The sequence below is a fragment of the Burkholderia sp. APQ4-4ca genome, from assembly GCF_057837105.1.
Map to the genome: position 1 here is coordinate 1 of NZ_JBYQCG010000220.1, position 55578 is coordinate 55578.

Genomic DNA, 55578 nt, shown 5'->3' on the forward strand with positions numbered 1-55578 from the left:
TCTGTTGCTCGGCCTCAGCCGGTTCGGCCTTGCCTCCCGGGGCGAGATCGCCACGCAGGCGCTTTATCAAGGCGTGCTGATGAGTGGCGTCGCGCTCATCACCTATAACCGCGCCGTTTCCCTGCTCGGCTCTTCGGCTGCCACCGCTGTCATCGCGCTGCTTCCTGCTGTCGCCTCGGTTCTCGCCATACCCGTTCTCGGCGAAACGCCGTCGCCGGCTGAAGGGGTGTCGATCGTCGTCATCGTTTTCGGTGTGCTGCTCGCTTCCAGGCCCGCGCCCGCGCGCATTGCAGCAGTCCGGCGTGCATCAACCCATTCGCAAACCTGAAGGTACCGCCATGATCCGCTTTTACTTCCACCCCACGCCAAATCCGGCCAAGATTGCCCTGTTTCTCGAGGAGACGGGTCTTTCCTACGAGATGGTCCCCATCGATACCAGCAAGGGAGAACAGCACACGCCGCCATTCCGCGCGATCAACCCCAACGGCAAGGTGCCCGCCATCGTCGATACAGACGGGCCGGGCGGCAAGGAAGCGCGCGTGTTCGACTCCACGGCGATCCTGCTCTATCTGGCGGAGAAGACCGGCAAATTGCAGGGCGTACGGGAGGACAGGCCCGAGCTGCTTTCGTGGCTCCTGTTCCTGGCCTCCGGTCTAGGGCCATTTTCGGGCCAGGCGGTGCACTTCCAGTTCGCCGCGCCCGAGGGACTCGATTATGCGGTGAACCGCTATCGACGTGAGGTGGAGCGCCACTACCAGGTCCTGAACGACCATCTGGAAGGGCGGACGTACATCGTCGGTGAGACATATACGATCGCGGACATCTCGGCCTGGGGATGGCTCGATCGCGCGTCGCGCGTGCTCAAGGGGGCCGAGGATCCACTGGGGGCGTTTCCGAACCTCAAGCGGTTGTTCGAAACAGTCGATGCACGCCCGGCAGCGGCCCGCGCCAGAGCAGTCGGCAAGGACCACGAGTTCAAAAAGGTCAACGACGAAGAGACTCGTCGCGCGCTTTTCCCTTCCAATTATCCGCTGGTTGCCTGAGCCGGCACTGAGCCGTTACGGAGAACTGCATGGCTGATTCATTCGACTATATTCCCCCGAAGGTCTGGACCTGGAACAAACCCAGCGGCGGCACCTTCGCGAACATCAACCGACCGGTCGCCGGGCCGACGCATGAAAAGGTGCTGCCTGTCGGGCGTCATCCGCTGCAGCTTTATTCGCTGGGCACGCCCAATGGCGTAAAGGTCACGATCCTGTTGGAGGAACTGCTCGCAGCCGGCTTTTCCGGAGCCGAGTATGACGCCTGGTTGATCAGGATCGGCGAGGGTGAGCAGTTCGGCAGCGGCTTCGTGGACATCAATCCGAACTCGAAGATCCCCGCGCTGCTGGATCGCAGTGGGCCGAAGCCTGTCCGCGTGTTCGAGTCGGGTTCGATCCTGCTGTATCTGGCCGAGAAGTTCGGGGCGTTCCTTCCGAAAGACGTGGCGGCACGCACCGAGACGCTCAACTGGCTGTTCTGGCAGATGGGCAGCGCGCCATACCTGGGTGGCGGCTTCGGCCACTTCTACGCCTATGCGCCAACGAAGATCGAGTATGCGATCGATCGTTTCGCAATGGAGGTGAAGCGCCAGCTCGATGTGCTCGACCGGCAGCTTGCCGGCAATGAATATCTCGCCGGTGACGATTACACCATCGCCGATATCGCGGTGTTCCCGTGGTACGGCGGCCTTGTCAAAGGCTGGCAATACGGTGCGGCGGAATTCCTGTCCGTGCAGGACTACACGAACATTCGACGCTGGGCCGACACGCTTCTCGCGCGGCCGGCAGTAAGACGTGGCCGCATGGTGAACCGGATGAGCGGTGACCCTGCCGGGCAGCTTCGGGAGCGTCACGCTGCAAGCGATTTTGATACGGCGACGCAGGACAAGGTGGGAGGGGCGCAATCATGAAGATCGAAGGCTAATCGTCGTCACCGGCCGACGACCCGACAGGCGACGCGCAGCAGGCCGGTCGGCTCGGTCTCTTCGCGCAGGGCGGTCGACTACGGCGCTTGTGTCGTCGTGGATCGGTCGATGTCACGATAGTTCGCAAGCGGATTGCCGGTTCGGTTGGCTTGCTGCCCGGCTCACGCGGAGGCAAGAAGCGGCCTGGCAATTCATTGCCGGGCCGTTTTGCGTTAATGCGTCAAGTCAGTCGGTGCGCCCTCGTGTTTTCCGTTCCGGGGGCCGGATGCGTCACGCATGCGCACGCCCCAGCGACCGCAAATACATCGGCACTTTCGCCTTGGTCGTCGCCTGCACCCGTGACATCAGCGCGTGATCGATCCGATCCAGCCCATAAGTCCGCGAAATATCCTGCTGCAACCGGCACCACAGATGCCCAGCCATCTCGGCATCGACCATCGCGCGGTGCGCACGGCCCGTTTGCGGCAGCCGCAGCATCTCGGCGAGGCTTGACAGACGGTGACTCCGCGCGTCTGGGTAGATCCGTCTCGCCACCAGCATCGTGCACGCAAACGCATGGTCGGCCGACATGCCGAGCATCCCCAGTTCCGACTGCCAGAAGCGCTTGTCGAAACCGGCGTTGTGTGCCACGACCGCATGCTTGCCGACGAACGCCGCCGCCTCCTTCATGACTTCGGACGCCGGCGGCGCCGTTGCGATCATGTCGTTCGTGATGCCGGTGAGCGCGACCACATCGGACGGGATGCGTCTGCCGGCATTCATCAAGCTCTGGAAACGGTCGACGACTTGCCCGTCGCGCAGCAGGATGACGGCAATTTCGGTGGCGCGGTCGCCGAGATTCGGCGACAGCCCGGTTGTTTCGAAGTCCAGTACCGCGACGGTTTGCATGGTTGAATTCGGGAGCGTCATCAGAGGGTGTCGAGTGTGGCCGAGAGGGTAGCATCTTCGGGCGCGCGAACGGCGGATTCGTCGAGCGGCAAGCGAGCAGGCTTCCGATTGACGATAATGAAAATCTCGCTCCAGGCCTGTCGGACATGCCGCCGTGACCCAACTGACGCTCCCCGGATTCGATGCGCCGCCGCCGGTTCCCGTGCACCGCTTCTTTTTCGCCGTGATGCCGGACCCGGCCACGGCGGCGCGCATTGCCGGCCTGGCCGAAAGCATGCGGCTGGAGAAGGACAGGCCGGTGGGCACCGAGCGTCTGCACATCACGTTGGGTTCGCTAGGCGACTTCGCTTATGTGCCGGGCGCTACGCTCGCGCGGGCCCGCGCGGTCGCGGACCGCATAGATGTGCCGTCTTTCTCCGTGAGGTTCGACAAGATCATCAGCTTCAACGGGCGGGCCGGTCATCAGCCGCTGGTGCTGGTGGGGCGGGCCGGTCTGGAAAACTTGATCGACTTTCGACGGCAGTTGCGACGTGCGCTGAAACAAGAGGCGGGGCTGAGCATGCTTCCCACGGGTTTCACTCCACACGTGACGCTGCTGTATGGCGCACAGAGGCCCGACGAGTATCGGATCGAGCCGATTACTTGGACTGTGTTCGACTTCGTCCTGATCGATAGCTGGCTCGGCAAGTCGCGCTACGACGTGTTGGAACGCTGGCCGCTGACGACCGGCAACGCGTCGGGATAATCGCGATACCGCAAGGGCGGTGTCGTTTCAGCGCATGCGGCCGGCCGCTGTCGTGCCCGTTCCTGCCCGGATTCCGGCTCAGTCCCGACCACCTCCGCGATAACGAAGGTGAATCAGCGGATACGGTCGTCCTTGTCCATCCAGATCCGATCGCCCGCAGCGCTCGAATCCGAGCCGTTCATAGAAGCCCGCCGCCGCTTCGTTCTGTTCGTTGACGTCGGTGGACAGGTGGGGATGGCGCTTGAGCGCTTCTTCGACGAGCAACCGCCCGACTCCCGCGCGATGGTGCGCGGGATCGACGAACAGCGCTTCCATGTGGTTGCCGTCGAGCAGCATGAAGCCGATCGCGCGATCGCACTCATCGACGGCCAGATCGAGCGGTGCGCCCGGCAAAAACGCGACGACTTCGGCTTCGATCGCGCGACGGTCGTCGTCGCTCAGGAAGCGGTGCGTGGCGTCGACGGCGGTGCGCCAGATATCCAGCACGCGTGTGCCGTCGGCCCTGGTGGATTGTCGAATTCTGATCATGGTTCGATGTGTGGTGATCCGGCGCTCGGCGGGTGGCGGCTCCATGACGGAGCGAACGCGTCGCGGGGATACGCAAGCGACGGCGATGTATCAGTCGGATGGCCGCCGCGCGTGCTCCAGCGCTGCAGCCCGCTCCATCGCCCGCCGAGCGACATCGCGCACGCCCGCGCTCATCGGCAAATCGCCGCGGTCGAGTTCGTCGATCCCGAACCAGTGCGCGTCGAGCGCATCGTCGCCGGCGGCCGGCGTGCCGCGCAGCCATCGGCACAGCACCGCGACCATGATGAAATGCTGGCGCACGGCGCCGTGCGCATCGTAATCGAACGCATCCAGCGCGGTAAAGGCGTCCAGCGCCTCCACGTCGATCGTCGTTTCTTCCGCGATCTCGCGCACGACCGCATCCGCGAGCGGCTCGCCCGGCTCGATCTTGCCGCCGGGAAAGCCCCAGCAGCCAGCATCGGGCGGATTCGCGCGGCGCACGAGCAGCACGTCGCGTTCGCGCAGCACGACGCCGATCACGGCGGGAACGGGGTGCAAGGGCACGGCGTTGCCAGTCGCGGACATGGTTCGCCTACCCACCGGTGCGAACGAACGCGTGAGCGTGCACGCCGCTCATCGCGCGTCCCCGGTACGCCGTTCGAGCGCACGAATCACGGCGACCATGTCGGCCGCGCCATGTCCGGCCTGCTCGGTCTCGCCGTAAAGCGCATGGCAGATGTCGAGCAGCGGCGACGCGATGCCGATGCCGCGCGCGGATTCGGCGACGAGGCGCGCATTCTTCAGCACGTCGGTGATCGCGGCCTGCACCGAGAAATCTTCCGAGACGAGTTTGCCGAGCTTCACGCGCGACACGTCGCTGGCCATCGGCCCGGCATTCAGCACGTCGGCGAAGCGCGCGAGGTCGATACCGTGGCGTTGCGCGAAATGCGTGGCTTCGGCGAGACCGGTGACCATCGTGATCAGGAACAGGTTGACGGCGAGCTTCATCGTCAGCGCGGACGGCACGTCGCCGCACACGAAGCTGTCGCGGCACAGCGGCTTCACGAGCGCACGGACGGCATCGACGTCGTCCGATGCGCCCGCCAGCATCACGACGAGCTGCCCGGCTTCGGCCGGCTTGCGCGAGCCCGACACCGGCGCCTCGACGTAGCGGCCCGACGCGGCGGCGATGTCATCGGCGAGCGCGCGCGAGTATTCGGGCGCATTCGTGCCCATGTTGACGATCGTGTGCCCGCCGACCCGGGCGGCAAAACCAGGTGTGCCGCGCGCGAGGGCGGCATCGATCGCCGCGTCGTTCGCGAGCATCAGGATCACGGTGCGACAGGACACGAACACGTCGTCGATGTCCTCGGCCACGCGTGCGCCGGCGTCGCGCAGCGCGTCGTCGTTGCCATGCGAACGGCTCCACACGACGAGCGGCGTGCCGGCTCGTGCGAGATTGAGCGCCATCGGCGTGCCCATCACGCCAAGGCCGATGAATCCGACTGCGGTTTGCATGGTGCGGCTCCCACGGTAGGTGGCGACGATTTTGGGCGTCAGTATCGCAGCGTTTTCGCATGCTTGCCATGTGGCCCGCGCGAGCGTGGAAGCCGCGTCGTCGCCGCTACGCGAGATCCCCCAGCTACGGCCACGGATAAATGCCGCGTGCATGGCCGCCGCCGAACAGGAAGCGCACGCCGTAGCCGAGCGCTTCCACGCCGTCCAGTGTCAGATCCGGCCGCGCGTCGATATGGCCGCCGTCGAGCCGGATCTTTCGGCATTCCGCACACGGGCAATCGCTGCGCAACCGCGCATAGACGGCTCGGGCCGGTCGGCCCACCGGCACAGCACGGCGGCCGATGCCGCGTCCTTCAGTTCGGACAGGCTTTGCGCGCGCCCCAACCAACGATTTCTGATTTCGAATTTCCCGTTGCGGAAAAGCGGGGCAGCCGGGCCTCAGGGGAGTGCATGATTCGACCCTGGCGAGCCGCGCGGAATCGCCGACAATAAAAAACGGGGCCCCTGGGCCGCGCATGTCGATTCCCCGCCGTGCCGCCCGTCGTATCGATATCGACCGGGCAGTGCGCCGCGCCATGCGGCCGGCACCCGGTTTCCGCGAAGGGCGCAACGAACCAGGAGAGGCTACATGACATGCAATATGCCGGATTCCCGATACCGCTGGGTGATCGTCGCCGCGGGCGGCCTGATGGGCTGCGTCGCGATCGGCGCGATGTTTTCATTGCCGGTGTTCCTGCGGTCGATCGCGCGCGATACGGGCTGGTCGATGACCGGCATTTCCGCCGCGATGACGCTCGGTTTCATCGCGATGGCCGTCGCGAGCATGGCGTGGGGCAACCTGTCGGACCGCATCGGCACGCGGCCGGTCGTCGTCGCGGGCGCCGTGCTGCTGTCGGCGAGCCTGGCGTTGGCAAGCCGCGCGCCGTCGCTGCTGGTGTTTCAGTTGACCTTCGGCCTGGCAGTCGGCAGTGCGACGGCCGCGATATTCGCACCGATGATGGCGTGCGTGACCGGCTGGTTCGACACGCACCGCAGCCTCGCGGTCTCGCTCGTGTCGGCCGGCATGGGGATGGCGCCGATGACGATGGCGCCGCTGGCCGCATGGCTCGTGTCGGTGCGCGACTGGCGCACGGCGATGCTGCTGATCGCCGTACTGGCGGCCGTCGTGATGATCCCGGTGTCGCTGCTGGTGCGCCGGGCGCCCGCGCTCGATCCGGACTCCGCGCACACGGCGCTTGCGCCTGCGTCCGCCGGCGCGCCCGTCGCGATGTCGGTCGCGGATGCGCTGCGCTCGCCGCAGTTCAGGGTGCTCGTGCTGACCAACTTCTTCTGCTGCGCGACGCATTCGGGCCCGATCTTCCATACGGTCAGCTACACGGTGACCTGCGGGATTCCGCTGATCGCCGCTGTGTCGATCTACAGCGTCGAAGGGCTCGCGGGCATGGGCGGCCGGATCGCGTTCGGGATCCTCGGCGATCGTCTCGGCGCGAAGCGCATGCTGGTGGCCGGGCTGCTCGCGCAGGCGCTGGGCGCGCTCGGCTACTACTTCGTGCGCACGCTCGACGGCTTCTACGTGGTCGCGACGCTGTTCGGTTTCATCTATGCGGGCGTGATGCCGCTGTATTCGGTGCTCGCGCGCGAGAATTTCCCGCTGCGGATGATGGGGACCGTGATCGGCGGCTGCGCGATGGCCGGCAGCCTCGGGATGGCCGCGGGGCCGGTTGCCGGCGGGCTGATCGTCGATGCGTTCGGCAGCTATGGCTGGCTGTACCTCGGTTCGTTCGCGATCGGGATCGGCGCGTTCCTGATCGCGACGATGTTCCGTCCGTTCGCGAAGGCGCGGCCGGATACGGTGGCCGCGTAATGGACGGCGGAGGCGGTGCGGCTAGCGTTTTTGCCGGACGGATGGGGTGGTCGCCACGTCGTCGTGGATAAAAACGGGTCCCGATATGGCTTACATTTGAAGGGGTCCAAACGGCGCTCAGCCTGCTGCGGCGCAGCAGAGCGCCAACTGACGGCGATCGGCGCGCATGCGCTGCGATTCGGTCCCTAAAAACACAATATCGAGCATGTATTCGAACGGCCTGTCATACCGGCGTCACCCTGCTAGAATTCGGCCTGCCGCATTGTTCCGATTGACTGATGAGATTGCTTGACGCCCTGGTCGAACAACGTATTGCCGCCGCCGCCGCGCGGGGCGAGTTCGACGATTTGCCGGGTACCGGCGCGCCGCAGGCGCTGGATGACGACCTGCTCGTGCCCGAGGAGGTGCGGGTGGCCAACCGTATCCTGAAGAACGCGGGCTTCGTGCCGCCGGCCGTCGAGCAACTGCGCGCGCTGCGCAACCTGCACGACGAAGTGCAGGCGGTCAGCGACCGCGCCGCGCGCTGCCGGCTGCAGGCGAAGATCCTCGCGCTCGACATGGCGCTCGAATCGCTGCGCGGCGGCCCGATGGTGATGCCGCGCGACTACTGCCGGCGTATCGCGGAACGCCTGTGCGAGCGCGGGCTCGACGACGCGCCCGCCGAAGCGGGGACGATGTGACGTCCGACGCGCTGCACGACGCAGCACGCTCGGCCGCCGCCGTGGCCGCCGACCCCGCCGCCGATTCTCCCGTTCACGACAGCGCGCCCGTATCGGCGCGCGACTTGCATTTCATGCGTCTTGCGCAGGCGGCCGCCGAAGAGGCGCGCGCGGCCGGCGAAGTGCCGGTCGGGGCGGTGCTCGTGCGCGGCGACGAAGTGATCGCCCGCGGCTTCAACCATCCGATCGGCGGGCACGACCCGTCCGCGCATGCCGAAATGGCCGCGCTGCGCATGGCCGCGCAGCATCTGCGGAATTACCGGATGCCCGGCTGCGAGCTTTACGTGACGCTCGAGCCGTGCCTCATGTGCGCAGGCGCGATCATGCATGCCCGCATCGCGCGGGTCGTCTATGGCGCGGCCGACCCCAAGACGGGCGCGTGCGGCAGCGTGATCGACGCCTTCGCGAATCCTCAGCTGAATCACCACACCGAAGTCACCGGCGGCGTGCTCGCCGACGAGTGCGGCGCCGCGTTGAAGTCGTTCTTCGCCGAGCGCCGTCGCGCGCTGCGCGACGCGCGGCTCGCCCGCGACGCCGAATCCGGCGCGTCCTAGGCTGCCTCCCGCCGCGCCCGGTGTGCACGGTTTTCGTGAACCGGGCACGGTTCGGGCCCTCTAAGCAGGTTTGACGACCCCCGACACCTTTCGCCATGTCCTTCCAGCCCGCCGCGTCCTACACCATCCGCCTGCTGGCGCCGTCCGGCTATCCGCACGACCCCGACGCGATCAACCGCGCGCTCGAGCGCCTCAGCACCGCGCAGCAGCGCATCGAGAACATCGAGGCGACGCAGCGGCGCTTCCAACGTTTCGGCGGCACCGACGGCGAGCGGGCAGGCGACCTGAACCGCCTCGCCGATCCGGAGCGGCCGCTGCCGGACATCGCGCTCGCGGTGCGCGGCGGCTACGGCGCCGCGCGCATCCTGCACGGGCTCGACTATCGCGGCCTCGAACGCCGGCTGCGCGACCAGCCGGTCGCGCTCGTCGGCCACAGCGACTTCACGGCGATCCAGCTCGCGCTGTATGCGAAGGCGCGCATCAAGCCGTTCGGCGGCCCGATGCTGTCGGCCGACTTCGGCGCGGAAACGCCGAGCGACTTCACGATGCAGCATTTCTGGCAGACGCTGACGCAGCCGAGCACGACGATCGTCGCCGACGCACCGCAGGTGCAGACGGTGAACGTGACCGGCATGCTGTGGGGCGGCAATCTGGCGATTCTCGCGTCGCTGGTGGGCACGCCGTACATGCCCGACATCGAAGGCGGGATCCTGTTCATCGAAGACGTCAACGAGCAGCCGTTCCGGATCGAGCGGATGATCTATCAACTGCACCTGTCGGGGCTGCTCGCGCGCCAGCAGGCGCTCGTGCTCGGCCAGTTCACCGGGGCGCGGCCGTTCGAATACGACAACGGCTACGACATGCAGGCGATGATCGACCAGGTGCGCGCGGTGGTCGGCATCCCGGTCGTCACCGGGCTCCAGTTCGGCCATGTGCCCGACCTGTTGACGCTGCCGTTCGGTGCACAGGCGCAACTGGTCGCGAATGCGCACGGGTTCCGGCTCACGCTGTCCGACTATCCGCATCTCGGCTGATGCCGGCGCGACTGATCGAAAGGCGGGTTTCCCGCCTTTTTCTTTAGGTAAATGCGCAACTAACGGTCCGATTTTTTCGTCGACGCCGATACGATCGCCACCTGGTTTTGCACCATTTTTGTCAACAAAATGGCCGGGCAGATAGACGAAGAGAAGGGCCTCCGTCTTGCCTGTCTGGCTTGTCGTGCATGGATTTCGTGCGAATTGCACCGAATGGGAACACGCTGGCGCACGCCGATTGTGCAAAATCCCGCAAAAGAATTGTTGACAATCTTTATGTCCACCCTAGGATAAGGACCATCACACGATGCAGATCATGAACGAGCCCGATTCCTCTCCGTCCGGTGCGGCCAGCCCCGAAGCGATCGCCGAACGGATCCGCACGGCGATCCTCGAGCATCGGCTCGCGCCCGGCGCGAAGCTGACGGAGGCGCAGCTCTGCGACGTGTTCGGCGTGAAGCGCGGGACGATCCGCCAGGCGCTCGCACAGCTCGCGACCGACAAGCTGGTCGACCTCGAGCCGAACCGCGGTGCCTTCGTCGCGAGCCCGACGCTGCAAGACGTGCACGAAGTGTTCGAGATGCGCCGGATCATCGAGCTGGCCGTGGTCGAGCGGCTCGCGACCGGCCCCGGCGCCCGGCGGCTGAAGGGCGTCGCGGCGCTGATCGACAAGGAACGCAAGGCGTTCGAGCGGCACGACTTCGCGGCGTGGATCCGGCTGTCGGGCGAATTCCATACGGCGCTCGCGACGCTGATGGGCAATGCGACGCTCAGCGAGTGCCTCGAAGGGCTCGTCGCCCGCTCGACGCTGATGTCGGCGCTGTACGAATCGCACGGGCGCAGCCCGTGCTCGTGCGACGACCACGACGAGATCCTCGCCGCGCTGGAGGCGGGCGATCCGAAGCAGGCGGTGACGCTGATGGCGCGCCACCTGCAGCATGTCGAACTGAAGATGCTGGACCGGCCCGCGCAAGGGCAGGTCGATTTGCGCGAAGTGTTCGGCGGCGCCTGAGCGGCGACGCGAACCCTGCCGCGCGCCACACGACGAGAGCAATGCAGGCCTGCGGCGTTTGCCGCGGGCCGCGGGTCCGACTCCGGGCGATGATCCGGAGCGATATCGATGACGGTGGAGCGGCCTCGCGGCCGCATCAAGGAGAAGTCATGGCTCAGTTCAGTGTGGCGCACGACAGCGCCTATCCGGCGGAAGAAGGCGGCGAGGGCGGCGGTCCGGCATTGCCGGATGGTTACAGCGAACGTCTGTACAACGAAGATTTGGCACCCCTTAAAAATCAGACGTGGGGTGCGTACAACATCTTCGCGTTCTGGATGTCGGACGTGCACAGCGTCGGCGGCTACGTGTTCGCGGGCAGCCTGTTCGCGCTCGGGCTGACGAGCTGGCAGGTGCTGATCGCGCTGATCGTCGGCATCGGCCTCGTGAACGCGCTGTGCAACCTGATCGCGCGGCCGAGCCAGCAGATCGGCGTGCCGTATCCGGTCGCGTGCCGCGCGACGTTCGGCGTGCTCGGCGCGAACGTGCCGGCCGTGATCCGCGGGCTGATCGCGATCGCGTGGTACGGCATCCAGACCTATCTGGCATCGAGCGCGCTCGTGATCGTCGTGCTGAAATTCTTCCCGCAATGGCTGCCGTACGCGGACGTCCATCGCTACGGCTTCCTCGGGCTGTCGGCGGTCGGCTGGGCCGGCTTCATGCTGCTGTGGGTGCTCCAGGCGTTCGTGTTCTGGAACGGGATGGAGACGATCAAGAAGTTCATCGACTTCGCGGGCCCGGCCGTCTATGTCGTGATGTTCATCCTCGCCGGCTACATGGTGTGGCGCGCGGGCTGGCGCAACATCGGCATCAACCTCGGCGGCGTCAAGTATCACGGCGCGGAAGTGATTCCGGTGATGATCACCGCCGTGTCGCTCGTCGTGTCGTACTTCTCCGGGCCGATGCTGAACTTCGGCGATTTCTCGCGCTACTGCCGCTCGTTCGGCGACGTGAAGCGCGGCAATTTCTGGGGGCTGCCCGTCAACTTCCTCGCGTTCTCGCTCGTCACGGTGATCACCACCGCCGCGACGCTGCCGGTGTTCGGCGAACTGATCACCGACCCGGTCGCGACGGTCGGCCGCATCGACCATCCGACCGCGGTGATTCTCGGCGCGCTGACGTTCACGATCGCGACGATCGGCATCAACATCGTCGCGAACTTCGTGTCGCCCGCGTTCGACTTCTCGAACGTCGCGCCGCGCCTGATCAGCTGGCGCGCGGGCGGGATGCTCGCGGCCGTCGCGTCGATCTTCATCACGCCGTGGAACCTGTTCAACAACCCGGCCGTGATCCACTACACGCTCGACGTGCTCGGCGCGTTCATCGGCCCGCTGTACGGCGTGCTGATCGCCGACTTCTACCTCGTCAAGCGCGGCCGCCTCGTGCGCGACGACCTGTACACGATGTCGGAAAGCGGCGCCTACTGGTACACGGGCGGCGTGAACCGCCGCGCGCTGGCCGCGCTGCTGCCGGCCGCGGTGATCGCGGTCGTCTGCGTGATGGTGCCGGGCTGGCAGGCGCTCGCGAATTTCTCGTGGTTCATCGGCGCGGGGCTCGGCTTCGTGTTCTATCGGCTCCTCGCGAGCGCGAAGGCGTAAGGAGCGGGCGATGAAGATCCGACTGATCAATCCGAATACGACGCAGCGGATGACCGATGCGATGGGCCGCTGCGCGCGCGAGGTCGCGGCCGCCGGCACGGAGATCGTGGCCGTGAGCCCGCCGATGGGGCCGCCGTCGATCGAAGGCTATTACGACGAGGCGCTCGCGACGCCGGGGCTGCTCGCCGAGGTCGCGCGGGGCGAGCGCGACGGCTGCGACGCGTACGTGATCGCATGTTTCGGCGATCCCGGCCTGTACGCGGCGCGCGAGCTCGCGCGCGGGCCGGTGATCGGCATCGCCGAGGCCGCGATGCATGCGGCGAGCGTGCTCGCGCCGGGCTTCTCGGTCGTCACGACACTCGCGCGCACTTGCGGGATGGCATGGCACCTCGCGGAGCGCTACGGGATGAAGCGGTTCTGCCGCAACGTGCGCGCGACCGACGTCGCGGTGCTCGAACTCGACCGGCCCGGCTCGGCCGCGCGCCGGATCATCGTCGACGAATGCCGGCGCGCGCTCGACGAGGACGGCGCCGACGCGATCGTGCTCGGCTGCGCGGGGATGGCCGAATTCGCGCACGAGATCGAGCAGCAGATCGGCGCGCCGGTGGTCGAGGGCGTCACGGCGGCGGTGAAGTGGGCCGAGGCGCTCGTCGCGCTGCGCCTCGCGACCGCGAAGCGCGGCGACTACGCGCGGCCGCTGGCGAAGCGCTACGACGGCGCGTTCGCCCGCTTCAGCCCGCCGGACGGGGACGCGGCGGAACCTCCGCCGAATTTGCCGCAACCGCACATACACACCGTCTGACATGCACTATCTGCGCCGCTGTATGGGCGCGTAGGAACGTTTTCGCTACACTGGGCCGTCATCGCATCGGCTCGCGCGGCCGGCCGCCGGCGCCGCGCAGTCGATGCGAACCCATTATTCCAGCCCGCTCATTCAGCCCGCTCTCGTTGCACTTCGAACCATGTCACTCGATCCCAACTATCCTCGCGACCTGATCGGCTACGGCCGCCATCCCGTTCAGGCGAACTGGCCGGGGCGCGCCCGCGTCGCCGTGCAATTCGTGCTGAACTACGAGGAGGGCGGCGAGAACAGCGTGCTGCACGGCGACCCGGGATCCGAGCAGTTCCTGTCCGAAATCGTCGGCGCGGCCGCGTATCCGGACCGCCACATGAGCATGGAGTCGATCTACGAATACGGGTCGCGGGCCGGCGTATGGCGCATCCTGCGCGAATTCGAGAAGCGCGGGCTGCCGCTGACGGTATTCGGCGTGGGCATGGCGATCGAACGTCATCCGGAACTCGCGCGGGCATTCGTCGAGCTCGGCCATGAAATCGCGTGCCACGGCTGGCGCTGGATCCACTACCAGAGCATGACGCCGGAACTCGAGGCCGAGCACATGCGCCTTGGAATGGAAGCGATCGAGCGCGTGACGGGCGAGCGTCCGCTCGGCTGGTACACGGGCCGCGACAGTCCCAACACGCATCGCCTGGTCGCCGAATACGGCGGCTTCCTGTACGACGCCGACAACTACGGCGACGACCTGCCGTTCTGGATGGACGTCGAGGTGTCGGGCGGCCGCACGTCGCCGCAACTGATCGTGCCGTACACGCTCGACACGAACGACATGCGCTTCGCGACGCCGCAGGGCTTCAATACCGGCGACCACTTCTTCCAGTACCTGCGCGACGCATTCGACGTACTGTACGCGGAGGGCGACGAGGCGCCGAAGATGCTGTCGATCGGCATGCATTGCCGGCTGCTCGGCCGGCCGGGCCGGTTCCGCGGGCTGCAGCGGTTCCTCGATCACATCGAGAAGCACGATCGCGTATGGGTGACGCGCCGTGTCGATATCGCGCGTCACTGGCGTGAACATCATCCGTATCAGCCCAACAATCGAAACGAAGGGAAAGCATGAAGGCGATGCGCTACACGTTGGAACAACTGAACACGATGGCGCCGAGCGCATTCGTCGCGGCGCTGTCGGGGATCTTCGAACATTCGCCGTGGGTGGCCGAGGTCGCCGCGGGCAAGCGTCCGTTCGCGAGCATCGATGCGCTGCACGAGACGATGTCGGACGCGGTGGAAACCGGCGGCGAAGCGCGCCAGCTCGCGCTGATCAACGCCCACCCGGAGCTGGCCGGCAAGGCCGCGGTGCGCGGCGAACTGACGGCCGAATCGACCCGCGAGCAGAGCGGCGCGGGCCTCGACCAGTGCACGCAGGAAGAATTCGACAAGCTGCTCACGCTGAACCGCACCTATCGCGAGAAATTCGGCTTCCCGTTCATCCTCGCGGTGCGCGGCTATGACCGCCACGGCATCATCGCGAACTTCGAGTCGCGCGTGAATCATTCGCGCGACGAGGAACTGCGCGCGAGCCTCGACCAGATCTACCGGATCGCGCGCTTTCGCCTCGACGACCTGATCGACGCCTGACACCGCCGCTGGGCACCACAATACGGCCCGCTGCGCCGCGGCGGCCCGAACGTCTGACTGAAACAAGGAAACATCATGGCTGTTCCGCTTCTCGATCCGAACGCACCCGATTTCACGCGGCGCTACGTGAATCTTGCCGACCCGCGTCTTGGTGCGCAGGCGCTCGAGGCCAGCGACGATTTCTTCGCGCCGAAGGACCGGATGCTAAACCCCGAGCCGGCCGTGTTCATCCCCGGCAAGTACGACGACCACGGCAAGTGGATGGACGGCTGGGAAACGCGCCGCAAGCGCACGACGGGCTACGACTGGTGCATCGTCAAGCTCGCGCGCCCGGGCGTGATCAAGGGCTTCGACATCGACACCAGCCACTTCACCGGCAACTTCCCGCCGGCCGCATCGATCGAGGCCGCGTTCGTGGCCGACGGCGCGCCGACGCACGCGACCGAGTGGGTCGAGATCGTCCCGTCGACGACGCTGCAAGGCAATAGCCATCACTACGTTGAAGCGAGCGACGCGCGCGCGTTCACGCATCTGCGCGTGAACATCTACCCGGACGGCGGCATCGCGCGCCTGCGCGTGTACGGCCAGCCGCAGCTCGACTGGGCCGGCGCGAGCGCGACCGAGCAGTTCGACCTCGCGGCGATGGAAAACGGCGGTTACGTGGTGGCGGCGAACAACCAGCACTTCGGCGTCGCGTCGAACCTGCTGCTGCCGGGCCGCGGCGTGAACATGGGCGACGGCTGGGAAACCCGCCGCCGCCGCGAGCCGGGCAACGACTGGGCGATCATCGCGCTCGCGCAGCCGGGCGTGATCCGCAAGATCGAAGTCGATACCGCGTTCTTCAAGGGAAACTACCCGGATCGCTGCTCGATCCAGGCCGCGTATGTGTCGGGCGGCACGGACAGCTCGCTGATCACGCAGTCGATGTTCTGGCCGGTGCTGCTCGGCGAACAGAAGCTGCAGATGGACAAGCAGCACTATTTCGAACAGGAGATCGCGTCGCTCGGCCCGGTCACCCACGTGCGCCTGAACATCATTCCGGACGGCGGCGTGTCGCGCCTGCGTCTGTGGGGGACGCTCGACAAATGAAGACGCTCGCCATCGAACCGCTGACCAGGGAAGCGTTTGCACCGTTCGGCGACGTGATCGAAACGGAAGGGGCGAAGCAGATCCCGATCAACCTCGGCACGACGATCCGCTTTCACGATCTCGCGAAAGTCGACGTGACCGATGAAGGCGGCCGCCCGCTCGTCAACCTGTTCCGCGGCCAGCCGCGCACGCTGCCGTTCGAAGTGAAGATGCTGGAGCGGCATCCGCTCGGCAGCCAGGCGTTCGTGCCGCTGAACGACCAACCGTATCTCGTGGTCGTCGCGCCTGCGGGCGATCTCGATCCGGCGAAGATCCGCGCGTTCGTGACGAGCGGCTGGCAGGGCGTGAACTACGCGAAGGGCGTGTGGCATCACCCGCTGATCGCGTTGGGCGGCGTGAGCGACTTCATCGTCGTCGATCGCGGCGGCGACGGGCTGAACCTGAATGAACAGGATCTGCAGGAGTCGCTGTGGCTCACCGAGGATGCACGGAATGCGGTGACGGCCTGAGTCGGGTTGATTGTCCGTCCGTCGAAACCCGCGCAACCTGCGCGGGTTTTTTTACGCGCGCTCGCTGGCACGCAATCAGGTTGACGCGGCCTTGCGGGTATCGCGCATGCGTGTCCTCGAGTTCACCTGCGGGACGATCCGCGCACCGTCGCGTTGCGCGCCCGGCTCGCGGACGAAGTCGCGATGGTGCGCGTGCCGCGTGCTATCGTGCCCGCATCGCCACCACACGACGTCCGGTTCCGGGTTCGATCCTCCGATGAGCCAGCCTCAAAACGACCTCGCGGTCCTGCTGCGCACGATGCAGCCCGAACTGCATCCGGGCGTGTTCGCGTTCATCGCGCTGCCGCCCGACGCGGACGTATCGTTATCCGAAGTGATCGCGACGTTCCGAGAGGCGGAAGGGCTGACGGTCGTGGTCGACGAGGCAGCGGCCGCGCGCCGCGGCTGGCCGGTGCTGTTCCGCGCCGCATGGATCACGCTGACCGTGCATTCCGATCTCGCGGCCGTCGGCCTCACGGCCGCATTCGCGCGGGCGCTCGGCGCGGCCGGCATCAGCTGCAACGTGATGGCCGCCGCGTACCACGATCACGTCTTCGTGCCGGTCGCCGACGGCCCGCGCGCACGCGACGTACTCGTCGCACTGCAGCGCGACGCGATGCGCGGGTAGCGCGCGAAGGGCATTCCGCGCAGGCAAAAAAACGGGCCCGTGTGACCGGGCCCGCGAACGGAGAGCATGGCGCCGGCGAATGGCTCTCGGCGCCGGGCGGGCAGCTTACTTGACCGCGCCGCCCTCGAACCAGGCGGCGAGCTTCGTGCGCTCGTCGTCGGTCATGTGCGTGACGTTGCCGATCGGCATCGCCTTCAGGCGCACGGCCTGGTCGTAGATGCGCTGCGCGTTCTTCGACACTTCGTCCGGCGTATCGAACATCACGCCCGCGGGCGCGCTGCCCATCAGCGTGGGCTTGGCCGAGTGGCACTCGACGCAGCGCTGCTGCAGGATCGGCATGATGTCGTGAATCGCGATCTTCGGTGCGTTGGCCGCTTGCGCTTCCGGCGCGACCGGCTTCGGCATCGTCCACACCAGCGCGCCCGACAGCAGCGCGACGCCGCCGATCGGCAGGTACCACAGCTGCTTGCCGCGGTGACGCATCACGAAGAACTGGCGGATCAGCGCGCCGGCCAGCATGATCAGCACGAGCACGACCCAGTTGAACTTGTTCGTGTACGTCATCGCATAGTGGTTCGACAGCATCGCGAACACGACCGGCAGCGTGAAGTACGTGTTGTGCACCGAACGCTGCTTGCCGCGCTTGCCGTAGATCGGGTTCGGTTCCTCGCCCTTGAGCATCTTGTCGACCATCTTGCGCTGGCCCGGGATGATCACGAAGAACACGTTCGCCGACATGATCGTCGCGAGCATCGCGCCGACGATCAGGTAGGCGGCCCGGCCCGAGAAGATGTGGCACGCGAGGTACGCGGCGGCGACGACGTACAGGCCGACGCAGATGCCGAGCACGCGGTCGTTGGTGCCGAGGATGCGGCACAGCGAGTCGTAGACGATCCAGCCGGCCGCGAGGAAGCCGAGTGCGGAGGCGACGGCGACCACCGGGCCCATGTCGAGCACGTTCTTGTCGATCAGGTACGTGTTCGGTGCGAGCAGGTACAGCACGAAGAACAGCGAGAAGCCCGACAGCCAGGTCGTGTACGACGGCCACTTCGACCAGTGCAGGTCATCGGGCATTTCCGGCGGCGCGACCGTGTACTTCTGCATGTTGTAGAAACCGCCGCCGTGGACGTGCCACAGCTCGCCGAACACGCCGCGCTTGCGCTGGTTCGGGTCGGTCGGCGGTTTCAGGCTGTTGTCGAGCGCGACGAAATAGAACGACTCGCCGATCCACGCAATGGCGACGATGACGTGCAGCCATCGCAGCGCGAGGTTCAGCCAGTCGGTGATGAAGCCTTCCATGAAACTCCTCCAGACTCAGATCGTTTGTCTTGATGCAGGCGCTGATTCGTGTGTCAGCTGCCGCGATAGGTGCTGTACGACCACGGCGACACGAGCAGCGGCACGTGGTAGTGCGAGCCGGTGTCGGCGATGCCGAAGCGCAGCACGACGCGGTCGACGAAGCGCGGTTCGGGCACCTTCACGCCGAGCGATGCGAAATAGTCGCCGGCATGGAACACGAGTTCGTATTCGCCGGCGGCGAGCGCCGCGCCTTCGAGCAGCGGTTCGTCGCAGCGGCCGTCGCTATTGGTCAGCACGGTCTTGATCGCGCGGCGCGATTCGCCGTCCAGCGCGTAGAGGTCCACCTTGATGGCCGCGCCGGGGCGGCCGTGTGCCGTATCGAGTACGTGGGTAGTGAGCTTTCCCATTCGTTGTTCCTTGTGTGAATGCGAGGTTCGGCGGCGACTCGATCCATTGACGATGCGGCGGATCGAGGCTCCACGTCACGTGGCTACATACCCGTCGGCGAAAGTGAAGCGAGCGCCGTGCAGGCATTGTAAAAAGGTTCCCCGTGCAAATACGTGCGCGATATCGAAGATAATGCGCCGCGCATGAGCGGCTGTCGACGGGCCGCCGGATAAGGCTGACAGCGCCGGTGTCGGGCGCGCGTCGGGGCCTTGGGCGGCGTACCATACCGGATTCCTGAAGCACGGTATTCGGGACCGCGTATTGTGCGCGGCGCCCGCTTGGGCGATCCTCCCGCCGTGCGCGTCGGCCGGTGGCCCGCGCGTACCCCGAAGACGGCGAGCACGCCGGGTAACCGGGCCAGGGCGTTCGAACGGACGCAGGCACCGGGGCGTGCCGCGATTCAGCGTTCGAACGGCTGTGTGACCGCTTCCAGGACAGCCCCTGGAGGCAGACCGACGCGGAGAACGCATGAATCTCGAGCAGCACGCTGGCGCACGCGCGCCGAACCCCTCCTCATCCCGCCCGAAAACCCTGCTGGTCAAGCATGCCGACGTGCTCGTGACCATGGACGACACGCGCCGCGAACTGCGCGACGCGGGGCTCTACATCGAAGACAACCGGATCGTCGCGGTCGGCCCGAGCGCCGAGCTGCCCGACACGGCCGACGAAGTGCTCGACCTGCGCGGCCACCTCGTGATCCCGGGGCTCGTGAACACGCACCACCACATGTACCAGAGCCTCACGCGTGCGGTGCCGGCCGCGCAGAACGCCGAACTGTTCGGCTGGCTCACGAACCTGTACCGGATCTGGGCGCACCTGACGCCCGAGATGATCGAGGTGTCGACGCTCACCGCGATGGCCGAACTGCTGCAGTCGGGCTGCACCACGTCGAGCGACCATCTGTACATCTACCCGAACGGCAGCCGGCTCGACGACAGCATCGGCGCCGCGCAGCGGATCGGCATGCGTTTTCATGCGAGCCGCGGCGCGATGAGCGTCGGCCAGCGCGACGGCGGCTTGCCGCCCGATTCGGTCGTCGAGCGCGAACCCGACATCCTGCGCGACACGCAGCGCCTGATCGAGACCTATCACGACGAAGGCCGCTACGCGATGCTGCGCGTGGTGGTCGCGCCGTGCTCGCCGTTCTCGGTGAGCCGCGAGCTGATGCGCGACGCGGCCGTGCTCGCGCGCGAATACGGCGTGTCGTTGCACACGCACCTTGCAGAAAACGTCAACGACATCGCATACAGCCGCGAGAAGTTCGGGATGACGCCCGCCGAATATGCGGAAGATCTCGGCTGGGTCGGCCACGACGTGTGGCATGCGCACTGCGTGCAGCTCGACGATGCGGGCATCGGCCTGTTCGCGCGCACCGGCACGGGCGTCGCGCATTGCCCGTGCTCGAACATGCGGTTGGCTTCCGGCATCGCGCCGGTGAAGAAGATGCGGCTCGCGGGCGTGCCGGTCGGCCTTGGCGTCGACGGTTCCGCGTCGAACGACGGCGCGCAGATGGTGGCCGAGGTACGCCAGGCGCTGCTGCTGCAGCGGGTCGGTTTCGGGCCCGACGCGATGACCGCGCGCGAAGCGCTCGAGATCGCGACGCTCGGCGGCGCGAAGGTGCTGAACCGCGACGACATCGGCGCGCTGAAGCCCGGCATGGCCGCGGACTTCGCCGCGTTCGACCTGCGCCAGCCGCTGTTCGCGGGCGCGCTGCACGACCCGGTCGCGGCACTCGTGTTCTGTGCGCCGTCGCAGACGGCGTACACGGTGGTGAACGGGAAGGTGGTGGTGCGGGAAGGGCGGCTCGCGACGCTCGATCTGCCGCCGGTGATCGAGCGTCACAACGCGCTGGCGCACGCGCTCGTGGAAGCGTCGCGCTGACGCGTCGGCGGGGCGGTCGCGCCGCACGTTGCGGCCTCCGCCCGCCGCGCAACCCGCCGCGGCGACGCGCAACGGCCTGACCGGCGCGCGTGGCGCGCGCCGTATGCGATTACGCCTCGATCAGCGTGCGGGTGGCCTCGGCGACGAGGCTGCGCAGCCAGCGCACTTCGTCGGAGTAATGGCAGCGCTCGTGCCACAGCTGGTAGTACTGCATCGGCGGGAAGTCGAGCGGCGCCGGCACGACGGACAGCGGCAGGAATTTCGCGTAGTGGTCGGCGAACAGCCGCGTGGTCGTGAAGATCAGGTCCGACTTCACGAGCACGTAAGGCGCGAGGTTGAAGTACGGCAGCGTGACGACCACGTGGCGCTTGAGCCGCTCGCGCGCGAGATGCACGTCGATCGCGCCGCGCTGGCCGACCGAGTACGGCGTCGGCGCGAGATGCGGCGCGTTCAGGTACTGGTCGAGCGTGAGCCCGCCGCGCTTCGCGAACGGATGCGTGTTGCTCATCAGGCAGACGATTTCGTCGACGAACAGGTTCGACAGGTGCAGTTGCTCCGGCGGTTCGGGCCAGTTGCCGACGACGATGTCGAGCTTGCCGTCTTCCAGCGCGAGCTCGTAGTCGAACGCGGGGCCGAGCGAGTGGAACTCGAGCGTCGCGTTCGGCGCGGCCAGGCGGAAGCGTTCGACGACGGTCGGCACGAACAGCACGTTCAGGTAGTCGGGGCAGCCGATCCGGTAGCAGCGGATCGACGTGGCCGGGTCGAAGTTGTGCTGCTGGAACTTGATGCGCTCGATTTCACGCAGCGCGTTCTGCACGGGCTCGAGCAGGCGCAGCCCGTATTCGGTCGGCACCATGCCGGACTTGCCGCGCACCAGCAGCGGATCGCCGGTGATGTCGCGCAGGCGGCGCAGCGCGGCGCTGATCGCCGGTTGCGACTGGTTCAGTTTGACGGCCGCGCGCGTGACGCTGCGCTCCATCAACAAGGTGTGCAAGACGCGCAAGAGGTACGTGTCGATCGCCTCGCGTTGCTGACTCATGTTATCTCCGGTTTATATGGCTGGGCTGATCGAGGGATGGGGTGGGTATATCGTTTTTAATATGAACGAAAATCAGCGTCAAGAGATGGATACCCGCGGCTACCCGCTGGCCGGGCCGCGACAAGCGGCCTGAACGGGGCGAAATACAGGCGGGTGCGGCGCCGTGCGGATGCGCATTGCACGCATCCGGTGGTGGGGCGCCGCGCGGTGCGTCAGTCGTCGATACGCATGCCGACCTTCAGCGTGACCTGCCAGTGCACGACCTGGTCGCCTTCGATGTGGCCGCGCGTTTCGGTCACCTGGAACCAGTGCAGGTTGTGCAGCGTCTTGCCGGCTTTCGAGATCGCGTTGCGGATCGCGTCGTCGCTCGATTGCTGCGACGAACCGGTCAGTTCGATCAGCTTGTACACGTGGTCGCTCATGATGCGCTCCCTGGGGTATCGGTCTGTATTGCCGGTGCAAGGTGCGGTCCCGCTACGGTCCCGTGCGTGCCCGGCTTCTTGAGTGATAGGTATGATGGGCGGCAAGTGCAACCCATATCGGAGACGAGGCGCATCGTGGAAGTCGGATTTTGCGGACCGGGATTGATGGGCGCGCCGATGATTCGGCATTTGTTGACGGCCGGGCATCGCGTGAGCGTATGGAATCGCTCGCGCGACAAGGCCGACGCGCTGGTGAAGGACGGCGCGCAGGTGGTCGGCACGCCGCGCGAACTGGCCAGGCGCGTCGAGACGGTATTCGTGTGCGTGCTCGACGGTCGTGCGGTCGGCGACGTCGTGTTCGGCGAACACGGGCTGCTTTCCGGTGACGCGAGCACGCGCCGCCTGCAGCGCATCGTCGATCATTCGAGCATTCCGCCCGCCGCCACGCGCGACTACGCGGCGCGCGCCGCCGCGCTCGGGGTCGGCTGGGTCGATGCGCCGGTGTCGGGCGGCGTGCCGGGCGCGCAGGCCGGCACGCTCGCGGTGATGGCCGGCGGCCGCGCGGCCGATCTCGACGCGGTGCGGGCGCTGATCGATACGTACGCGTCGCGCATCACGCACATGGGCGATGCCGGCGCGGGCCAGACGGCGAAGCTGTGCAACCAGGCGATCGTCACCGCGACGGTCACCGCGATCGCCGAGGCGGTGGGCCTCGCGCAGGCGAGCGGTATCGACGCCGCGCGTCTGGCCGAGGCGCTGGCCGGCGGCTGGGCCGATTCGGTGCTGCTCCAGACGTTCGTGCCGCGCATGACGTCGGGCGGTCATCCGCCGATCGGTGCGCTCGGTACGTTCCAGAAGGATGTCGATGCAATCGCCGACGCCGCGCGCGACACGGGCGCGGTGATGCCCGTGTCGGCCACCGTGCAGCAGGTGCTGAGGCTCGGCGCCGCGCAAGGGCTCGCCGGCGCCGATTTCGCCGCGTTCATCGACATCGTGCGGCCGGGCAACGGCCGCCAGCAGGCGTCGTGACGGATAAGCGGGGCGTGTGAATGGCGGATGGGCCGCCCGGAGGCGGCCCATCGAATGACTGGCGGATCAGCCGAGCGAGCGGGGTGTCGTGTCGCCGGCGTTCTGGCGGCCGAGGCCGCCGCGCAGGCTCGCCTTCGTACCTGCACCAAACTCGGGCAGGATGCGCGCACGCGCCCGGCTGGCGAACACGAGGAAGCCGAAGCCGTTCGCTTCGTACCAGTATCCGCCGTTCTCGAGGCCGTCGAGCGGCTGCTCGAGCGCGTTGGCGATCGATTCGATGCAGCGCTTGCGCAGTTCGGCAATGGCCGGATAGGGCGGCTGCGCGCCGCGCACGCTGCACAGAAGCACGTCGAGGCCCGGCAGTACGTGCGCATAAAGGACGGGTTCGTCCTGCGCGCGGGCGCGGGCAATCTTGGTGTCGAGCTGGGCAAACGGTTTCGAGTGGCGCAAGACCGCGAGGAACGACTCCTGGCCATCCTGCGGCGCACGCCGACGTTTTTTCGGGAAGGACATAAACACTCGCCTCAAAAACAATTGCAAGAAATGCGGCACTTTCATGCGACCCACTCCCGGCTATGTACGCCGCATGTCGATCCTTTATAGCACACGAAAATGCTGCATTCGTGCAGTACGACGATCAATGTCTCCCGTCGACCTGCTCGCCATGATCGACACAGCCAGCGTCTTGGCGCCCGTACTGTCGTTTAGTCTCCATCATAGACCTGCTTTTCCCGCGCGTGCATTCGCTCGTCACAAAAAAGTGAGATACGCCGCATGCGGCGGTGCATCGCCTGCGCAATAAAAAGGCCCGCGCGGGGCGGGCCTGGCGGGCGGAGCGTGTCGCGATCAGCGCTGCTTGAGCGAATCGCGGATCTCGCGCAGCAGCACGATGTCTTCCGGCGTCGCGGCCGGCGCGGCTTCTTCCGGCTTGCGCAGCTTGTTGATGAATTTCACCATCAGGAAAATGATGAACGCAAGGATCACGAAATTGATCGCCACGGTGATGAACGAGCCGTAGCCGAATGCGGCGACGCCCGCGGCCTGCAAGTCCTTGAACGAATCGGGATTACCCTTGAACGACGGCGGGATGGTGCCGAGCAGAATGAACTTGTTCGAGAAATCCAGGCCGCCGGTCAGCACGCCGATGACCGGCATGATGAGGTCCTTCACGACCGAGTCGACGATCTTCGAGAACGCGCCGCCGATGATCACGCCGACGGCGAGATCCATCACGTTGCCCTTGACGGCGAACTCCTTGAATTCCTTGATGATGCTCATGAGCGGCTTTCTCCTGGTTGGGGCGAGAGGAGGCGTGCCGCGACGCGCAGGATTGCTTTGCGTCGAATAAGGGTCGGTGGCACGCCGATGGCCGCATGATAGCGAACGCCTCTCCTTGCCGGTAGCCCATCTTGAAATGATTGACAAATCCGCGCGTGGGCGCGGCGGGGCCTGGCGTGCGTGGCCGGGCGTCGACGTGCAGGTCGACACCCGGTGCGCGGGTACTCAGGTGTTGTCGTCGGTCCAGCCGTCGTCGTTGCTGCCGAGATCCATCCCGCCGCCGCCGCCGCTGTTGCCGTCGCTCCAGCTCGAATCGTCGCCGCGGCCGAGGTCGAAGCCCGGGTCGGCTTCCTGCCGGCGGTGCTCGCCGTCGACGATCACGTCGCGTTCGACCACGCGCTCGCGGCCGCCGGACATCGCCTCGCCGAGCAGCACGCCGGTCAGGAGCCCGCCCATGCCGCCGCCGAAACCGCCGCCCTGCTGGATCACGACGGGCGGCTGCTGTTGCGGATAGGGTTGTTGCGGCGGGTAGGGCTGCTGCTGATACGGCTGACCCTGCGCGCCCGTCATGCGGTCGGCTTCCTGCGCGTAGACGGAGCCGCTGCCGTTCGCCGGCGCCGTGGGCTGCGCGGCCGGGTCGGGGCGGCCTTCGACGCGCGCCTTCACGCGCGCGTGGCGCTGTTCGAGTTCATCGACGCGATACGGCGGCACCGGATTCTTGCCGTTCGACAGCGCTTCGACGAGCGTGCGCGCGTCGTTCTCGATCGCTTCGAGTTCGCCGGTCAGCGCCGCGGCGCCGGGCGCCGTCGACAGTTTCGCATCGAGCTTCAGCGGCCGGATGTCGTTCAGCACGTCGGTCGCGCGCTTGAGCTGCGTGCGGCGTTCGTCGTCGGCGCGGCCGTCGTCGGCCGTGCGCGCGCGCCGCAGCGTCCAGCGCAGCACCAGCGCGATCACGGCGACGATCAGCCCGAGGCCGATCCACATGCCGGTGGACGGGCCGTGTTTTTCGGCCGGCGCGACGGCGGGGGCGAGCCCCGGCTGCAGCGTGCCGGCCTGCGTGGCCGCCGGCGTGTTGCCGCTCGCGCGCGCGGCGTCGGCGCGAATGCGCGACTCCGTTTGCGCGAAGCGCGACGCGTCGGTGAACTTCAGTTGCGGATCGAGCGATTTCGCGCGCTGCAGTTGCGCGAGCGCGTCGGACGCGCGGCCTTCGCGGTCCAGCACCTGCGCATAGAGGTAGCGCGCGTGCGCATTGTTCGGATGGGCATCGATGACTTGCGACAACTGCGTGTCGGCTTGCTGCCAGTTGCGCTGCGCGATCGACTGCTCGACCTGCTGCAGCGACGGGACCGCAAACGCGGCGGACGACAGCAACATCAGCGAGAGGCCGAGTGCGGCGAGAGATTTCTTCATGGTCGAACCGGGCGCATGCGCCCGTCTCCTGACGATCGGTTCGCGCCGCAGGGCCGAGCCGGAGCCGGGGCGCGGCGCGGTGGCCCGCGGCGGCGGTTACTGCGCGGACGTATCGAGCTGCTTCTTCAGCGCGGCGAGGCGATCTTCCACCGACGGGCCCTTGTTCAGCGCGGCCAGCTTGTCGTCGAGCGCCTTGCCGCTCGACGTGTCGGCCGAATTGAGGCGCGCGTCCGAGCGGGCGTTCTGCAGCGCGACCTTGTCCTCGAGCTTCTGGAAATCCTCGGACAGGTTCTTGCCGCCGATGCCGCCCAGCGCGCTGGCGGCCACGTCCTTCGCCTGCGCGATTTCCTGCTTGGCCTGCAGGATGTTCGAGCGCGCATTCAGGTCGTTGCGGCGCTGACGCATGTCGGCGATCTGCCCCTTCAGCTTGTCGACCGACGGCTCGAGCGTCGTCAGTTCGGCCGCGAGCGCATCGCGCTCGGCTTCCGCGTTCGACTGGGCCGCGAGCGCCTCGCGGGCGAGCGCTTCGTCGCCGCCCTGCAGCGCGCGCTTCGCGCCGTCTTCGTACTTCTTCACCTTGTCGTCGGCCGCATCGCGCTTGCTGCGCTGGGTCGCGACCTGTGCTTCGATCTCGATCAGCGAATTCTCGGCACGGCCGATGCTGTCGTCGAGCTCCCGCACGATCTGCCGTGCGTCGCGCGACGGATCCTGTACCGAATCGGCCGCATCGTTCAGCAGGCCTTTGATCGTGCGCGAAATAGAGTCGAAAAGCGACATGAAATCCTCCGTGGTTGAAAGGCGCCGCGTGACCGCGGCAATGCCCGTCGCGAGCCGGTTCCGGCCCGCGTGAGCCGGCGGATATTACACCACCGGTTCACTTAAATACGGCTTAAACGCGCGAGTTCAAGCGGCTCGCGCATCGGGACGCCCAACCTTTCGCGACTGAAAGAAAATCGCGTGCGTGCGCCGTGTTGCGTGTCCATCATAGGCCGAGGATGCCGACAATACGTGCCGCAAATCACGGCATTGCGCGAATTTTTACAAAAAATCGCGAAGGCACCCGGTCGATTTCATTAAAATGCGCTGTCACGTCGCGGGAACGGATCGCCGCGCGGCGGGGTCTGTCGACGTGACAGCCGCATCTCGATGCACTCACTCTGATTCATCCGCTTGCATTTCCGCATGCGTCCGAGGGCGCCACGTACGCCCGCCATTCCGACATGCCAATTATCAAACGACCGCCTTCTTCTTCCGACAGGAACGAACCCCACTACACGCTGCGCCGTTCGCCGTCCGGAGCCTATTACCCCGATGACGACGATCGCGATGACGACGACCGCCGCGCGCAGCCACGCAGTGGCGGTGGCGGCGGGCGCCGCCGCACGTTCGGCTCGCGCGTCGCGCTATGGTTCGTCGGCCTGTTCGCGACACTGGCGGTCGTCGGCGCGCTGATCGTCGGCTACGCGCTGGTCGTGATGGCGCCGCAACTGCCGTCGCTCGACGCGCTGACGAATTACCAGCCGAAGGTGCCGCTACGCGTGTTCACCGCCGATCACGTGCTGATCGGCGAGTTCGGCGAGGAGCGCCGCAGCCTCGTGCGCTTCCAGGACATTCCCGACGTGATGAAGAAGGCCGTGCTCGCGATCGAGGACTACCGCTTCTACGAGCACGGCGGCGTCGATTTCGTCGGCATCCTGCGCGCGGGCGTGGCCGACCTGATGCACGGCGGCGCGCGCCAGGGCGCGAGCACGATCACGATGCAGGTCGCGCGCAACTTCTTCCTGTCGAGCGAGAAGACCTACACGCGCAAGATCTACGAGATGCTGCTCGCGTACAAGATCGAGAAGGCCCTGACGAAGGACCAGATCCTCGAGCTGTACATGAACCAGATCTATCTCGGCCAGCGTTCGTATGGCTTCGCGGCCGCGGCGCGCGTGTACTTCGGCAAGGACCTGAAGGACATCACGCTCGCCGAAGCGGCGATGCTCGCGGGGCTGCCGAAGGCGCCGTCGGCGTACAACCCGGTCGTCAATCCGAAGCGCGCGAAGGTACGTCAGGAGTACATCCTGAAGCGCATGCTCGACATCGGCTACATCACGCAGCCGCAGTACGACCAGGCGATCAAGGAAGAGATTCACGTGCGCACGCCCGGCAACCAGTACGCGGTGCACGGCGAGTACGTCGCCGAGATGGTGCGGCAGATGATGTACGAGCAGTACAAGGACGAAACCTATACGCGCGGGCTGACCGTCACGACGACGATCAACTCGGCCGATCAGGAAGCCGCTTACCAGGCCGTGCGTCGCGGCATTCTCGACTACGAGCGCCGCCACGGCTATCGCGGCCCCGAAGCATCGATCAACCTGCCCGCGGCCGGCGACGAGCGCGACGAGGCGATCGACGATGCGCTCGCCGATCACCCCGACAACGGCGACCTCCAATCGGCGGTCGTGCTGTCGGCATCGCCGAACGCGGTCGAGGTGCAGTTCGTCGGCGGCGCGACCACGACGATCGGCCCGGCCGGGCTGCGCTTCGTGTCGGCCGCGCTCGGAGCCCGCGCGAACAACGCGCTGCGCATCAAGCCGGGCTCGGTCGTGCGCGTGCTGAAGGACGGCAAGACGGGCTGGCAGGTCGTGCAGTTGCCGCAAGTCGAAGGCGCGCTCGTCGCGATCGCGCCGCAGGACGGTGCGATCCGCTCGCTCGTCGGCGGCTTCGACTTCAACAAGAGCAAGTTCAACCACGTGACGCAGGCGTGGCGGCAGCCGGGCTCGTCGTTCAAGCCGTTCATCTACTCGGCCTCGCTCGACAAGGGGCTCGGGCCGGCGACGATGATCAACGACGCGCCGCTGTACTTCCCGCCGAGCGTGCCCGGCGGCACCGCGTGGGAGCCGAAGGACGACGACCAGCCGGACGGCCCGATGACGATGCGCACCGCCCTGCAGCGGTCGAAGAACCTGGTGTCGATCCGGATCCTCGCGACGATCGGCACGCAGTATGCGCAGCAGTACGTCACGCAGCGCTTCGGCTTCGATCCGGCGAAGACGCCGCCTTACCTGCCGATGGCGCTCGGCGCGGGCCTCGTGACGCCGCTGCAGCTCGCGACCGGCTACGCGGTGTTCGCGAACGGGGGCTACAAGGTCGACCCGTACCTGATCGCCGAAGTCGACGACGCACGCGGCCAGCCGCTGCAGAAGTCGCAGCCGGTGGTCGCGGGCGGCACGGCGCCGCGCACGATCGAAGGCCGCAACGCGTACGTGATGAACAGCCTGCTGCATTCGGTCGCGACGGCCGGCACGGGCGCGGGCACCAACGCGCTGGGCCGCAACGACCTGCAGGGCAAGACGGGTACGACGAACGACGCGAAGGACGGCTGGTTCGCCGGCTATCAGCAATCGCTCGTCGCGGTCGCGTGGATGGGCTTCGACCAGCCGAAGAGCCTCGGCAGCCGCGAATTCGGCGCGCAGCTCGCGTTGCCGATCTGGGTGAACTACATGCGCACCGCACTGAACGGCGTGCCCGAGCAGCAGATGCCGATGCCGGACGGCCTGACGACGATCGACGGCGAGCTGTACTACGCCGATCGGACGCCGGGCAACGGCTTCGTCGCGAACGTCGACATCAACCCCGCCGAGAACGCGATCAGTGCGAACGACGCACTCGGTTCGGCCGGCGCGGCAGGGCTCACGCCGCCGCCCGTCACGCCGCAGGAGAAGCAGCAGATCATGGACATGTTCGAGAGCAAGTAAGCGGTACACTGTCCTTCAGCCACGCGACGGGCGCCTTGGGGCGCCCGTTTTTTTTGCGCGCGGCAGGCAGCGGAAGACGGTGAATCAGAACGACGCGCAGGCCGGCACGACGGTCATGCCGACCGATTGCTGGTGAAATCGCTCGACGTACGCTTGCCTGACCGCGGCAAGCCGCGTGCGCGTGTCGGGCGTGTCGGCGGCGATGATACGGATCACGAAGCTGTCTTCACGCGTGATCGCGCCGCTCGAGCGGTCGCGCCACTGGCCGTGCGTGTCCCAGTAGGTGACGCCGTCGGGAAAGCGCGGCGTGATCGTATCCGCGAGGAATGCCGCGCGTTCGGCATCGGTGATGGGCCCGCGCCCTGCGATGTCGCGCCCGAACAGCAGGTCGGCCTGCAGCATGCGGTTCTCGCCCGGTTGCGTGCAGGACGCAGATTGTCCGTTGGGGGTGGACGAGGGCGGCGCCACGCAACCGGCAAGCAGCGCGAGCGCTATCGACGAGGCGGCCAGCCGCCACGTCTGCCCATTTCGTGACGATCGACCTTCGCGCGCGCAAAACGCTGCGCGCTCAACCACTTGCGTGCGGGTCCGGCGGGTTATCAACAGGGCTGTCAACATAATCTGGGGATAACCCGGGGATGGCCTGCGCACGCGCGGTGCGCGATCAGTGCTGCAGTTGCGCGTGCGCGAGATGCATGCCGAGCGTGGCGGGGTCGGTGTTCGTGCCCGACAGCAGCACGCCGACGCGCTTGCCCTGCAGCGTTTCGCGCAGCGGGCCGAGGAGTGCGGCGAGCGCGGCCGCGCAGGCCGGCTCGACCGACAGTTTCAGGTGCGAGAACAGGAACAGCATCGCGGCGCGCAGCGCGTCGTCGGAGACGGTGACGATGCGGTCGAGGTGGCGCCGGCACAGCTGATAGCTGTATTCCTCGGTGTGCGGCGCCATCAGCGAATCGGCGATGGTCTGCATCGCGCTCATCTTGATCGTGTGATTGGCCGCGAAGCTGCGGCTCATCGCGTCGGCGCCTTCCGGCTCGACGCCGTACACGTGCACGCGCGGGTTCGCGAGCCGCAGTGCGGTCGCCGTGCCGGCCGCGAGCCCGCCGCCGCCGATCGGCACGATCACCGCGTCGAGGTCGGGTGTCTGCGTCGCCCATTCGTAGCCGAGCGTCGCGGTGCCGAGGATCGTGTGATAGCCGTTGAACGGATGAATGAAGAAGCGGCCTTCCTCGGCCTCGATGCGCCGCACGAGATCGAACGCCTGCGACGCGCTGCCCGCCAGCACGACTTCCGCGCGGTACTGCTTGCATTGCGCGATGCGCGCCGGGCTCGCGGTGTGGAACATCACGACCTTCGCGCTGCTGCCGAGCCGCATCGCCGCATACGCGACGGCCGCCGCATGGTTGCCGGCCGACACGCAGGTGACGCCCGCGTTCTTGCGGGCTTCGTCGAGCGCGAGCAGATGCGTGAACGCGCCGCGCGCCTTGAAGCTGCCGCTCACCTGCAGCAGCTCGAACTTGAAGTTGACGTGCGTGCCTTCGAGGGAAGGCAGGTCGGCGCGCTCGAACACGGGCGTGCGCGCGACCCACGGCGACAACGCGAAATGCTGCGCGGCGATTTCGTCGAGCGTCGGAATCGGCTCGCCGTCGATCGTCGTATGGGCAGTGCCCTGTTGTTCAGTCGACATGACGTGGCGGGTGGCGGAGTGGGCCGGCCCGCACACACGGGCCGGCGTGGCAGGAGGCAGTCAGTGCGCGTCGACCGACATGCTGCGGATGAACTTGCGCAGGAACTGCTCGCAGCCGGCGAGCTGCGCGAGCTCGACATATTCGTTCGGCTTGTGCGCCTGCTCGATGTTGCCGGGCCCGCACACGACGCTTGGGATGCCCGCGCGTTCGAACAACCCGGCTTCGGTGCCGTACGCGACCTTGCGCTTGTCCTGGTCGGCCGTCAGCGCGCGCACGAGCTGCGTGATCGCGGCCTGTTCGGTCGCGTCGAGGCCGGGCGCCGCGGCGATCTTCGAGAACTCGATCGCGGCATTCGGATGCTCGCGCAGCATCTGCGGCAGCAGCGTTTCCTGTGCATACGCTTCGATGCGCGTGAAGATCTGCTCGGGATCGAGCGTCGGCAGGTTGCGGAATTCGAAGTCGAAGCGGCACTCGGCCGGCACCGTGTTGATCGCGTTGCCGCCCTGGATCGTGCTCGTCTGCGCGGTGGTGAACGGCACGTCGTACAGCTCGTCGAACGGGCCTTCGGCACGGAAACGGTCGGCAATGTCGCGGATGTGGCAGATGAGGCGCGCCGCATACTCGATCGCGTTGAGCCCCTTCGTCGTCAGCGACGAATGCGCGGCGTGGCCGCGCACGCAGCAGCGGTATGCGTTGATGCCCTTGTGCGCGATGATCGGCCGCATGCTGGTCGGCTCGCCGACGATGCAGCCGGACGGCTGCACGCCCCGCTTCACGAGATCGGCGATCATCAGCGGCGCGCCCGCGCAGCCGATTTCCTCGTCGTAGGACAGCGCGAAATGGATCGGCTTCGCGAGCTTGGTCGCCTGCATCTCGGGCAGCAGCGCGAGCGCCGCGCCGATGAAGCCCTTCATGTCGCAGGTGCCGCGGCCGTACAGGCGGCCGTCGCGGATTTCCGGCGCGAACGGGTTGTTGTCCCATTGCTGGCCGTCGACCGGCACGACGTCGGTGTGGCCCGACAGCACGATGCCGCCGTTCGTCGAACCGTCGTGCGCGGGCACGGTGGCAAACAGGTTCGCCCAGCCCTCGCGCGGATCGTGCGTGATCGTCGACGCGATGCCCTTCGCGGCGAGCGCGTCGCGTACCGTTTCGATCAGGCCGAGGTTCGGCACGCGGCTCGTCGTGTCCATCGACACGAGCTGCTTGATCCAGGGCAGGCTGACGAGCGATGCATCGCCTTCGGTTGCGGCGGACGGCGCCGTCGCGTCGAGAGTGGACATGGCAAAACTCCGTCTGATTAATGGGAAATCATACTCAAAAACGCGCCCGGCCGCCTTCGTCGGGCGCGACGCGGTGCAGCAACGTCGCGCCCGTCAGGATTGCATCAGCGGGCCGCGACGGCCGCTCCCTGTTTCGGGCCGAGCGCGCGCAGCGTTTCCTTGATCGTCGACACGCGGATCGCGAGATCGGGCGAGCGCGTCTCGATGCGCAGCTTGTCCTGGCCCGCGAGCTTGATGTGGCGATGCTTCTGCACCATCTCGATGATCCGCATCGGGTCGATCGGCGGATTCGGCTCGAACTGCAGCCCGATCGCGACCTCGCTCGCGTCGATCTTCACGATGCCGAGCGGCTTCGCGGCGATCCGTAGCCGGTGCGTCTCGACGAGCGCGTGCGCCTGCGGCGGCAGCTTGCCGAAGCGGTCGATCAGTTCTTCCTGGATGCCGTCGATCGCGTCGCCGTGCTCGCAGTTCGCGAGCCGCTTGTACAGCGACAGCCGCTCCTGCACGTCCGCGCAGTAGTCGGCCGGCAGGATCGCGGGCGCATGCAGGTTGATTTCGGTCGTCGCGGCGAGCGGGGCGGTGAGGTCGGGCTCCTTGCCGTTCTTCAGCGCCTTCACCGCGTCGTTCAGCATGTCCGTATAGAGCTGGAAGCCGATCTCGTGGATCTCGCCCGACTGCTTGTCGCCGAGCACTTCGCCGGTGCCGCGGATCTCGAGGTCGTGCATCGCGAGATAGAAGCCCGAGCCGAGTTCCTCCATCTGCTGGATCGCTTCGAGTCGGCGCTGCGCCTGCCTGGTCAGCGACTGCGGATCGTGCACCAGCAGGTATGCATACGCCTGGTGGTGCGAGCGGCCGACGCGGCCGCGCAACTGGTGAAGTTGCGCGAGGCCGAACTTGTCCGCGCGGTGCATGATGATCGTGTTCGCGCTCGGCACGTCGATGCCGGTCTCGATGATGGTCGTGCACAGCAGCACGTTCGCGCGCTGCGCGACGAAATCGCGCATCACGCGTTCGAGTTCGCGCTCGTGCATCTGGCCGTGCGCGATCACGATGCGCGCCTCGGGCACGAGCGCCTCGAGCATCGCCTTGCGGTTCTCGATCGTCTCGACCTCGTTGTGCAGGAAGTACACCTGGCCGCCGCGCTTCAGCTCGCGCAGCATCGCCTCGCGGATCACGCTTTCCTCCTCGCGGCGCACGAAGGTCTTGATCGCGAGCCGCTTCTGCGGCGCGGTCGCGATCACCGAGAAATCGCGCAGCCCTTCGAGCGCCATCCCGAGCGTGCGCGGGATCGGCGTCGCGGTGAGCGTCAGCACGTCGACTTCCGCGCGCAGCGCCTTCAGCGCTTCCTTCTGGCGCACGCCGAAGCGGTGTTCCTCGTCGATGATCACGAGGCCGAGGCGCTTGAACTGCACGTCCGACGACAGCAGCTTGTGCGTGCCGATCACGATGTCGACGCTGCCTTCGTTGATCTGCGCGATCGCCGCGTTCACTTCCTTCGCGGTCTTGAAGCGCGACAGCTCGACGATGCGCACCGGCCAGTCCGCGAAGCGATCGGCGAAGGTCTGCGTGTGCTGCTCGGCGAGCAGCGTGGTCGGCGACAGCAGCGCGACCTGCTTGCCGCCCAGCACCGCGATGAACGCCGCGCGCAGCGCGACCTCGGTCTTGCCGAAGCCGACGTCGCCGCACACGAGGCGGTCCATCGGCTTGCCGCTCGTCATGTCGCCGATCACGGCCGCGATCGCCGCGGCCTGATCGGGCGTTTCCTCGAAGCCGAAGCTTTCGGCGAATTTCACGTAGTCGCGCGGGTCGAGCGAGAACGCGTGGCCTTCGCGGGCCGCGCGGCGCGCGTACAGGTTCAGCAGCTCGGCGGCCGTATCGCGGATCTGTTGCGCGGCCTTGCGCTTCGCGCGCTCCCACTGGCCGGAGCCGAGCGCGTGCAGCGGCGCGCTGTCGGGATCGGCGCCGCTGTAGCGCGAGATCACGTGCAGTTGCGCGACGGGCACGTAGAGCTTGCTGTCGCCCGAGTATTCGAGATGCAGGAATTCGGTTTCGCCTTCGCCGAGATCCATCGACACGAGGCCCATGTAGCGGCCGATGCCGTGCTGCGCGTGGACGACCGGGTCGCCGACCTTCAGCTCCGACAGGTCGCGCACCATCGCGTCGACGTTGCTCGCCTGTTCCTGCCGGCGGCGGCCCGCGCGGCGGCCGAGCGCGCCGTACAGCTCGGTTTCGGTGACGATCGCGTAGCCTTCGCCCGGCACCGCGAAGCCGTTCGAGAGCGGCGCGACGCCGAGCGCGAAGCGCGCATCGCTCGCCAGCCAGCTCGCGAAATCGTCGTTCGACGCGGGGCGCAGGTGGTGTTCGGCCAGCAGTTGCAGGATCGTCTCGCGGCGGCCTGCCGATTCGACCGTCAGCAGCACGCGCTTGCCCGACGATTCGACGAACGTGCGCAGCGACGCGAGCGGATCGTCCGCATGGCGGTCGACGGTCAGTTCGGGCAGCGCGGTCGCCCAGCCGCCGGCCGGCTGCGCGGGCAGCACGACGCGTGCGAACGGCTTCGCGAACGCGAAGAAATCCTCGTCGGACAGGAAGAGGCGCTGCGGCTCGAGGATCGGCCGCTCGCGATCGTGCGCGAGGAACGCGTGGCGCTGCTTCGTGTCGGCGGTGAAGCGGCGGATCGACGCTTCGAGATCGCCGGTGAACACGAGGTGCGCGTCTTGCGGCAGGTAGTGGAACAGCGTGGCCGTCTCGTCGAAGAACAGCGGCAGGTAATACTCGATGCCTGCCGACGGCACGCCGTTGCCGATGTCCTTGTAGATCGGCGCGCGGCTCGGGTCGCCTTCGAAGGTTTCGCGCCAGCGGCTGCGGAAGGCCGTGCGCGCCGCTTCGTCGAACGGGAACTCGCGGCCGGGCAGCAGGCGCACGTCGCGCACCGGGTAGAGGCTGCGCTGCGTGTCGGGGTCGAACGCGCGGATCGAGTCGACCTGGTCGTCGAACAGGTCGATCCGGTACGGCAGCGGCGAGCCCATCGGGTACAGGTCGATCAGCGAGCCGCGCACGCAGTATTCGCCGGGCCGCACGACCTGGCTCACGTGCTCGTAGCCGGCCAGCGTGAGCTGCGCCTTCAGCTTCGCCTCGTCGAGCCGCTCGCCCTGCGCGAACGCGAACGTGTAAGCGGCCATGAACGACGCGGGCGGCATCCGGTACAGCGCGGTGGTCGCGGGCACGAGCAGGATGTCGCAGCGGCCCTCGCCGAGGTCGTGCAGCGTGGCGAGGCGCTCGGACACGAGGTCCTGGTGCGGCGAGAACGTGTCGTACGGCAGCGTTTCCCAGTCGGGCAGCAGGCGCACGCGCGCGTCGGGCGAGAAGTAGCGGATTTCCTGCGACAGCCGCTGCGCGTCGACCGCGTTCGCGCAGATCACCGCAAGGAGCGGCACGTCCAGGCGGTTGTCGGCGAGATAACGGGCGATGGCGAGCGCGTCGGCGGAGCCGTGCGCGCCGTCGAAGGCGAAACGCTGGCCGGGCTTGACGCGGGCAACGGGTGAAGCGGACGGGATGGAAGCGTTATCTGGCATAGGGACGACAGGGGTGGCGTGCACGGGCGCATCGCGGTGCGCCGGTCGAGACGAAAGACCTATTATAAAATCCGCTTCTCGATTTCACCTTTCCGGCGTTTCCCTTCGTGACTCCCCGACTTTTCGCCCTGATTCCTTGCGCCGGCACGGGCAGCCGTTCCGGTTCGGCCGTGCCGAAGCAATACCGCACGCTGGCCGGCCGCGCGCTGCTGCACTACACGCTCGCCGCGTTCGACGCGTGCAGCGAGTTCGCGCAGACGCTCGTCGTGCTCGCGCCCGACGATTCCCATTTCGACGCGCGCCGCTTCGCGGGCCTGCGCTTCGCGGTGCGCCGCTGCGGCGGCGGTTCGCGGCAGGCGTCGGTGCTCAACGGGCTGCTGGAGCTGGCGGAATTCGGCGCGACCGACCACGACTGGGTGCTCGTGCACGACGCCGCGCGCCCGGGCATTACGCCAGAGCTGATCCGCACGCTCGTCGCGACGCTGAAGGACGACCCGGTCGGCGGGATCGTCGCGCTGCCGGTGGCCGATACGCTCAAGCGCGTGCCGGCCGGCGGCGACGCGATCGCGCGCACGGAGTCGCGCGACGCGCTGTGGCAGGCGCAAACGCCGCAGATGTTCCGCATCGGCATGCTGCGCGACGCGATCCTGCAGGCGCAGCGCGAGGGGCACGACCTGACCGACGAGGCCAGCGCGATCGAATGGGCCGGCCACACGCCGCGCGTCGTGCAGGGCAGCCTGCGCAACTTCAAGGTCACGTACCCGGAAGATTTCGCGCTCGCCGAGGCGATCCTCGCGCGCCCCGCGAACGCTTCCTGACTTTCACCTCATCTCAAACCGGATTACGCATGGATTTCAGAATCGGACAAGGCTACGACGTGCACCAGCTCGTCGAAGGGCGCCCCCTCATCATCGGCGGCGTGACGATTCCGTACGAGCGCGGCCTGCTGGGCCACTCGGACGCGGACGTGCTGCTGCACGCGATCACCGACGCGCTGTTCGGCGCGGCGGCGCTCGGCGACATCGGCCGCCATTTCTCGGACACCGACGCGGCGTTCAAGGGCGCGGACAGCCGCGTGCTGCTGCGCGCGTGCGCCGAGCGCGTGAAGGCGGCCGGCTTCGCGATCCAGAACGTCGACAGCACCGTGATCGCGCAGGCGCCGAAGCTCGCGCCGCATATCGACGGGATGCGCGCGAACATCGCGGCGGATCTCGGGCTGCCGCTCGATCGCGTGAACGTGAAGGCGAAGACCAACGAGAAGCTCGGCTATCTCGGCCGCGGCGAGGGGATCGAGGCGCAGGCCGCGGCGCTGCTGGTCAAGCAGGGCCGCTGATGGCCTTTACGGCGGCGCGCGCGGTTCACGCCGTGCGCCGCGCCGGGCCGCCGAAATGAAAAATGCCACGCGAACGCGTGGCATTTTCGTTTGCAGCAGGCGCGGCTTACGACCGCGCCGCGCGCAATCGCTTACTCGCCTTCGGCGGCGATCACCTGCGCGGCGGCGTTGATCACCGACGCGATGCGGCCGACGTCGCGCAGTTGCGTCGTCGTCATCCCTTGCTCGTTCTTCAGCAGCGCATAGTGCGACTTCACGCAGAAGTGGCACTTGCCGACGATCGACGCGGCAAGCGCGTACATCTCGAACTTGCGTTTGTCGACGCCGCCGTGCGTCGCATACGCGCCCATCCGCAATTCGGCGCGCTGGGTCTTCAGGTCGGCGTCGTCGGCCATCTCGACATACGGATACCAGGTGTTGTTCATCCCCATCAGCGCGGCCGCCGTCAGCACGGCGTTCGTCTCTTCGGGCGACAGCACGCCGGCTTCGCGGATCGTCTTCACGAGCACCGTGCTCTTCGCCGCGATGGCCGCCGCCAGCGCCACGCCGACCGCGTCGGTGCCTTCGAGCGACGAGCGCGAGATCGTGCCGTCGAGGTTCAGGCGAATGTCTTTCGCATAGTCGGGGATACGTGCCTTAATCGAGTCGATGAATTCCATTGATATCTCCTATGGGTTGGCCGTTAAAAAAGCCCGCAGGCAGGACGTGCGCCGCGGGCTTCGTGCATTGCTACGCTTACAGCGTTGCGCCGCCGACTGCACGGTTGCACGGGCACAGTTCGTCCGTTTGCAGGCCGTCCAGAATACGCAGGACTTCTTCCGGGCTGCGGCCGACGTTCAGGTTGTTCACCGACACGTGCTGGATCGTGTTGTCCGGATCGACGATGAACGTTGCACGCAGGGCCACGCCGGCTTCCTTGTCGCGCACGCCGAGCTGGTCGATCAGTTCACCCTTGACGTCGCCGAACGAGTAGTGGTTCAGCTTGTCGAGGTCCTTGTGCTCACGGCGCCATGCGAGCTTGACGAATTCGTTGTCCGAGCTGCCGCCGAGCAGGACGGCGTCGCGCTCTTCGAACTGCTTCGTGAGCTTCGCGAACTCGACGATTTCCGTCGGGCACACGAACGTGAAATCCTTCGGATAGAAGTAGATGATCTTCCACTTGCCCGGGAACGACGCTTCGGTGACGGTCTCGAACGCCGACTGGCCGTTTTCCTCGTGATTATTGAAGCCCGGCTTCGCGGCTACGACGGTGAAAGCTTCGAGTTTATCGCCCACGGTTTTCATGCGGATACTCCTGTGTGAGTTGGGAAGAAGACTGAGTCAAGCTACCTCGGTGCTGCAACGATGATGTGACAGCATGGGGAAAACTATAACACTATTAGTGTTGAACTTCAATAGATTTTGGCTAACGACCCTCATAGCTTTTGTCAACCGGGTCGATAGTGGGACGCGCAAGATGCGTGCGCGAACGTGTCATGCGGTCGCACGCGCCTTGCCGGCGCCGGGGAATTCGAGCGTGACTTCGAGGCCGGCTTCCGGCTGGCGGTTGCGCAGGCGCAGCGCGCCGCGGTAGCGGCCGACGAGCCGCAGCACGATCGCCATCCCGAGGCCCGTGCCGTCCGCCTTGGTGCGTGCGGTGTCGACGCGGTAGAACGGCCGCATCACGAGTGGCAGTTGATCCTCGGGGATGCCGGGGCCCTCGTCGCTCACCGACAGCTCGACGCGCGCGTGCGACACGCGCGTCTCGAGCGTGATGCGCGCGATGCCGTCCTGCTTGCTCTGACCGTACTTGCGCGCGTTCTCGACGAGGTTGCCGATCACGCGCCGCATGTCGGTCTCGTCGGCTTCGATGATCGCGCTCGGCGCGAGCCGCGTGCGGATCTCGACGCCGTCCTCGCCCGACACGCGCGCGGCGACTTCGTGCGCGACCGACGACAGGTCGACCGGCTCGGGCTTGCGCTGCGACGGGCGCGCATAGTCGATGAAGGCCGCGATGATGCGGTCCATCTGTTCGATGTCGTCGACCATCGCATCCTTGGTCGCCTGGTCGGACGGGCTCATCTCGGTTTCGAGCCGCAGCCGCGCGAGCGGCGTGCGCAGATCGTGCGAGATGCCCGCGAGCATCAACGCGCGATCGGCCTCGAGCTGCTCGAGGTCGCGCACCATCTGGTTGAAGCTGCGGTTGGTGTCGGCCGCGACGCCCATCCCGCGCTCGGGCAGCGGCTCGGGCGCCTGGCCGGAACCGACCTGGCGCGCGGCGAGCGCGAGCCGCGAGAACGGCCGGTTCACGAGGCTCGTGATGAACGCGGAGCCGAACAGCGACAGCGCGAGCGCGAACAGCCCCCAGCCGGCCCATTGCAGGCCCGTGACGTTGTCCAATTGGTCGCGGTCGAGCGCGACCCAGTAATCGTCGTCGTCGATCTTGAAGCTGATCCACACGCCGGGAATGTCGTTGACCGACTGCGCGATCACGGTATCGTCGCCGAGGCGGCTGCGGATGTCGTGTTCGATCAGACGGTTCAGCGATTCGTCGGGCTGCAGCTTGAACTTGTCGGTTTTCTCGCGCGGGTACACGCGCACGCCCTCGTTGCTCTCCAGATCCTGCAGCAGCGCGCGCCGCAAGTCGGGATCGGAATAGAGCAGGGCGGTGCGCGTGAGCTTCACGACCGCGACGAGCTGAAGCGCGACGCGCTGCGCCCGCGGCTCGCGCTCGATCACGCGAAAGCTCTGGAACCACGCGGCGAGGCTGACCGAGATCAGCAGCGCGATCAGCAGGAAGGTGCGCCAGAACAGCCCGCCGAACGCGAGCTGCAGAAGGCGCCGGTCGATAGGCATGGGACGGGCAGTGGACAGGGCGAAGCCGGGAAGGGAAAAGCTCAGGCGGCGCCGTCCGGGATGAACACGTAGCCGAGGCCCCAGACGGTCTGGATGAAGCGCGGGCTGCCCGGATCCGGTTCGATCAGCTTGCGCAGGCGCGAGATTTGCACGTCGAGGCTGCGGTCGAACACTTCGTATTCACGGCCGCGCGCGAGTTCCATCAGCTTTTCGCGCGACAGCGGCTGGCGCGGATGGCGCGCGAACACCTTCAGTACCGAGAATTCGCCGGTGGTCAGCGGAATTTCCTGGCCGGATTTCGTCAGCGTGCGCGTGGCGAGGTTCAGCGAGAACTCGCCGAACTCGAACACCTCGGTGGTTTCCGACGGCGCGCCCGGCAGCTCGGCCGGCGCCTGCCGGCGCAGCACCGCGTGAATGCGCGCGACCAGTTCGCGCGGGTTGAACGGCTTCGGCAGGTAATCGTCGGCGCCCATCTCGAGGCCGACGATGCGATCGACGTCTTCACCTTTCGCGGTGAGCATGATGATCGGCGTGCGGTCGTTGCTGCCGCGCAGCCGGCGGCAGATCGACAGGCCGTCTTCGCCGGGCAGCATCAGGTCGAGCACGAGCAGGTCGAAGCGCTCGCGTACCCAGAGCTTGTTCATCGCGGTCGCGTTTTCCGCGACGTAGACATTGAAACCCTGCTCGCCGAGATAGCGGCGCAGCAGATCGCGCAGGCGAGGGTCGTCGTCGACGACGAGAATCTTGGAGGGGTTTTTCGTTTCCATGATCGGCATCTTATCGCGAATGGGAATTGACGCACGGCCGGGGATTTTCGTGCGTTACAGTCGGTTACAAAATTTACCCGTAGTGTCGCGCCGAGTAAAGGCACGCTATAGAGATTCCTTTACTCGAAGCCGAAATTCGGTAGATACTCCCCTGCACTCCATCTTTCATCTTTGCACACCCGAATTCCGCAGGGTTTTTCAAGTACCAGAGGTAGCCGGTTGCCGCGTGACGAAGGGAACAAATCGACCAAAGAAGCGAGGACGGTCATGCGATCTGCCCGGATTGCACTGATGCTGACGATCGCGCTTGCCGGTCCATATGCGTCGAACTTCGCGTATGCGCAGCGCCCCGAGCAGGGCGCGTCGTCGCGCAAGCTGCCGCGCGGCAAAGCGCCGCAACCCGATCGTGCCGCCGACATGACGGTCCGTTCCGCCGTGCCTCCCGATCTCGAACAGCGCCGCCGCGACGGGCACATGACGCCCGAAGAGCGGCACCTGTTGCGCCAGCACATCGAAGACGCCGTTCGCGAGTTGTACAAGCGCTGAGGCGGGCCGTCGTTCGCCCTGCGCGGAAATGCCCGCGCGGAAAGAATTCGTAGCACTTTTTCCGTCAACTTTCTGCTGCCGAATGCCGTTGTACGGGCATCCGCACCGCCGGTGCGTTCCGGGAGTCCATGACGATGAAAGCGAACGCTGCCGCACCGGCGCCGTCGCCCGCCATGCAGTCGCAGCTCGATGCCGACGACGCGCTGTTTTTCTTGAGTCGCACCGGTTTCTCTCCCGCGCCCGCCGAGGTCGCGCGCATCGTCGGCATGACGCGCGCGCAGGTCGTGGCCGACACGCTCGGCAGCGTGCGACGCGAACCCGTCACGACGTGGCCCGACTGGATCGCCGAGCCGCCGCCGACGCGCGCGCAGCGCCAGGCGCTGACGCCCGACATGCGGCGCGACGAGCAGCGCGAGCGCAATCGCCGCTACGATGCGTTGCGGGCGGCCTGGGTCAACGAGATGGTCGCGACGCCGTCGCCGCTGACCGAGCGCATGACGCTGTTCTGGCATGGGCATTTCACGTCCGGACAGGACAAGGTGCCTTACCCGCAGACGATGGCCGCGCAGAACGCGCTGTTTCGTCGCGAGGCGCTCGGCAACTTCGGCACGCTGCTGCACGCGGTCGCGAAGGACCCGGCGATGCTGCAGTATCTCGACGGCGCGAGCAATCGCAAGGGGCGGCCGAACGAGAATTTCGCGCGCGAGGTGATGGAGCTGTTCACGCTCGGCGAAGGGCACTACACGCAATACGACGTGACCGAAGCCGCGTGCGCGATGACGGGCTGGACCGTCGATCCCGATACGCTGCGCTTCATGGTGCGACCCGAATGGCACGATGCCGGCGACAAGACGATCCTCGGCGAAACCGGGCGGTTCGACGGCGACGGTTTTCTCGACATTCTGCTGAAGCGGCCGGGCACCGCGCGCTTCATCGCCGGCAAGCTGTGGCGCGAGTTCGTGTCCGATACGCCGGAGCCGGGCGCGCTCGATGCGGTCGCCGAACGGTTTCGCGCGAGCGGCTACGACATTCGCGCGGCGCTCGCCGCGCTGTGGTCGACCGACGCGTTCTGGGAGCCGCGCAACCGCGGCGTGCTCGTCAAATCGCCGGCTGAATTCGTCGTCGGGTCGGTGCGGCTGTTCGACGTGGCGTACGGCGATCCGAAGATGCTCGCGGACACCGTCCGCACGCTCGGGCAGAACCTCTTCTATCCGCCGAACGTGAAGGGCTGGCCGGGCGGCGCGCTGTGGATCAACAGCACCACGTTGCTGTCGCGCAAGCAGTTCGTCGAGCAGCTGTTCCGCGCGACCGAGACGGCCGGCATGCGGCCGCCAGCCCGCGCGATCGCGCCGCAGCCAGGCGCGCGCGCCCATGCGATGCCGGTAGTCGACGCGGCGTCCGCCGCCGGCCAGCGCGGCACGCCCGCGAAGCCCGCGCGCGGCGGCCTGCGTTTCGACCTCGAGCGTTGGCTGGCCCAATATCGTGCTCGACCGCAAGTGATCGCGGGATTGTCGACCGAACTGCAGTTGCAGCACGCGGTGCTGCAACTCTCGCCGGTCGCGGCGATCGACACGGATTCGACCGGCAGCGCGTATCTCGAGGCGTTGCTGATGGATCCGGCCTATCAACTGAAATGATGCGAACGACGACGAAGCGGGCAGCCGCCGCGGCAAAGATGCAGGGCGGCGAACCAAAGGATGTGCGATGAACCGACGTGATTTTCTGACGCTCACGGGCGCCGCGGCCGCCGCCGGCGTGTCGATGTGGCAAGCGCCCGCGATGGCGGCTGCTGCGACGCAGGCTGGGCGCAAGCCCGCAACCGGGTATGCGAACGTGTTGATCCTCGTCGAGCTGAAGGGCGGCAACGACGGTCTCAACACGGTGGTGCCGTATGCCGATGCGCTGTACTACCAGTTCCGGCGCGGCATCGGCATCAAGCGCGATCAGGTGCTGCAGCTCGACGCGCAGACGGGGCTGCACCCGTCGCTCGCGCCGCTGATGCCGCTGTGGCGCGACGGACAGGTCGCGATCGTGCAGGGTGTCGGCTATCCGCAGCCGAACCTGTCGCATTTCCGTTCGATCGAGATCTGGGACACCGCGTCGCGCTCGGATCAGTACCTGCACGAAGGCTGGCTCACGCGCACGTTTGCGCAAGCGCCCGTGCCGCCCGGTTTCGCGGCGGACGGCGTCGTGCTCGGCAGCGCCGAGATGGGGCCGCTGTCGAACGGCGCGCGTGCGATCGCGCTCGTCAATCCCGCGCAGTTCATCCGCGCGGCCCGGCTCGCCGAGCCGTCGTCGTTGCGCGAGCAGAACCCCGCGCTCGCGCACATCATCGACGTCGAGAACGACATCGTGAAGGCGGCCGACCGGCTGCGTCCGCGCGGCGGGATGCGCGAATTCAGGACGGCCTTTCCGGCCGGCGCATTCGGCACGTCGGTCAAGACCGCGATGCAGGTGCTGGCCGCGTGCGAAGCGTCCGGACCCGGCGCGCAGGACGGTGTCGCGGTGCTGCGCCTGACGCTCAACGGTTTCGACACGCACCAGAACCAGCCGGGGCAGCAGGCCGCGCTGCTCAAGCAGTTCGCGGACGGGATGAGCGCGATGCGGGCGGCGTTGATCGAACTCGGGCGCTGGAACGAAACGCTCATGATGACGTATGCGGAATTCGGCCGGCGCGTGCGCGAGAACCAGAGTAACGGCACGGATCATGGCACGGCCGCGCCGCATTTCGTGATGGGCGGCCGCGTGGCGGGCGGGCTGTACGGTGCGCCGCCGGCGCTCGGGCGGCTCGACGGCAACGGCAACTTGCCGGTCGCGGTCGATTTCCGCCAGCTTTATGCGACCGTGCTCGGGTCGTGGTGGGGGCTTGATGCGACGCGCGTGCTGCAGCAGCGTTTCGACACGCTGCCGCTGCTGAAGGCGTGACCCGCGCGGCTTAGCGACGGCGCGCGGCGCGCCACGCGATCCACAGCTTGCGGATCGGCGTCAGCGCAATGCGCTGGTGCAGCACCTGGTAGCCGTCGCGCGCGATTTCGTCGAGCAGCGCGCCGGCCAGCGCGAGTTGCGCACGCAGTGTGCGTTGCGCGCGGCGTTCGGCGGCGGGAATCGCCGCATTGGCGGCCGCGAGCGCTTCGCGTGCGCGGGTCGTCTGGAATTGCAGCAATTCGGTGAAGGCCGGGCTGTAGCGGCGATTCAGCAGATCGGCCGCGGTCACGTTGTAGCGCTGCAGTTCGTCGATCGGCAGGTAGATGCGGCCGTGGCGCGCGTCATTGCCGAGCTCCTGCACGAATTGCGCGAGCATCAGTGCGCGGCCGACGCCCGCGGCCCACGGCTGCGGGTCGGCCGGGTTCGGCGAACTGGCGCGCGCAACCAGCGACGCGAACGTGCCGCCGACCTGCGCGATATAGCGCTGCAGGTTCGCGAAATCGAGGTAGCGTGCCTGTTCGAGGTCCATCCCGTAACCGTTGACGAGCGTGCGCAATGCATCGGCCTCGGCGGCGATTGCCGGGTGATGCTGCGCCAGCGCCTTCGTGACCGGGTGCGACGGCTGCCCGTCGGCCAGTGCCGCGAGTTCCTTGTGCCACCACGCGAGTTTCGTATGTCCGACGGTCGGATCGCTGGTTTCCTTGACGGTTTCCTCGAGTTCGCGGCGCAGCGCGAACAGCGCGGTCAGGCGCGGCTGCGTGGCGAGCGGCGCCTGACGCAGCGCGTAGTAGACGCTGGAGCCGGCGGGGGCGGCCTTTTGCTGACAGTAGTCGTCGAAGTTCACGGGCGAAATCGGGTGGGGCAGGTTCGGGGGACGCGCGGCGGCGCGCTGCCGAAACGTCGAGCGCGGCATTCTAGCACCGCGGCACGACGGGTGCCGACGGGGCGAGACAACGCCGAACGGATCGGGTAGAATCTCGCGCTCGCCTGATCGGGCGTGCCGGTTTTCGGCCGGCGCGAAGTCCCGGGCGCGTGGAGCACGCATCTTGCGTACGTTCGCGCGGTCAGGCAACGGAAATACGCGTGAGTGGCGAAATTGGTAGACGCACCAGGTTTAGGTCCTGACGCCCGCAAGGGTGTGCCGGTTCGAGTCCGGCCTCACGCACCAGAAATCGAACGTGCCTCCATCAGGGGCCGTTCGCGAAAAAGCGCTGCCGGTCGGCTGACCGCAGCGCTTTTTTGTTGATGGCCCTCGGCCGGGATGATGCCATTCGCGCACGTACCGTAAATGGGCAACGTGTACCATGACAAAACCTTTCATACACGCGGGCTGTTCAACCGGAGACCGTCGATGCCCAACACCGGACGCACGTCAATCGGCGTTCTGGCGCTGATGCTGGCCATGCCGGCTGTCGCGGCCGCGCCTGCCGACAACGTGGCGTGGAGCGCAAGACCCGAGGCGACCGTCAGGAAGCCGCTGGACTGCTCTCCTTCCACGTCGACTGCTGCAGGGTGGCGGATCATGGGCGGTGAGCCTCCTTCCGCGGAATCCGTGCTGAAATCGGTTGGTACGGTGCTGACCGTGTCCGCACTCAGTGTCGTATCGAAGGGCAGCATGCAACAATCCGGGAGCGCATGCCGTCCTGCAAATGGCTCGTAGATGAGCGTTGCGTCGCTCGACAATCAAGCGCCGCACGTCGCCCGGCCGCGGCGCTTCGCCATTTCCGCCGCGCCTATTCCCAGAAGCTGCGGATCGCGACGGCGACGATCACCGGCACCGAGAACACCAGCGGAATCGCGAAATACTGCGCTTCGCGATCGACGACCCAGCTATAGATCACCCACGCCGCACCGATCGCGAACGTGATGAGGCCGACCGTCACGGCGGCGATGTTCAGGGCCAGCTTCGACGGCTGGCGGCGCGTTTTGGCGTTGTCGTTGTTGTCGCGCGGGGACGATTTCATCGGAAGAGTGCGGCCTCGTGCCGGAACGGGGATAAAGCCACAGGAAACCCCATCCGCACCGATCGCGCAAGGGCCGGCGCGGGCCGGCCCCGCCATGTCCGTGCGTTACAACCCGAACGACGCGGCCAGCTCGTCGAGCAGTTCACGCTGGAACGCGACGAACCGCTCGCCCGGCTGCTGCGCGATCGCGAGTTCGAGCATCGGATCGGCGACCGCGGTGCGAATGCCGGCCAGTTCCTCGACGATCGCGAGCCCGCAGAACGGCACGTACGCCTCCGAATAGCCGCCTTCGTGAACGATCACGAGCCGTCCGCCGCAATGGCGCTGCGCCGCTTCCTTCACCGCGCGGGTCATGAACCGGTAGCTGTCGGTATGCAGTTGCATGCGCGCGAGCGGATCGACCGCGCTCGCATCGAGGCCGCTCGCGATGACGATCAGCTCGGGGCGAAAACGCGCGAGCGCCGGCAGCACGATTCGCTCGAACGCATACCGGTAGGCATCGTCGCCGCTGCCCGCGAGCAGCGGCACGTTCAGGTTCGCGCCGACGCCCGCGCCTTCGCCGCGATCGTCCGCGCCGCTGTAGCCGGGCGGAAAGCAGCGGTCCTGGTGCAGCGAGATCGTCAGCGTATCGGGATCGTCGTAGTAGATCGACTGCGTGCCGTTGCCGTGATGCACGTCCCAGTCGATCACCGCGACGCGCTCGATGCCGTGCTTCGCGCGCGCGGCCTCGATCGCGATCGGGATGTTCGCGAGCAGGCAGAAGCCCATCGGGCGGTCGCGCAGGCAGTGATGGCCGGGCGGTCGCGACAGCGAGAACGCATTCGCCGCGCGCTCGCCGACGACCGCGTCGACCGCCGCGATCGCGAGACCGGCCGACAGCGCGGCGATCTCGTAGCTGCCCTTGCCGAATGGCGCGAGATCGCCGAGGTCGCCGCCGTTCGCGTCGCTCAGCGCGCGGAATGCGTCGAGATAGTGCGCCGGATGAATGCGCAGCAAGTCGGCGGTCGTCGCGGGCTCGGCGCCGCGCAGGTCGAGCTGCGCGGCCAGGCCCGACGCCTGCACGAGCGACAGGAAGCGGCGCTTCGAATCGGGCGATTCCGCGTAGCCCGCGCTCGACGGCGGCTGGACCCAGCCGCCGACCGGGAAGAACAGCGCGTGCGTGCCGCCGGTATGCCAGAAAGTGCGTTCGTCGGTGAAGAAGGCAGTGCGATTCATGGATGCGTGACCTTTCACGGTTGGGAGGAAACGGAAGAAGGGCGCTCGATGTGGCGCAGCGCGGCGAACGACACGATCGCGACGGCCGTCGCGGCTATGAACAGCGTGCGCATCGTGCCGCCGGCATCGAGCATCAGGCCGGCCAGCAGCGGACCGGCGGCGAGACCCGCGCCGATCACGAAATTGAGCGTCGCGACGAGGCGGCCCGATGCGTCGATCTGCGCGACGGTCGCGAGGATGAACGGCAGCACGAAGGTCCACGCGAACTTGAACACGAAGATCGCCGCGCTGTAGCCGGCGGCGTCATGCATCGCGGCGAGCGCGACGAGCGACGCCGCGAGCAGCGCGTAACCGGCCGCCAGCAGCGCGCGCCGCGCAAGCCGGCCGCCCGTGCACGATGCGAGCGCCGCGCCGGCGATCCCCATCACGCTCGCGATCGCGAGCACGTTGCCGGTCGACTGCGGATCGAGCCCGGCATCGGCCGCCGCGCGGCTCGCGAACGTCCACACGCTGCCGATCGCGAGATAGAACGTCAGTACCGCGCCGATGGCGAGCACGACGAAGCGTCGCGGCGTGTGCGGCGCTTCGCTGCGCACGGATGTCGTCCGCATGCCGAGCGACGAAGGAAAACCACGCGACAGCGGCGCCGCGAGCAGCGCGAGTGCGGCGAGCGCGACATACAGCGCGCGCAGCCCGAATGCGGCGAACACGTGCGGCAGCACGAACAGGCCGATCGCGCCCGCGATCAGCTGGCCGACGACCCACAGGCCGTACACGCGGTCGCTGTTTGTGCTCGTTGCCGCGCTCGTCATGCAGAGCACCATCAACGAGCCGCCGCCGAGCGCGGTGACGGCGCGCAGCGCGAGCAGCGCGGCGAAGCCCGGCATCCACAGCGCGGTCAGCAGGTTGCCCGCGCCGAACAGCGCGATGGCGAAAGCGGCGACGCGGCGCGCGTCGATGCGACCGAGCCACAGGTACGACGGCACGGTCGCGAGGCTGAACGCGCCGAGTTCGACGAAGAAGTAGGTACCGACTTGCGACGCGGACAAGCCGAGTTGCGTCGCGAGCCGACCGGCGACGGCGGGCGCCACGAGCAGCAGCAGCGGCGTGATGGCCGCGAACGCGACGAGCGCGCGAACGTCGGCGCACGGCCGTCCGGCGAGAGGGCGGTATCCGGGGACAGGGTCTTCATGGCGGGATCTCGTTGGGGAGTCAGAACAGGTGGTACATGCCGACCATCGCGCCGAACTGCGATGCGCCGGCGAGCGGCGTCGGGTCGTATTCGTAGACGGTCTGCGAACTCTGGCCGCTGTTGCGCGCATAGCCGACGTTCACGTACGCGACGGTGCGTTTGGACAGCGCGTACGTGGTGCTCGCGATGAACAGCGTCGGATGGCCGATCGCCGGCGTGCGCGAATCGGTGTGGTAGATGCCCGCGTTCAGGCCGATTCCGTGCGACGTCAGGTAGCGCGCACCGCCCCAGACGATCGTGCGGGCCGCGTCGAGGTGGCCGGTCAGGCGTTCGACGCCCGCATACACGGTGAGCGGTAGCGTGGCGAACGCATAACGCGCGGCGAGCGTGCCGAGTTCGCGACGCCGCGCGGACGCGTCGGCCGCCTCCGATACGTCGCCGTGCGCCTGGTGCAGCACCGCGCTCACCGACAGGCCGTTGCTCGTGTATTGGCCGCCGAGCTCCAGCACGCGTCCGGCGCGCATATCGCCGGCGACGCCCGAGGTCGCGGCGAGCGCCTCGACGTCGAAGCCGGCGAAGGTCGGCGACTGGTATTTGACCGAGTGATCGATGAAATTCGCGCTCATCGGCACGAGCACGCCCTGGCCGCTGTACGACGCGTACCAGAGCGGGTCGTAGAACAGCGTCTTGTCGAACAGCACGCTGAACTGGCGGCCGAGCGTGACGGTGCCGACCGGCCCCGCGATGCCCACGTATGCGCCGCGGAAGAACGCGTAGCCGGACGCGGTCGCGGTGCCGTCGTTGAGGTTGAGGCCTTGTTCGAGCTTGAACAGCGCACGCCAGCCGCCGCCGAGGTCCTCGTGGCCCTTGATCCCGAACTGCGAAGGCAGGATGCCGTAGTTCTGCAACCGCACGGCCGAACGATGCCCGTCGGCGTGCGTCAGGTATTGCATGCCGGCGTCGAGCGCGCCGTACAGCGTGAGGGCGGACTGCGCGTGCGCGGCGGCGCCGCACGCGGCAAGCGTCGCGGCGGCTGCGGCCGTGCGGATGAAACGGGGTGTCGTCACGTCGGGTTCTCCATACCGTCCTGCATCGGTTTGTCGTTGGTGTTGTCGCGACGCAGTGTCCGCAGCGGGAAAGCGGCGGAACAGTCGTCCAGATGGACGGTGCGGAAAACCCGCGACTCACGGCGCGAAGGCCGTGCGATGCCGCCGCGCGCCTTGCTGCGAAGCAGCAACGTGCGGCGCACCGTTCAAATGGATGGGGCCGGCGAGCGTTCCGGCACCGTGGCCCGCCAAAAAAGCCGCTCGCTATAATCGGCCGGTGCCGTTGCGCACATCAGCGGCCCGATCGGGCAGGGGAGCGGAAAGTGAGGATCACGACGGATATCGGGCAGGATCTCGACGCGCTGCGCGATGTGCCGGCCGCCATCGTCCTCGACGAATTCGCATGGCCGCCGCTACCGTCCCGGCGCGCCGATTTCGACGGCGTCGCGCGTGACGACGCAGCGCAGCGCGAACTCGGGCTGATGCTGCTCGATCTGTACGCGGTGGCCGCGCAGTCCGCCATCGGCGAATTCGAATGCCGGTTCTTTTCGCTATTGCAGGCACTCATGCCGTTCGATGCCGCATGGACGGGCGTCGCGACCCATGTGCCGACCGGCCCGGTGATGCACAACAGCTTTCTGTACCGGTTGCCGCACGCGTTCTTCACCGACTGGAAGCGCGTGCGCGATTGCGATCCGCTTGCGCACCGCACGTTGCACGGCGCGCACGGCTGTGCGGTGCGGCTGACGGTCGTCGAACCGGGGCTCGATGCACGGTTTCGCGACTGGTGCGTGAAGTACGGGCTCGCACAACTGATGTGCGTGTGTACGCTCGATCGCCGCTTCGGCCTGACGACGTTCATGTCGATCTACCGCCAGGGCCTGAACCGGCCGTTCAGCGACGACGACGCGCGGCGCTTCGAGGAAGTGATTCCGCACCTGGCCGCCGCACTGACGATCAATCGCGCCGCGCAGCTCACGCGCGAGCGCGGCGACACGGTCGCGCCGGCGCCGGCGCCGGCGGCGCGTGCGCTGTGCGACAACTTCGGCGTGCTGCACCATGCCGATCACGGTTTCGACGACGTGCTGCGAACCGAATGGCCGGATTGGACCGGCGCGCGCGTGCCGGATCCGCTCGTCGCGCACCTGCGGCGCCAGTCGGGCCAGCCGTTCGTCGGCGACGCGCTGCGCATCCACTGCGTGCCCGTTGCGGGGCTGTTCCAGATCGAGGCGCGGCCGCGCTCGCTGCTCGACCGGCTGAGCCCGCGCGAACTCGCGGCGATCCGTTATTACGGCGCAGGGCGTTCGCATAAGGAAGTTGCGCAGCAGATGGCGATCTCGCCGACGACCGTGCGTCACTACCTGCGCTGCGCGTACCGCAAGCTCGGCATGCACGACAAGAGCCAGATCGCCGGCGTGCTGGGCGCGACGGGCGGCGTGACCGACGACGAAGCGGTGGAAGCCGGCGGTGTGCCGCGCTGACGCATGCGAACGTGTGCGGTACGCCGTATGAATGGTTGTGTGCACAACCATTGCGCGTTATGCTCGTCAGTTCCCAGGAGATGGAATGCCATCATGAACGACACGAATTCGGGGTCGGTGCGCGTGGCGGTGGTCGGTGTCGGCGCGATCGGCGGATTGCTCGCGGCCGCGTTGTCGAGCGCCGGCATGAGCGTGAGCGCGTACGCCCGCGGCGCGACGCTCGATGCGCTGAATGCGCACGGCGTGCGCGTGATCGACGAGGCGGGCGTGACCTCGTCGGTGCCGGTGCGCGCCAGCGATGATGCGGCCGCGCTCGGCGTGCAGGACTACGTGGTGATCGCGCTGAAGGCGCAGGCGCTACCGGCGCTGGCTGAGCGCATTGCGCCGCTGATCGGGCCGGATACGGTGATCGTCGCGGCGATGAACGGGCTGCCGTGGTGGTTCACGCACGGGCTCGAAGGGGCGATCGACGGCGTGCCGCTCGATGCGGTCGACCCGGGCGGCGCGGTGTCGGCCGCGTTGCCGCCCGCGCAGGCGATCGGCTGCGTCGTGCACCTGTCGTCGAGTACCGACGCGCCGGGTGTCGTGCGGCGCGGGCGCGGCAACCGGCTGATCGTCGGCACGCCCGATCCGCGGCTCGACATGGCCACCGCGCGGTTCGCCGCGGCGCTCGCGGCCGGCGGTTTCGACGTCGAGTCGACGCGCGCGATCCGGACCGAGATCTGGACGAAGCTGTGGGGCAACATGAACATGAATCCGCTGAGCGCGCTGACCGGGTCGACGGCCGAGCAGTTGCTCGACGATCCGTTCACGCAGGATCTCGCGCTGCGGATGATGGAGGAGGCGGCCGCGATCGGCGCGAGGCTCGGCCTGTCCACCGGGATGAGCGGCCCCGAGCGGATCGCGGTCACGCGCAAGCTCGGCGCGTTCAAGACGTCGATGCTGCAGGATTTCGAGGCGGGGCGCGCGCTGGAGATCGGGCCGATCCTCGGCGTGTTTCCGGAGCTCGGCCGCAGGCTTGGCGTGCCGACCCCGTACTGCGACGCGGTGCTCGGGTTGTTGCGCCAGCGCGCGACGAACAGCGGGTTGTAGTGCGCACGGGGGCGGCTGAATTCTCGGCCGCCGGTAACGCGACCACGCGCGCTTCGTGCGACGCCGGCCGCATGATGCAAAACGGGCCGCCCGGATCGCGCGTGACGCGACCCGGGCGGCCTGTCTGATTCGTCGGATCAATTCTGCCGGCAGCGCTGGCCGATCCGGCGAGGCCGGCCCGCCACGCGGCTCAGTCGTCGCGCTCGGTCGCGTGCGCGACGACCTTGTCGAGCAGCCGCTCGAACGTCTGACGTTCGCTGTCGGACAGGCATGCGAGCAAACCGTCGTTCCACTTGCGCACGATCGGCATGATCTTGCGATGCAGCGCGCGGCCGTCGGTGGTCAGCGCGATCAGCACGATCCGGCCGTCTTCGTCGCTCGCGCTGCGCTCGAGCAGCCCCTGGCGCAGCAGCGCTTCGGCCGCGCGGCTCGCCTGGCTCTTGTCGAGATTGGTGTGGCGCGCGAGATCCATGATCGAGAACGGGCCGAACGCGCCGACGGCGGCGATCACACGCGCCTCCGGCAGCGAGATGTCGAGCTTGTGCCGGTACACCTCGCCGATCCCGCGGTCGGAGCGCTTCGTGAGCGCATGGAGGCGATAGGTCAGAAACTGATCGAGCCCGGCTTGACGGCCTTTCATGTCGAATCCTGAAGAAAAAGGGCGGGCCCGATTGTTCCTGTATCGCGCGCTCGGGTCAACGGTCAGTGTGCACCGTACTTCAGGCGTGTCAACTGTTCCGCTTCGTTCGCAAGCAGATTGGCCGCGTCGCGGATCGCGGCGTCGAGCGTGATCGGCCCGGGAGCCGGCGAAAAGCAGCCGGAGAAATGCTCGGACAGGCGCGGCAACGCGGCCGGATCGACCGCGCCCGACAGCAGCGATGCGGGTACGCCGGCCGCCTGCGCGTGCCGGCATGCGATGAACGGCGCCTTGCCGTGCAGCGTCTGCACGTCGGAGCGGCCTTCGCCGGTGATCAACCAGTCGGCGCCGGCCAGTGCGGCGTCGAGCCCGACCTGGCGTGCGACCACTTCGGCGCCGGGCTCGAAGCGTGCGCCGAGCATGTGCAGCGCGAAACCGAGGCCACCCGCCGCGCCCGCGCCCGGCAGTTCGCGGCCGCGGCGGTCGAGCGCGGCTTCGAGCAGGTCGGCGAAGCCGGCGAGGGCCGCATCGAGGGTCGCGACCTGGGCGGCCGTCACGCCTTTTTGCGGACCGAACACGGCGGTCGCGCCATGCGCGCCCGTCAGCGGGTTGTCGACGTCGGACATGCCGACGAACTCCGTTTCCTTCAGGCGCGGATCCAGCCCCGACGCGTCGATGCGCGCGATGTCGGCGAGCCGCGACGGCACGGGCTCGACCGGCTGGCCGCCGGCGTCGAAGCACTGCAGGCCGAGCCCGGCGAGCAGCCCGGCGCCCGCGTCGTTGGTGCTGCTGCCGCCGAGCGCGACGAAGAAGCGGCGCAGGCCGTCGTCGAGCAGCGTGCGGATTGCCTCGCCCATCCCGCGCGTGCTGCGTGCGTCGACCGGCACGCTCATGCCGACCGGGTCGGTAATCCCGACGATCTCGGCCGTCTCGACGATCGCGGTGCGCGCATCGATCACGCCGACCGCCGCATCGCGCGCCGCCAGCGACGCGCCGGCCACCCGCAGCGTGCGCCGCGTGCCGCCGCCCGCCAGCATCGCGTCGAGCGTGCCTTCGCCGCCGTCGGCCATCGGGCAGCAACGCACGACCGCGTCGGGCCGGGCGCGGCGAATGCCGGTGGCGATCGCGTCCGCGACCTGCTCGGCGGAAAGCGAGCCTTTGAACGAATCGGGCGCGATGACGACGACAGGCGCGGACGGGTGGTGCGGCATGGTGTCTCCGGAAGGCGTGATTGGTGTGAAGAATGAATGAGGGGCCACGACGGTGGCTCTCATGCTATCGGAGCTTACAGGATGGCGGGCCCGGGTTGGATACGCCGTTCGGCATAGCGGCGATCCGCTTGCATGGCCGTGCGACCGGCCACGGACAGCGCGGGACGCACGCGTGTCGCACCGATCTGGCGGTACGACGAAAATTGTTTGCTAGAATAGTCGATTCTTCCGGCCAAAGCCGTGCTCCGAGCCGCTTGCGCTAGCCATCCGGCGCGTGCAGGGATGGCGTGGCGCTCCGGCGCGGCGTGCGAGTGCGACGCGCCGCATGCTGCAGGCAGGCACGGCAAGGAAAACCCGATTCGCTCGAATAATTTTAGGACGATTGAAGCCATGGCTAACGTTGTTGAGAACCTCGGCAAGCTTGAACGCCGTGTGACGATTTCTTTGCCGAAAGACACCGTGCAGAAGGAAATCGACGCCCGCATCCAGAAACTCGCGAAGACCATGCGCATGCCCGGTTTCCGCCCGGGCAAGGTGCCGGTGAAGATGGTCGCCCAGCAATACGCGGGTCAGGTCGAAGCGGAAGTGCTGAGCGACAAGATCGGCCAGGAATTCTTCACGGTCAGCCGCGCGGAAAACCTGCGCGTCGCCGGCCAGCCGAGCTTCGAGCCGAAGCAGGAACAGGCTGAGGACGCATACGCGTTCGACGCGACGTTCGAGGTCTACCCGGAAGTGAAGATCGGCGATCTGGCGACGGCTGAAGTCGAGCGCTCGACCACGTCGATCGGCGACGCCGAAATCGACCGCACGCTGGATATTCTGCGCAAGCAGCGCGTGCACTATCACGCACGCGGCGAAGCCGGCGAGCACGGCGACGGCGGGGCGGACACCGCAGCGAAGAACGGCGACCGCGTGACGGTCGACTTCGTCGGCAAGATCGACGACGTCGCGTTCCAGGGCGGCACGGCCGAAGACTTCCCGTTCGTGCTCGGCGAAGGCCGCATGCTGCCGGAATTCGAAACGGCGGCGCTCGGCCTGAAGGTCGGCGAACAGCGTACGTTCGACCTCAAGTTCCCGGATGACTACCACGGCAAGGACGTCGC

Annotated in this window: 55 protein-coding genes, 1 tRNA gene and 3 pseudogenes (1 of these 59 only partly in view); 28 read left to right on the plus strand and 31 right to left on the minus strand. The window is 67.4% G+C overall.

Going from position 1 to position 55578, the window contains the following annotated elements; translation table 11 throughout:
- The 3 genes from AC3IFE_RS23625 to yghU all read left to right on the plus strand — a co-directional run.
- Window positions 1-328 (plus strand): EamA family transporter (locus AC3IFE_RS23625; RefSeq protein WP_489192341.1); only part of this gene is annotated, 328 nt, incomplete at its 5' end.
- Between the two features lie 10 nt (window positions 329-338).
- The gene (locus AC3IFE_RS23630) at window positions 339-1043 is read left to right on the plus strand and encodes a glutathione S-transferase family protein (protein WP_489192540.1); all 705 of its coding nucleotides are present in this window, start codon (window positions 339-341) and stop codon (window positions 1041-1043) included.
- A gap of 29 nt (window positions 1044-1072) precedes the next feature.
- Window positions 1073-1951, plus strand: coding sequence for a glutathione-dependent disulfide-bond oxidoreductase (yghU, locus tag AC3IFE_RS23635; RefSeq protein WP_489192343.1), 879 nt, complete (start codon window positions 1073-1075; stop codon window positions 1949-1951).
- A 285-nt stretch (window positions 1952-2236) separates the two neighbouring features.
- Here yghU and AC3IFE_RS23640 read toward each other — a convergent pair whose 3' ends face one another.
- Window positions 2237-2854, minus strand: a complete 618-nt coding sequence (locus AC3IFE_RS23640; RefSeq protein WP_089467706.1) for a 3'-5' exonuclease — start codon at window positions 2852-2854, stop codon at window positions 2237-2239.
- Between the two features lie 154 nt (window positions 2855-3008).
- Here AC3IFE_RS23640 and AC3IFE_RS23645 point away from each other — a divergent pair, with 154 nt between their 5' ends.
- Window positions 3009-3599, plus strand: coding sequence for a 2'-5' RNA ligase family protein (locus AC3IFE_RS23645; protein ID WP_489192345.1), 591 nt, complete (start codon window positions 3009-3011; stop codon window positions 3597-3599).
- Between the two features lie 78 nt (window positions 3600-3677).
- Here AC3IFE_RS23645 and AC3IFE_RS23650 read toward each other — a convergent pair whose 3' ends face one another.
- The 5 genes and pseudogenes from AC3IFE_RS23650 to AC3IFE_RS23670 all read right to left on the minus strand — a co-directional run.
- Window positions 3678-4127 carry an acetyltransferase gene (locus AC3IFE_RS23650; protein ID WP_489192347.1) on the minus strand — a complete coding sequence of 150 codons (450 nt, stop codon included), beginning with the start codon at window positions 4125-4127 and terminating at the stop codon, window positions 3678-3680.
- A gap of 90 nt (window positions 4128-4217) precedes the next feature.
- Window positions 4218-4691 carry an NUDIX hydrolase gene (locus AC3IFE_RS23655; RefSeq protein WP_489192349.1) on the minus strand — a complete coding sequence of 158 codons (474 nt, stop codon included), beginning with the start codon at window positions 4689-4691 and terminating at the stop codon, window positions 4218-4220.
- 48 nt (window positions 4692-4739) lie between these two features.
- On the minus strand, window positions 4740-5624 hold the full coding sequence (locus AC3IFE_RS23660; protein WP_489192351.1) for an NAD(P)-dependent oxidoreductase: 885 nt from the start codon (window positions 5622-5624) through the stop codon (window positions 4740-4742).
- Window positions 5625-5748: 124 nt separating this feature from the next.
- Window positions 5749-5922: pseudogene (locus tag AC3IFE_RS23665) on the minus strand (gamma-butyrobetaine hydroxylase-like domain-containing protein); the annotation flags it as partial.
- Window positions 5895-5999, minus strand: a pseudogene (locus tag AC3IFE_RS23670) (HEAT repeat domain-containing protein); the annotation flags it as partial. The pseudogenes AC3IFE_RS23670 and AC3IFE_RS23665, both read right to left, overlap by 28 nt.
- Before the next feature lie 265 nt (window positions 6000-6264).
- Here AC3IFE_RS23670 and AC3IFE_RS23675 point away from each other — a divergent pair.
- The 12 genes from AC3IFE_RS23675 (at window position 6265) to AC3IFE_RS23730 (ending at window position 17140) form a co-directional block, all read left to right on the plus strand.
- Window positions 6265-7488: an MFS transporter gene (locus AC3IFE_RS23675; RefSeq protein WP_489192542.1), complete on the plus strand. Its 1224-nt coding sequence runs from the start codon at window positions 6265-6267 to the stop codon at window positions 7486-7488.
- 278 nt (window positions 7489-7766) lie between these two features.
- Window positions 7767-8168 carry a DnaJ family domain-containing protein gene (locus tag AC3IFE_RS23680; protein WP_027784729.1) on the plus strand — a complete coding sequence of 134 codons (402 nt, stop codon included), beginning with the start codon at window positions 7767-7769 and terminating at the stop codon, window positions 8166-8168.
- Entirely contained in the window at window positions 8165-8761 is a 597-nt protein-coding gene (gene tadA, locus AC3IFE_RS23685; RefSeq protein ID WP_179233400.1) for a tRNA adenosine(34) deaminase TadA, read from the plus strand. Before AC3IFE_RS23680 ends, tadA begins: the two co-directional genes overlap by 4 nt.
- Window positions 8762-8856: 95 nt before the next feature.
- A complete protein-coding gene (gene ldcA / locus AC3IFE_RS23690; protein WP_489192354.1) occupies window positions 8857-9795 on the plus strand; it encodes a muramoyltetrapeptide carboxypeptidase in 939 nt (312 codons plus the stop codon).
- Between the two features lie 307 nt (window positions 9796-10102).
- A complete protein-coding gene (locus AC3IFE_RS23695) occupies window positions 10103-10807 on the plus strand; it encodes a GntR family transcriptional regulator (RefSeq protein WP_050013319.1) in 705 nt (234 codons plus the stop codon).
- A 149-nt stretch (window positions 10808-10956) separates the two neighbouring features.
- A complete protein-coding gene (locus tag AC3IFE_RS23700) occupies window positions 10957-12441 on the plus strand; it encodes an NCS1 family nucleobase:cation symporter-1 (RefSeq protein WP_489192356.1) in 1485 nt (494 codons plus the stop codon).
- 10 nt (window positions 12442-12451) lie between these two features.
- A complete protein-coding gene (locus tag AC3IFE_RS23705) occupies window positions 12452-13243 on the plus strand; it encodes an aspartate/glutamate racemase family protein (RefSeq protein ID WP_089467697.1) in 792 nt (263 codons plus the stop codon).
- A 160-nt stretch (window positions 13244-13403) separates the two neighbouring features.
- Complete coding sequence (puuE, locus tag AC3IFE_RS23710; protein ID WP_489192359.1) at window positions 13404-14357, plus strand: allantoinase PuuE; 954 nt, start codon at window positions 13404-13406, stop codon at window positions 14355-14357.
- The gene (gene uraD / locus AC3IFE_RS23715) at window positions 14354-14875 is read left to right on the plus strand and encodes a 2-oxo-4-hydroxy-4-carboxy-5-ureidoimidazoline decarboxylase (RefSeq protein WP_089467695.1); all 522 of its coding nucleotides are present in this window, start codon (window positions 14354-14356) and stop codon (window positions 14873-14875) included. The genes puuE and uraD overlap by 4 nt, the downstream gene beginning before the upstream one ends.
- Before the next feature lie 75 nt (window positions 14876-14950).
- Window positions 14951-15964 carry an allantoicase gene (gene alc / locus AC3IFE_RS23720; protein ID WP_089467694.1) on the plus strand — a complete coding sequence of 338 codons (1014 nt, stop codon included), beginning with the start codon at window positions 14951-14953 and terminating at the stop codon, window positions 15962-15964.
- Complete coding sequence (locus tag AC3IFE_RS23725) at window positions 15961-16473, plus strand: ureidoglycolate lyase (RefSeq protein ID WP_489192361.1); 513 nt, start codon at window positions 15961-15963, stop codon at window positions 16471-16473. The genes alc and AC3IFE_RS23725 overlap by 4 nt, the downstream gene beginning before the upstream one ends.
- Window positions 16474-16729: 256 nt before the next feature.
- Entirely contained in the window at window positions 16730-17140 is a 411-nt protein-coding gene (locus AC3IFE_RS23730; RefSeq protein WP_489192363.1) for an ACT domain-containing protein, read from the plus strand.
- A gap of 105 nt (window positions 17141-17245) precedes the next feature.
- Here AC3IFE_RS23730 and AC3IFE_RS23735 read toward each other — a convergent pair whose 3' ends face one another.
- Together AC3IFE_RS23735 and uraH are read right to left on the minus strand one after the other, a co-directional pair.
- Complete coding sequence (locus AC3IFE_RS23735) at window positions 17246-18439, minus strand: urate hydroxylase PuuD (protein ID WP_089467691.1); 1194 nt, start codon at window positions 18437-18439, stop codon at window positions 17246-17248.
- A gap of 53 nt (window positions 18440-18492) precedes the next feature.
- The gene (uraH, locus tag AC3IFE_RS23740) at window positions 18493-18846 is read right to left on the minus strand and encodes a hydroxyisourate hydrolase (RefSeq protein WP_011352401.1); all 354 of its coding nucleotides are present in this window, start codon (window positions 18844-18846) and stop codon (window positions 18493-18495) included.
- A gap of 508 nt (window positions 18847-19354) precedes the next feature.
- Here uraH and AC3IFE_RS23745 point away from each other — a divergent pair.
- Entirely contained in the window at window positions 19355-20767 is a 1413-nt protein-coding gene (locus AC3IFE_RS23745) for an 8-oxoguanine deaminase (protein ID WP_301739025.1), read from the plus strand.
- 109 nt (window positions 20768-20876) lie between these two features.
- Here the strand turns inward: AC3IFE_RS23745 and AC3IFE_RS23750 are convergent, their stop codons facing one another.
- Together AC3IFE_RS23750 and AC3IFE_RS23755 are read right to left on the minus strand one after the other, a co-directional pair.
- On the minus strand, window positions 20877-21806 hold the full coding sequence (locus AC3IFE_RS23750; protein ID WP_006478550.1) for a LysR substrate-binding domain-containing protein: 930 nt from the start codon (window positions 21804-21806) through the stop codon (window positions 20877-20879).
- A 212-nt stretch (window positions 21807-22018) separates the two neighbouring features.
- Window positions 22019-22228 carry a dodecin gene (locus tag AC3IFE_RS23755; RefSeq protein WP_011549586.1) on the minus strand — a complete coding sequence of 70 codons (210 nt, stop codon included), beginning with the start codon at window positions 22226-22228 and terminating at the stop codon, window positions 22019-22021.
- A gap of 135 nt (window positions 22229-22363) precedes the next feature.
- Between AC3IFE_RS23755 and AC3IFE_RS23760 the strand changes: the two genes are divergently transcribed.
- On the plus strand, window positions 22364-23257 hold the full coding sequence (locus AC3IFE_RS23760; RefSeq protein WP_489192368.1) for an NAD(P)-dependent oxidoreductase: 894 nt from the start codon (window positions 22364-22366) through the stop codon (window positions 23255-23257).
- A 66-nt stretch (window positions 23258-23323) separates the two neighbouring features.
- On the opposite strand, the gene AC3IFE_RS23765 is transcribed toward AC3IFE_RS23760, so the two are convergent.
- From AC3IFE_RS23765 to AC3IFE_RS23780, 4 genes are all read right to left on the minus strand, one after another.
- Complete coding sequence (locus AC3IFE_RS23765; RefSeq protein ID WP_006488003.1) at window positions 23324-23770, minus strand: hypothetical protein; 447 nt, start codon at window positions 23768-23770, stop codon at window positions 23324-23326.
- A gap of 333 nt (window positions 23771-24103) precedes the next feature.
- Complete coding sequence (gene mscL, locus AC3IFE_RS23770) at window positions 24104-24535, minus strand: large conductance mechanosensitive channel protein MscL (RefSeq protein ID WP_059585158.1); 432 nt, start codon at window positions 24533-24535, stop codon at window positions 24104-24106.
- Window positions 24536-24760: 225 nt separating this feature from the next.
- Entirely contained in the window at window positions 24761-25945 is a 1185-nt protein-coding gene (locus AC3IFE_RS23775) for a tetratricopeptide repeat protein (RefSeq protein WP_489192372.1), read from the minus strand.
- A 96-nt stretch (window positions 25946-26041) separates the two neighbouring features.
- Window positions 26042-26722: a PspA/IM30 family protein gene (locus AC3IFE_RS23780; protein WP_489192374.1), complete on the minus strand. Its 681-nt coding sequence runs from the start codon at window positions 26720-26722 to the stop codon at window positions 26042-26044.
- Between the two features lie 443 nt (window positions 26723-27165).
- Here AC3IFE_RS23780 and AC3IFE_RS23785 point away from each other — a divergent pair, with 443 nt between their 5' ends.
- The gene (locus AC3IFE_RS23785; protein ID WP_301739022.1) at window positions 27166-29691 is read left to right on the plus strand and encodes a penicillin-binding protein 1A; all 2526 of its coding nucleotides are present in this window, start codon (window positions 27166-27168) and stop codon (window positions 29689-29691) included.
- A gap of 84 nt (window positions 29692-29775) precedes the next feature.
- Here AC3IFE_RS23785 and AC3IFE_RS23790 read toward each other — a convergent pair whose 3' ends face one another.
- The 4 genes from AC3IFE_RS23790 to mfd form a co-directional block, all read right to left on the minus strand.
- Window positions 29776-30309: a DUF3574 domain-containing protein gene (locus AC3IFE_RS23790; protein ID WP_489192544.1), complete on the minus strand. Its 534-nt coding sequence runs from the start codon at window positions 30307-30309 to the stop codon at window positions 29776-29778.
- Window positions 30310-30355: 46 nt separating this feature from the next.
- Window positions 30356-31375: a threonine/serine dehydratase family protein gene (locus tag AC3IFE_RS23795; RefSeq protein ID WP_089467684.1), complete on the minus strand. Its 1020-nt coding sequence runs from the start codon at window positions 31373-31375 to the stop codon at window positions 30356-30358.
- Window positions 31376-31435: 60 nt separating this feature from the next.
- Window positions 31436-32656, minus strand: a complete 1221-nt coding sequence (gene argE / locus AC3IFE_RS23800; protein ID WP_489192377.1) for an acetylornithine deacetylase — start codon at window positions 32654-32656, stop codon at window positions 31436-31438.
- Window positions 32657-32760: 104 nt separating this feature from the next.
- Window positions 32761-36231: a transcription-repair coupling factor gene (gene mfd, locus AC3IFE_RS23805; protein WP_489192378.1), complete on the minus strand. Its 3471-nt coding sequence runs from the start codon at window positions 36229-36231 to the stop codon at window positions 32761-32763.
- Window positions 36232-36338: 107 nt separating this feature from the next.
- On the opposite strand from mfd, the gene ispD reads away from it, so the two are divergent.
- Window positions 36339-37049: a 2-C-methyl-D-erythritol 4-phosphate cytidylyltransferase gene (gene ispD / locus AC3IFE_RS23810; RefSeq protein ID WP_301739018.1), complete on the plus strand. Its 711-nt coding sequence runs from the start codon at window positions 36339-36341 to the stop codon at window positions 37047-37049.
- A gap of 29 nt (window positions 37050-37078) precedes the next feature.
- Entirely contained in the window at window positions 37079-37564 is a 486-nt protein-coding gene (gene ispF / locus AC3IFE_RS23815) for a 2-C-methyl-D-erythritol 2,4-cyclodiphosphate synthase (protein ID WP_489192381.1), read from the plus strand.
- Between the two features lie 131 nt (window positions 37565-37695).
- Here ispF and AC3IFE_RS23820 read toward each other — a convergent pair whose 3' ends face one another.
- The 4 genes from AC3IFE_RS23820 to ompR all read right to left on the minus strand — a co-directional run bounded on the left by AC3IFE_RS23820 (window position 37696) and on the right by ompR (window position 41175).
- Entirely contained in the window at window positions 37696-38223 is a 528-nt protein-coding gene (locus tag AC3IFE_RS23820) for a carboxymuconolactone decarboxylase family protein (protein ID WP_050013297.1), read from the minus strand.
- 76 nt (window positions 38224-38299) lie between these two features.
- On the minus strand, window positions 38300-38848 hold the full coding sequence (locus AC3IFE_RS23825) for a peroxiredoxin (protein ID WP_006478563.1): 549 nt from the start codon (window positions 38846-38848) through the stop codon (window positions 38300-38302).
- 189 nt (window positions 38849-39037) lie between these two features.
- On the minus strand, window positions 39038-40399 hold the full coding sequence (locus AC3IFE_RS23830; RefSeq protein WP_489192384.1) for an ATP-binding protein: 1362 nt from the start codon (window positions 40397-40399) through the stop codon (window positions 39038-39040).
- Between the two features lie 41 nt (window positions 40400-40440).
- Entirely contained in the window at window positions 40441-41175 is a 735-nt protein-coding gene (ompR, locus tag AC3IFE_RS23835) for an osmolarity response regulator transcription factor OmpR (RefSeq protein WP_006478565.1), read from the minus strand.
- Window positions 41176-41433: 258 nt separating this feature from the next.
- Here ompR and AC3IFE_RS23840 point away from each other — a divergent pair, with 258 nt between their 5' ends.
- The 3 genes from AC3IFE_RS23840 to AC3IFE_RS23850 all read left to right on the plus strand — a co-directional run bounded on the left by AC3IFE_RS23840 (window position 41434) and on the right by AC3IFE_RS23850 (window position 44637).
- Complete coding sequence (locus AC3IFE_RS23840; RefSeq protein WP_006478566.1) at window positions 41434-41712, plus strand: hypothetical protein; 279 nt, start codon at window positions 41434-41436, stop codon at window positions 41710-41712.
- 134 nt (window positions 41713-41846) lie between these two features.
- A complete protein-coding gene (locus AC3IFE_RS23845; protein ID WP_489192387.1) occupies window positions 41847-43349 on the plus strand; it encodes a DUF1800 domain-containing protein in 1503 nt (500 codons plus the stop codon).
- Between the two features lie 67 nt (window positions 43350-43416).
- Window positions 43417-44637, plus strand: a complete 1221-nt coding sequence (locus AC3IFE_RS23850) for a DUF1501 domain-containing protein (protein WP_489192389.1) — start codon at window positions 43417-43419, stop codon at window positions 44635-44637.
- Window positions 44638-44647: 10 nt separating this feature from the next.
- On the opposite strand, the gene hpnD is transcribed toward AC3IFE_RS23850, so the two are convergent.
- Entirely contained in the window at window positions 44648-45481 is an 834-nt protein-coding gene (gene hpnD / locus AC3IFE_RS23855; protein WP_489192391.1) for a presqualene diphosphate synthase HpnD, read from the minus strand.
- 237 nt (window positions 45482-45718) lie between these two features.
- Between hpnD and AC3IFE_RS23860 the strand changes: the two genes are divergently transcribed.
- Window positions 45719-45805, plus strand: a tRNA-Leu gene (locus AC3IFE_RS23860).
- Window positions 45806-45954: 149 nt separating this feature from the next.
- On the opposite strand, the gene AC3IFE_RS23865 is transcribed toward AC3IFE_RS23860, so the two are convergent.
- From AC3IFE_RS23865 to AC3IFE_RS23890, 6 genes and pseudogenes are all read right to left on the minus strand, one after another.
- Window positions 45955-46254: a hypothetical protein gene (locus AC3IFE_RS23865; RefSeq protein WP_489192393.1), complete on the minus strand. Its 300-nt coding sequence runs from the start codon at window positions 46252-46254 to the stop codon at window positions 45955-45957.
- A gap of 116 nt (window positions 46255-46370) precedes the next feature.
- Window positions 46371-46601: a hypothetical protein gene (locus AC3IFE_RS23870; RefSeq protein ID WP_006487995.1), complete on the minus strand. Its 231-nt coding sequence runs from the start codon at window positions 46599-46601 to the stop codon at window positions 46371-46373.
- A gap of 105 nt (window positions 46602-46706) precedes the next feature.
- Complete coding sequence (locus AC3IFE_RS23875) at window positions 46707-47816, minus strand: class II histone deacetylase (protein ID WP_489192396.1); 1110 nt, start codon at window positions 47814-47816, stop codon at window positions 46707-46709.
- 14 nt (window positions 47817-47830) lie between these two features.
- A pseudogene (locus tag AC3IFE_RS23880) lies at window positions 47831-49008 on the minus strand (MFS transporter).
- Between the two features lie 20 nt (window positions 49009-49028).
- Window positions 49029-50075: a porin gene (locus AC3IFE_RS23885; RefSeq protein ID WP_489192398.1), complete on the minus strand. Its 1047-nt coding sequence runs from the start codon at window positions 50073-50075 to the stop codon at window positions 49029-49031.
- Window positions 50072-50245, minus strand: a complete 174-nt coding sequence (locus AC3IFE_RS23890; RefSeq protein ID WP_489192400.1) for a hypothetical protein — start codon at window positions 50243-50245, stop codon at window positions 50072-50074. Before AC3IFE_RS23890 ends, AC3IFE_RS23885 begins: the two co-directional genes overlap by 4 nt.
- Window positions 50246-50377: 132 nt before the next feature.
- Here AC3IFE_RS23890 and AC3IFE_RS23895 point away from each other — a divergent pair, with 132 nt between their 5' ends.
- Together AC3IFE_RS23895 and AC3IFE_RS23900 are read left to right on the plus strand one after the other, a co-directional pair.
- Window positions 50378-51535: a helix-turn-helix transcriptional regulator gene (locus AC3IFE_RS23895; RefSeq protein ID WP_489192402.1), complete on the plus strand. Its 1158-nt coding sequence runs from the start codon at window positions 50378-50380 to the stop codon at window positions 51533-51535.
- Between the two features lie 93 nt (window positions 51536-51628).
- Window positions 51629-52627 carry a 2-dehydropantoate 2-reductase gene (locus tag AC3IFE_RS23900; RefSeq protein ID WP_489192404.1) on the plus strand — a complete coding sequence of 333 codons (999 nt, stop codon included), beginning with the start codon at window positions 51629-51631 and terminating at the stop codon, window positions 52625-52627.
- Between the two features lie 190 nt (window positions 52628-52817).
- Here the strand turns inward: AC3IFE_RS23900 and AC3IFE_RS23905 are convergent, their stop codons facing one another.
- Together AC3IFE_RS23905 and AC3IFE_RS23910 are read right to left on the minus strand one after the other, a co-directional pair.
- Window positions 52818-53267, minus strand: coding sequence for a MarR family winged helix-turn-helix transcriptional regulator (locus tag AC3IFE_RS23905; protein ID WP_006478574.1), 450 nt, complete (start codon window positions 53265-53267; stop codon window positions 52818-52820).
- A 62-nt stretch (window positions 53268-53329) separates the two neighbouring features.
- Window positions 53330-54475, minus strand: a complete 1146-nt coding sequence (locus AC3IFE_RS23910; protein WP_489192406.1) for a glycerate kinase — start codon at window positions 54473-54475, stop codon at window positions 53330-53332.
- Window positions 54476-54865: 390 nt separating this feature from the next.
- Between AC3IFE_RS23910 and tig the strand changes: the two genes are divergently transcribed.
- On the plus strand, window positions 54866-55578 hold the 5' portion of the coding sequence (gene tig, locus AC3IFE_RS23915) for a trigger factor (RefSeq protein WP_489192408.1). It continues 634 nt past the right edge of the window; 713 of the gene's 1347 nt are visible here — the first part of the coding sequence; it begins with the start codon at window positions 54866-54868; the stop codon falls past the right edge of the window.

Excerpts from the sequence above, each read along its gene's own strand:
- AC3IFE_RS23630 (WP_489192540.1), top strand. The coding sequence starts at position 339 with ATGATCCGCTTTTACTTCCACCCCACGCCAAATCCGGCCAAGATTGCC.
- yghU (WP_489192343.1), top strand. The coding sequence starts at position 1,073 with ATGGCTGATTCATTCGACTATATTCCCCCGAAGGTCTGGACCTGGAAC.
- AC3IFE_RS23640 (WP_089467706.1), bottom strand. The coding sequence starts at position 2,854 with ATGCAAACCGTCGCGGTACTGGACTTCGAAACAACCGGGCTGTCGCCG.
- AC3IFE_RS23650 (WP_489192347.1), bottom strand. The coding sequence starts at position 4,127 with ATGATCAGAATTCGACAATCCACCAGGGCCGACGGCACACGCGTGCTG.
- AC3IFE_RS23655 (WP_489192349.1), bottom strand. The coding sequence starts at position 4,691 with ATGTCCGCGACTGGCAACGCCGTGCCCTTGCACCCCGTTCCCGCCGTG.
- AC3IFE_RS23660 (WP_489192351.1), bottom strand. The coding sequence starts at position 5,624 with ATGCAAACCGCAGTCGGATTCATCGGCCTTGGCGTGATGGGCACGCCG.
- AC3IFE_RS23675 (WP_489192542.1), top strand. The coding sequence starts at position 6,265 with ATGCCGGATTCCCGATACCGCTGGGTGATCGTCGCCGCGGGCGGCCTG.
- AC3IFE_RS23680 (WP_027784729.1), top strand. The coding sequence starts at position 7,767 with ATGAGATTGCTTGACGCCCTGGTCGAACAACGTATTGCCGCCGCCGCC.
- ldcA (WP_489192354.1), top strand. The coding sequence starts at position 8,857 with ATGTCCTTCCAGCCCGCCGCGTCCTACACCATCCGCCTGCTGGCGCCG.
- AC3IFE_RS23695 (WP_050013319.1), top strand. The coding sequence starts at position 10,103 with ATGCAGATCATGAACGAGCCCGATTCCTCTCCGTCCGGTGCGGCCAGC.
- AC3IFE_RS23700 (WP_489192356.1), top strand. The coding sequence starts at position 10,957 with ATGGCTCAGTTCAGTGTGGCGCACGACAGCGCCTATCCGGCGGAAGAA.
- AC3IFE_RS23705 (WP_089467697.1), top strand. The coding sequence starts at position 12,452 with ATGAAGATCCGACTGATCAATCCGAATACGACGCAGCGGATGACCGAT.
- puuE (WP_489192359.1), top strand. The coding sequence starts at position 13,404 with ATGTCACTCGATCCCAACTATCCTCGCGACCTGATCGGCTACGGCCGC.
- uraD (WP_089467695.1), top strand. The coding sequence starts at position 14,354 with ATGAAGGCGATGCGCTACACGTTGGAACAACTGAACACGATGGCGCCG.
- alc (WP_089467694.1), top strand. The coding sequence starts at position 14,951 with ATGGCTGTTCCGCTTCTCGATCCGAACGCACCCGATTTCACGCGGCGC.
- AC3IFE_RS23725 (WP_489192361.1), top strand. The coding sequence starts at position 15,961 with ATGAAGACGCTCGCCATCGAACCGCTGACCAGGGAAGCGTTTGCACCG.
- AC3IFE_RS23730 (WP_489192363.1), top strand. The coding sequence starts at position 16,730 with ATGAGCCAGCCTCAAAACGACCTCGCGGTCCTGCTGCGCACGATGCAG.
- AC3IFE_RS23735 (WP_089467691.1), bottom strand. The coding sequence starts at position 18,439 with ATGGAAGGCTTCATCACCGACTGGCTGAACCTCGCGCTGCGATGGCTG.
- uraH (WP_011352401.1), bottom strand. The coding sequence starts at position 18,846 with ATGGGAAAGCTCACTACCCACGTACTCGATACGGCACACGGCCGCCCC.
- AC3IFE_RS23745 (WP_301739025.1), top strand. The coding sequence starts at position 19,355 with ATGAATCTCGAGCAGCACGCTGGCGCACGCGCGCCGAACCCCTCCTCA.
- AC3IFE_RS23750 (WP_006478550.1), bottom strand. The coding sequence starts at position 21,806 with ATGAGTCAGCAACGCGAGGCGATCGACACGTACCTCTTGCGCGTCTTG.
- AC3IFE_RS23755 (WP_011549586.1), bottom strand. The coding sequence starts at position 22,228 with ATGAGCGACCACGTGTACAAGCTGATCGAACTGACCGGTTCGTCGCAG.
- AC3IFE_RS23765 (WP_006488003.1), bottom strand. The coding sequence starts at position 23,770 with ATGTCCTTCCCGAAAAAACGTCGGCGTGCGCCGCAGGATGGCCAGGAG.
- mscL (WP_059585158.1), bottom strand. The coding sequence starts at position 24,535 with ATGAGCATCATCAAGGAATTCAAGGAGTTCGCCGTCAAGGGCAACGTG.
- AC3IFE_RS23775 (WP_489192372.1), bottom strand. The coding sequence starts at position 25,945 with ATGAAGAAATCTCTCGCCGCACTCGGCCTCTCGCTGATGTTGCTGTCG.
- AC3IFE_RS23780 (WP_489192374.1), bottom strand. The coding sequence starts at position 26,722 with ATGTCGCTTTTCGACTCTATTTCGCGCACGATCAAAGGCCTGCTGAAC.
- AC3IFE_RS23785 (WP_301739022.1), top strand. The coding sequence starts at position 27,166 with ATGCCAATTATCAAACGACCGCCTTCTTCTTCCGACAGGAACGAACCC.
- AC3IFE_RS23790 (WP_489192544.1), bottom strand. The coding sequence starts at position 30,309 with ATGTTGACAGCCCTGTTGATAACCCGCCGGACCCGCACGCAAGTGGTT.
- AC3IFE_RS23795 (WP_089467684.1), bottom strand. The coding sequence starts at position 31,375 with ATGTCGACTGAACAACAGGGCACTGCCCATACGACGATCGACGGCGAG.
- argE (WP_489192377.1), bottom strand. The coding sequence starts at position 32,656 with ATGTCCACTCTCGACGCGACGGCGCCGTCCGCCGCAACCGAAGGCGAT.
- mfd (WP_489192378.1), bottom strand. The coding sequence starts at position 36,231 with ATGCCAGATAACGCTTCCATCCCGTCCGCTTCACCCGTTGCCCGCGTC.
- ispF (WP_489192381.1), top strand. The coding sequence starts at position 37,079 with ATGGATTTCAGAATCGGACAAGGCTACGACGTGCACCAGCTCGTCGAA.
- AC3IFE_RS23820 (WP_050013297.1), bottom strand. The coding sequence starts at position 38,223 with ATGGAATTCATCGACTCGATTAAGGCACGTATCCCCGACTATGCGAAA.
- AC3IFE_RS23825 (WP_006478563.1), bottom strand. The coding sequence starts at position 38,848 with ATGAAAACCGTGGGCGATAAACTCGAAGCTTTCACCGTCGTAGCCGCG.
- AC3IFE_RS23830 (WP_489192384.1), bottom strand. The coding sequence starts at position 40,399 with ATGCCTATCGACCGGCGCCTTCTGCAGCTCGCGTTCGGCGGGCTGTTC.
- ompR (WP_006478565.1), bottom strand. The coding sequence starts at position 41,175 with ATGCCGATCATGGAAACGAAAAACCCCTCCAAGATTCTCGTCGTCGAC.
- AC3IFE_RS23840 (WP_006478566.1), top strand. The coding sequence starts at position 41,434 with ATGCGATCTGCCCGGATTGCACTGATGCTGACGATCGCGCTTGCCGGT.
- AC3IFE_RS23845 (WP_489192387.1), top strand. The coding sequence starts at position 41,847 with ATGAAAGCGAACGCTGCCGCACCGGCGCCGTCGCCCGCCATGCAGTCG.
- AC3IFE_RS23850 (WP_489192389.1), top strand. The coding sequence starts at position 43,417 with ATGAACCGACGTGATTTTCTGACGCTCACGGGCGCCGCGGCCGCCGCC.
- AC3IFE_RS23865 (WP_489192393.1), bottom strand. The coding sequence starts at position 46,254 with ATGCTGCCCTTCGATACGACACTGAGTGCGGACACGGTCAGCACCGTA.
- AC3IFE_RS23870 (WP_006487995.1), bottom strand. The coding sequence starts at position 46,601 with ATGAAATCGTCCCCGCGCGACAACAACGACAACGCCAAAACGCGCCGC.
- AC3IFE_RS23875 (WP_489192396.1), bottom strand. The coding sequence starts at position 47,816 with ATGAATCGCACTGCCTTCTTCACCGACGAACGCACTTTCTGGCATACC.
- AC3IFE_RS23900 (WP_489192404.1), top strand. The coding sequence starts at position 51,629 with ATGAACGACACGAATTCGGGGTCGGTGCGCGTGGCGGTGGTCGGTGTC.
- AC3IFE_RS23905 (WP_006478574.1), bottom strand. The coding sequence starts at position 53,267 with ATGAAAGGCCGTCAAGCCGGGCTCGATCAGTTTCTGACCTATCGCCTC.
- AC3IFE_RS23910 (WP_489192406.1), bottom strand. The coding sequence starts at position 54,475 with ATGCCGCACCACCCGTCCGCGCCTGTCGTCGTCATCGCGCCCGATTCG.